Genomic DNA, 57,671 nt, shown 5'->3' on the forward strand with positions numbered 1-57,671 from the left:
ATTGGCTTGGCAATCTCTATGGGAGCAACCAGCCTTTTGGTGACTCGACAAAGCGATCAAGCCCAAGCAGCAGTGCCTGTAGGTAGCCAAAAGGCAACCTCAACAATTCCTGCTGTTCCTGACACTGAGGTGAAATTTGCCTCCACAAAGCTGGGGTCCCAAGCAGTCTCATCAGCGAGCGTGCCGGAAAATCCTGTTATCGTGGAACCAACGGCAGTCTCACAAGTGCCTGGGCTTGAAGCTAAATGGCAAGTCGCGGCAAAGGGAATGTCTTTGCAAGTTCCTGCATCAGAAAGGTTTTCCCAAGGAACAGCAGTTTATAAAAATTCCACTTACCTGAACCCTCAAGTGGCACAGGGATTAAACAATACCTTAGCTGAGGCTAGTTTTCCAACAGTCAATAATCTGTCTGAGTCTAGTGCTGATGGTGTTGGTATTGCAAATGCATCACTAACTGCCCAGCCACAAACAGTGGCAACGTCAACCGCAGGCAACAGTGAAATAAATGCACAACTTAAGGCGCAACAAGAGTTCGCACTGAATCGCTTACAAGAAAAATCGAACCGTTTAAGAAACAGTCTGGCACAGTTGCGGTCTGGGGAGACTAAAGATTTATCACAAGCTGATATGGGGTTGGCTGCGTCAACAACTGTAGTTGAGAAGACTGTATTAGCCCAGTCGGATACTTCTGGCGATGCAAGCAAAGCGAAGTTGATATCGAAGTTAAAACAGAAGACACAGACAACTGCACTGACACCAGCTAAACCAACAGTTATTGCGTCCTCGACTCGAACAGCTTACGAAGTTAAGCCTGGAGATACACTAGCAGCGATCGCCAGCAAATATAACACTTCCGTATCAGAACTAGTCAAGGTAAATAACCTCAATAATCCAAATGAACTGAAAATTAGTCAACAACTAATTATTCCTGCTGTTCAAATTGAGGCAACTGTAGCAAGTAACCCCACTGTAGTGAGTCAACCCACTGTAGTGAGTCAAGCCACTTTTGTAGAGTCCAGCAAAGCTCCAAGAGTAGCCAACTCCCCTATAAATATTGGTAGTGCCAATTCATATTTACCTAGTTCACAATCACCAGCTATTGCCGACAAGAGTAACATTACCGTCCCTACACCGGTAACTGTTCAGGTTCAGGCAAATAGTGCGACCAACTTAGAAACAGCCCCCACCGCTACTTCTTATGGCGTCGGTGGTGAAAATCAAGTGCCACAAACTTTTGCCGAAATGCAACAGTTTAAAGCACCAGCAAATAGGGTAGCAAGGGTCAACAATAACAATAATGACCGTTTGCGGAGCTTACAAGCGGAAATTCAGAGGTTACAGCAGAAATATCGCACTCAACAGTCTGGGAACTCAGTTGTGGCAGCAGCACCTTCTGAAACTAATAATGCTGCGATGCTCACTCCTGTTTCTACCCCCAATAATTTCACTGTACCAAATGCGGCTCGACCGAATAGTGTAGCAATCCAAATTCCAGTTCCTACACCGATTCGGAGTAACTATAGCGTTCAGCCAATTAAGCCCCAATTCCGTACTTCTGTACGCCCTAGTGAGGCACTAAACCCAGAGTTCTTGCCTAATCTAGGTTCTCCTAGTAAGTGGACTCCCTCTGGCACTCTAGCAGCCGTAAAGGTTGCAACACCTTCTGGAAGAGTAAATGCTTCTGACTCTTTGGGAATGATGCGGGGAAGAACTGTTTCTCCACAGGTAATACCACCTTTGGCAGCAGTTGATCAATATCTGCCCAGACCCATTGACGAACTAACACCTCCTCCATCTACTTCAACCTTAGCTTACACCTGGCCAGCAAAGGGCACTCTCACTTCTGGCTTTGGTATGCGTTGGGGAAGACCGCACAAGGGAATTGATATTGCTAACTCCACTGGCACACCAGTTGTTGCTTCAGCTGAAGGTACGATAGAAAAAGCTGGCTGGAACAACGGTGGCTACGGGAACCTCGTTGAAATCCGCCATCCTGATGGCAGCACGACTCGCTATGCTCATAACAGCAAAATTCTGGTACAACCTGGTCAGCAGGTGCATCAAGGAGAAACAATTGCTTTAATGGGTACTACTGGTCACAGCACTGGGCCACACAGCCACTTTGAAATTCATCCAGGAGGTAAGGAGGCTGTTAACCCAATAGCCTTCCTACCGCAACGCGTGTAAAACAGGCTATCTGTAACGAAATCATTGCCTTGTTAGTTGAGGGAGGTAAACTCCCTCTTTTGCTTTCTATTGTCTCAAGAGGGATGAAAGCTGTAAAAAAATTGCAAAAAAGGTTAGCCTTGAGCAAATTTATATGCTATATTAGTTGATGATTTGAAAAGACATGGCTCAGTAGCTCAGTTGGTTAGAGCACGGGACTCATAAGCCTGGGGTCGTTGGTTCAACTCCGACCTGAGCCACATTAAAGTTTATAAATAGTAAGCGATAAGTGGAGTTAAGATAGAGTAACTTTGACCTCTAGTACTTAGGACTCAGCACTAAGTGTTTGATGAGTTTGTAGCCAGTTGAGCAAATCAGCGATGTCTACGACGGGCTATGCCTACGCACTAATAATCTAATAAAGCCTCACCCAGTGCTTCCAATTGTTCTAGAGAAAGACCCTGAATCTGTTCTCGAACCTGGTGTGGTAACTCACCTACCCGTTTTTGTAGCTGTCGTAGTACAAGTATTTGTGCTTGTTCCTGTTGCCCTTCCTGCTTACCTCGCTCGTAGCCAATGCGTTCGCCTGTGGTAATGTAACTCACGGTACGCTCCTGCTCGAATTGTTTAAACTCCTGCCAAAATTCTGCTAATCCTTTCAGCACTATTTAATGTGGCGGATGACTTCGGCAACTGACCAAGCTTGAGCGATCGCTCCTCTGGGCTTATGAGGTGCATCGCCATCAAAAATCTCAGAAATAGAACCAAGACAAGCGTCAAATAAGAAATGATCTAGCAGAGGTTGCCAATCAAAAGGCAGCGATCGCTGTGGATAAAAACGTTGCCAAGCCCGAATATATGGCCCAATTAGCCAAGCCCAAACAGTGCCTTGGTGATAAGCGCGATCGCGTTGTTCTTGATTACCCTCATATCTGCCTTTGTATTCAGGATCTCCTGGATCGAGACTGCGAAGACCATAGGGGGTGAGTAAGCTGACAGTTGCCAAATCTAATACTTGACACCCTTGCTGTTCAGAAAAGGCACAATGGTGCAGCGACAGCGCCAAAACAGCATTGGGACGAATTTGAAAATTCCGGCGATCATCTGGCTCAATAGTATCGTACAAATAACCCAGTTGAGGATTCCAGAATTTTTGCAACGAGGTTTTCACATGTTCTGCTTGTTGAGCATAACGCTGTGCTTGCTTCGTGAGGCGCACTGGTTCACCAAACTCAAGCTGGCTCAATCGTTCTGCCCACTGACTCAGCCAACATAAAGCAGAATACCACAGTGCATTGATTTCCACTGGCTTACCGTAACGGGGAGTGACGGGATATGCGCCAATTACCACATCCATCCAGGTAAGGGCTAAACCAGGGGCATCCCAACTAACTAACCCATCGGTGGCATCGATCTGGATATTGAAATGTGTACCACCGACAAATGCTTTGTAGATTTGCTGTACTAGAGGGAATTGGTCTGCCAAAAATTCCCAGTCTTGGGTAGCTTCTAAATAAAGTCCTAAAGTTTCAATCCACCACAACGCCGCATCAATACTGTTATAAATAGGTTCTCCATTGACACCAAGAAATGCATTAGGAATCAAACCGTGGCGGCAATAATGCCCAAAAGTCCGCAATACTCCTTTTGCTAAGTCAAAGCGCCGTGGAACTAGTGCCAACCCAGGTAAAGCAATTAATGTATTGCGCCCCCAGTCATTAAACCAGTGATAACCAGCAATGACTGTAGGGCCTGGAATTGAGGCTCGATAGACGATAAACTGATCGCTTGCTTTAAGTAGTTGTTGGTTAAGTGGGGATTGGGGATTGGGTATTGGGTATTGGGTATTGGAAAACTTTTCCCCAATCCCCAGTCCCCAGTCCCCAACCCCTCCTTTACTCCATCCAAAAATCTGGGAGAGCCGTTTTTGCTCTGCCTCTACTGCTTCTGCAAAGATTTCATCGGTGAGAACACCTGCCGTGGAATCGGGAAAACCTACTCGTGCTTCTAGAGTGACTATATCTCCTGGTTGCAGTGTGACTATCAAGTAGCCAGGACTGTAGAGGTCTTCTTTGTCGCCTAATCCCCGTTTTGTCTCCTCAGGCAATCCATAATTCCAATACCAAACTGCATCTGTTTGATATCTTCCTTGTGTCCAGCGCAAGTGCCAAGGTATACCGAAATTTCTAGAATTTTTTGCTTGCAGACAGATTTGCTGTTCCCCAAGCAATTGCGAGAACTGTAATCCTGGATTAGCAGTTTGCTGATGGTGAAACTCACGTTCTGCTATCAGCAGTCGCAGCCGTAAAATCGCTGTGTCACTTCCCTCGTAGCGATATTGGATTAAAGTTCGATGGCAAAATTGGAAGTGGGAAGAGACGCGATTAATCGCGTCTGTACTATGATTCCTTTCCCTACTTTCTACTCCCCATTCCCTACTCCCTTCCCAACCGTAGGGCATCACTAATTGTCTGGTTAACTGCCAGTTATCTTGACCCCAAATCCATTTTGGAACTGGGTTAATATCAAAACAGCGTAGCAATTCGTAGCCTGTGGGCTCAATCTGACCGTTACCCCAAAAATTTGTCCCCAGTGCTACAACATTCCCTAATACTTCCAAGCTAGCTTCTAGGTGCGAAAACAGCAGAGTCCGCTCAGAAGGAGGCTTTGTAGCGGCAAACAGCCAACCGTGATAAGTACGTGTGCGGACATCCGAAACTGTACCACTGGCAAAACTTCCTAAGCCATTGGTAAGCAACCATTCTCTTGTATCTAAATCAAGCATTTGCTACTCAAAATCGTTATGAGTATGATATAGTCGTAACAGATCGTAATTAAACTGTGAGAGCGTGCATGGGTGAGTTTTACTTGACCCGAATTCCAACGCTACTAAATCGATAAAGGAGAATTAAGTTAATGTCCCTTACTTACGGAACCGAAGGAAGCCTCCGCGTTGGTCAACAAGCTCCCGATTTCACAGCAACGGCTGTGGTAGACCAGGAATTTAAGACAATCAAACTTTCCGATTATCGCGGTAAGTATGTCGTCCTGTTTTTCTACCCACTAGACTTTACCTTTGTTTGTCCCACTGAAATCACAGCATTTAGCGATCGCTACGAAGAATTTAAGAAAATCAATACAGAAGTTCTTGGGGCTTCTGTTGATAGTGAATTCTCCCACCTCGCTTGGATTCAAACAGATCGTAAGTCTGGTGGCGTCGGCGACCTGAATTATCCTCTAGTCTCTGACATCAAAAAAGAGATTAGCGCCGCTTACAACGTTCTTGACCCAGCAGCAGGCATTGCCTTGCGTGGTCTATTTATCATCGATAAAGATGGTATTATACAGCACGCCACTATCAACAACCTAGCTTTTGGTCGCAGTGTTGATGAAACCCTGCGGACACTGCAAGCAATTCAGTATGTTCAGTCTCACCCCGACGAAGTTTGCCCAGCTGGTTGGCAACCTGGTGACAAGACAATGAATCCTGACCCAGTGAAGTCTAAAGTCTACTTCTCTGCTGTCTAAATTTCGCCAGCTATCTAATCCATCCTGTTGGAGTTGAAATCAACGAAAACCACAGATAAACAGAGATACACATTAAACAGTGTCAACCTCGGTATCTATCTGTGGTTTTTTCATAAAATGGTATTTAAATGATCGGGGATAAAAATATGCTTACTTCAACTGATTTTAGTGGATTATTAAATGAGCGATTCTTCCGCAATTTGTTACCAGTTCCAGCGACAAATAAACTCAGGTTGGGAGTAGGAACGCCAGATTTTCAACTGCCAGATATTACCAACGGAACTTTAGTAAAATTGTCTGATTATAAAGGCAAGCAACCAGTGTTACTCGCCTTAACTCGCATCTTTACTGAAAAACAATATTGCCCCTTTTGTTTTCCTCACATCAAAGCTTTAAATGAAAACTACGAGCAGTTTAAAAATCGCGGTATAGAAGTTTTGATGATTACTAGTACCGATGAACGGCAGAGTCAAATTGTTGTGAGGGATTTAGGTTTAAAAATGCCCTTATTGAGCGATCCTAGTTGTCGAGTTTTTCGTAACTATCAAGTAGGACAAGCACTGGGAGCGCCTTTGCCAGCACAGTTCGTATTAGATAGAGAAGGAAAACTCCAGTACTGGCATTTATTTTCTTTTTTGGATCACAATGCTAGTGTTGAGACTTTGTTAAAACAATTCAATTGAGTGTAATGTGTAAATGGCAATGCCCACCCTACTCATGAAGTTGTGAGGTTTTATGGTGCTGACCCTTTATCATTCGTCGATTTCTCCTAACTCCCGCCGCGTCTGGATTACTCTACTAGAAAAAGGACTTGAGTTTGAATTAGTAGAGATCAAACTGGATGGAGAACAGTTTAAAACAGAGTTTTTGGCAATTAATCCCTTCCATCACATTCCAGCTTTGGTGGATGATGGCTTTAAGGTAGTGGAATCTTTGGCAATTTTGGACTATTTAGAGGCAAAATATCCTACACCTGCGATGTTGCCTAAAGATGCTAAAGATTTAGCGATCGCCCGCATGGTACAACTGGTAACTGTAAATGAGCTTTTGCCAGCAACCACCACGTTTTTACCTCAGATATTAGGCTTACCTGGGGAAGATCCAGAAAAAATCGAGCAGGTAAAACAAAAAATTTCAACAGTGCTGAAGCTTTTTGAGAATTTACTTGACGATCGCCCTTACTTTGGTAGTCAAAACCTAACTTTGGCTGAGGTTGTAGCTGGAACTGTAGTAATATGGCTGCCAGAAGTAGGCATTTCCTTAAGTGATTATCCAAAGGTGAATGCTTGGCACGATCGGTTAGCTGCACGGAGAACCTGGCAAGCTACCGAGGCTACACCAGAAGCAATGGAAGCGTTGAAGTCCATCGTAGTAGCGAGAAACACGCAGCAAATTCATAGCTAGTCAATGTAGAGACGGTAAATTTACCGCCCCTACAAAGCTAAATTTTCACAGCTTGACTTGCTGCAAATGACTGCGGGGATTATAAGTACGTATAGCTCGGATTTTTTCATAATATTCCCGCTCTTGCTGGCTGAGGTCTTTTGGTGGTGCGATCGCCACCTTCACCAGCTGATCGCCACGTCCACCCTTGGCGAGGGGCCAACCTTTGCCACGTAAACGCAGCGATTGACCAGAACGCACTCCTGCTGGTAGCTTGACATTAACTAAACCATCGGGAGTGGGTACATCAATAGACGCTCCTAAAGTAGCTTCATCTGGCGTGATTGGCACTTCGCACACCAAATTCTCCCCTTCCATTTGGAAGAACGAGTGCGGCTGAAGTTCGACTTTTAAGTATAAATCCCCTCGTTGTTGAGTCATGGGGTTGATTTGACCTTTGCCCCGCACGCGCAGACGAGTACCAGGTTTAGCGCCAGATGGGATACGAACATCAATTGTTTCGTTACCTAAACTGAAGCGCTTTTGCACACCGTTAAATGCTTCAGCAAAAGTTAGAGCGATCGCAGCTTCACTATCTTGGGAAGTACCCGCACCTGCATCACCAAAACCATAATCGTTAAAGTTGCTGCTAAAACCACTCGTCGCACCTGTAGAACTGCGGTAAGAATAATTTTGTGAGGAGTAATTGTAATTATTTTGTTGTGAGTAACTTTGTCGCCCACCGCGAGGGGTAGCACCACCAAAGCGTCCTAGCAACTCATTGATGAACTCATCAAAATTACCGTATTGGCTGAAGTCAAAGCCACCCATATCAACACCAGGGCCGCCAGATGAGAAGCCTTCACCAGCCTGTTTCCAATATTGACCGAATTGGTCGTATTTTTTGCGTTTATCTGGGTCTGACACAACTTCGTAGGCTTCGCTAACTTCTTTGAAGCGTGCTTCTGCCTGTTTGTTATTTGGGTTGACATCAGGGTGATATTTGCGGGCTAGTTTACGAAAGGCTTGCTTAATCTCGTCTTGAGTGGCAGTCTTACTAACTCCCAAAATTGCGTAATAGTCTTTGTAGTCGGTTGCAGCCATCTATCTACCAGCCTCCTATAAGAAATTCCTGTTATGTTTTTTTAAGATAAAAGATGTTAGTTTGCCCGGTATAGTGCCAAGCAAAGAGAATCTGACTTTAAATTAACAAAGAATATAGAAATTCAAGTGTGGTTCTCGCTCAACAAGCGATCGCAATTTCCGTACTCCGATTTTTCTGATAAGCGGATCAGGTTGTCTAGTCCTTCTTCCAGACTTGGGGGGGCATCTCGGAGTTGGCGGTGCATCCGCAAGATAATTTCTTCAGGAACTTGGCGCGATCGCCTTTTATTCTGTGCTAAACACAGCCAGACTGGCGTATCTACCCAAATTCCTGTAATGTGGGTAAAACCCAAGTCACGGGCTAAAGCAATAACTTCCCGGCGATGGCGGCGCTGGGCATTGGTGGCATCGAAAATAGCTGTATTATTTGTAGAAATAGCTTGCTGAAATTGCCTTCCTACTTCCCGCCAAATCACCAGCCACGGCCCTTGAATGGCTTGGGAACCGAACAGTTGCCCCCGGATGCCATCTGTAGAAATTAGTGGCATCTGGGGGCATTTTGCTAGCAATTCTTTAGCGAAAGTTGACTTACCGCTACCTGGAAGACCAATCAACAAAATTAGTTTAGTCATTAGTCCTTTGTCCTTGTAACTATTAACCAATGACTAATGACTAATGACTAAATGATGGTTCCATCAGCAATTACAGCATTCTTTAGCACAACGACGATGCCACTGCGGATGTAGAAACCTTGACTTTCGCGGTCAGCTTCTTGCACATTATCCTTATTGATAATTTTGACATCGTGACCGATACTGGCGTTTTTATCGATGATGGCACCGCGAATAATCGAGTCAGCACCAATACCTACAGGAATATCACCTTGTTTTACATTGGATTGGCGTTCTACAGAAGCTTGGTAAAAATCTGCACCCATGAGCAAAGATTCTTCGATGAGGCAGCCAGATTCAATCCGCGATCGCACTCCTAAAACTGAATGTTGAATGCGGCAATTTTTCAAAATGCAACCTTCGCCGATAATTGATTCTGTTACCTGGCAATCTAAAAGTTTACTCGGAGGTAAGTAGCGAGCGCGGGTATAAATTGGAGCCTTTTCGTCGTAGAAACTAAAAGGTGGCTGGGGCTGCTGAGTCAGTGCTAAGTTTGCATGATAAAATGCCTCAATTGTTCCAATATCTTCCCAATAGTCATCAAATAGATAAGCTTGAACGTTGTAATCTTTAGAGGCATCAGGAATAATTTCTTTACCGAAATCAGTCCTTTCTATGCCTTCTTTCAACAACTTGAACAAAACATCTTTTTTAAAGACATAAATCCCCATTGAGGCGATGTAGGGCTGTTGCTGGGCTTGTTCTTTTGATAATCCCAGTACACTTGTATCAACTTGCATTTGGAGTAATGCTTCACCTTTCGGTTTTTCGCTAAAATCGATTACTCTACCAGAATCGTCAATTTTCATCAAGCCAAAATCTGAGGCGCGGCGCTCATCGATGGGGATGACTGAGAGAGTAATATCAGCCCCCGTTTCCCTATGGCGCTGAATAAAGTGGCGATAATCCATGCGGTAGAGGTGATCGCCTGAGAGGATGAGATATTCTTCTACATCCCATTCTTCCATTAACCATAGGTACTGACGTACAGCATCGGCTGTACCTTGGAACCAGTTAGGGTTTTCTGGTGTTTGTTGTGCCGCTAGCACTTCCACAAAGCCTTCATTGAAGCCTGTGAAGTTGTAGGTACGGGCGATGTGACGATTCAGGGAAGCTGAGTTGAATTGTGTCAGGACGTAGATTTTGAATATTTCGGAATTGATACAGTTACTGACAGGGATATCGATTAGGCGGTACTTCCCCGCTACTGGTACTGCTGGTTTAGCGCGTAGTTTGGTTAGCGGGTAAAGCCGAGTACCGGCGCCACCACCAAGAATGATTGATAATACTTTTTTCACAAAATTTCTCCCGACTGCCTTTCAACTCTCACTCTCAGTTTAGGACTGTCTGCCACCACAGGTAAGGGGGATCGTCTGATTCTTTCGGATGAATTTTACAGAATGTTGGTAGTGTATGGATGGTGCGGCTAATAAGTAGGAAGATAGAACATTTGTATTAATTGGGACGAAGAATGGGGTGCGATCGCGCTTACTGCTCTTAGGATTGGTTAGGATTAGCGACTTAGTATGTCTATTACTAAGATGTAGCTACCGTCTTCTAAGGGAAATTGAATTAGACGTTTCACAGATAAAACCTCTGATATTGATTGTTAAACTACTGACTGCTGAACTTTGGTATTTCTGCTAGTAGTCCACCAAGCTTGATTTTGACTAGTCGAGGGTGTTTAGATCCCCGACTTCTTCGAGAAGTCGGGGATCTGTAACCTGTAATAATCTATGTGACAGACTACTATTACAGCACAGCGCAAATAAACCACCCATTCCAAATCAATGAAACGCTTGCGGTATAATAATTACGCTTACCAATAGTGTGAGGAAAAGTACTATTGCTAAGTGTAAGTCTTTTTTGTTACCTAGAAATATTTTATATAATAAAACGGTAATAGCCGCCTAGTATCCAGATGATTATATAGAAAATATTAATTTTAATTCTTAACTCTAATTAAAAAAGCAAATTTACTTCTTAAATGCCCTACTTCCCTGTATTTATTTTCCTATTAACCAAACCTAATTGCTGCGATCGCTTCAAATACTTCACCCAAGGTTGCTCTGACAACTGGGAAATAGCATTTGCTGACAGTGTTGCCGTGAAAATATCTTTGCCATTACTAACACCACTAACGCCTAAACTTTCTAAAACAGCAGTTGCAGCCGAGTTTAAAATTGGTTCAGTATGAATAAAAACCGTTAAACTCGGTTTTTCTGAATCTTGAACATCATTCAGTGCTGTAGCAAGAGCGGCGTCTAGTTTCTGATAATTCATCAGCAACTCCTTAGTAAAGAGGGTAGACAGAAATTGTCTACCCTAACTTATCAAATTTATAGGTTTTTATTGCCTATCCTTCTACAGAAATAATATTTACCTTTCTCAATCTAATTACAGATTCAAAGCGTTAATCACTCCATAACCCCATTTCTCATCAAATGTGCCTGGGGGTTTTCCAGGAATTGCACTATTTTTACGTAGCAAGTCTTTCACAGCAGCCGGATCAAGCTTAGGATCGCGCTGCAACAGCAGTGCCACTAATCCACTAACAAATGGTGTCGCCATACTCGTACCAGCCCGTACCACAAACTTAGAATTAATCATTGATGAACGGTCAAAACTTGCATCGGCGGAAAGCGTGGAAATAATCATCGCTCCTGGTGCTGCTACATCCGGCTTGTGTCCATCATTGCGTAGTGGCCCTTCACTACTGAACTCCGAAATAGTATGCAATTCTAACCCCATTTCTTGCTCTTTGTTATCAATATCTGTGTACTTGGTTCTAGTAGTATAGGCGGCAACTGTAATTGCACTGCTAGCTGCTCCTGGCGAACCAATTTTTACCGCATCCTTCACACTTTTACCTGTAAAAAACACTGATGAAGTGTCATCTATAGTCCACACATTCAAATTTGTGTCAGTTGAAGAAGTGTTCCGGACTCGCAGCTGCCAAATACCTCCCATGACTGGCGAGGGGTCAATACCGCGTATTTGCACAAAGAAATTATGGTCGCCGTTGGCTTGGTCTGGTGCTGGTGTCGCTAATTGTACCCGTGCATCTGGTAACTGGTAATCTTGTGCGGCATTACCCTGAGTAATTATTTTTTGGAAGGGGGTGACAAAACCGTTAGGACTCCGCAGCGACACTTCCAATTCGCTGTCTTTGGAATACCAACCGTTTAACCAAACTATGTCTATTTGATTCAAAGGAACATTAAAGCGCATACTACAAGTGCGTCCACAGGGTATTGTCGCTTGACCATGAATGTTATGGTTTCCTTCGTTACCCGCAGCACAGCAAATAATTCTTCCAGGGCCAGTTTCGGCATTGATGACTTTGGATAAGGAATCACTACCATCATGGGCATCAGCGTGTCCACCCAAGCTGAGATTTACCACTGCTGGGCGTCCCAATTCTCTAGCAACTCGGAAAATGTAACGCACAGCATCAGCAATGTGGGCATCTTGTAAATCTGACTTGACAACAACTAATTCCGCTTCTGGTGCTATACCGCCATAGCTAGCATCGGCACCGGCGGCAATTCCCGCAACGTGAGTACCATGACCACCAGTATCCTGAGAAATTGTCAGTTGCGCTCCCGTTAATTCAGCCCCATAGCCACCCTCTGTGACTCCTGGCCCTGGCAGTGTTTGATCCCAAATGTGTAAAATTCGTCCAGCAAATGCAGGGTGTTTCGGATCAATGCCACTGTCTATAATGCCGATAATTACTCCTTTACCAGTCAGTCCGGTTTTATTCTGGAACTCCGGTAATTTGACTGTTCCCATTGCAGTGTCCATCCTCAAATGAAGTTTGCGTGATGGCTTAATCCGCCGAATCACATCTTCTTCAGATAGGACATCTAAACTGTCTATCGGCAAGAAAGCCGTCCGCACACTTCCAGAGTTTTGATTGACTTCAATATTATATTGTGATAAGTAACTTAAGTCTGCATCATGGTCGCAGTAGATAAAAACGACGCTCTTAGTCGGCTTGACTGGGCTTTTGTGGGCAATAATGCCAAGCGATCGCTTATGTGAAACTAAAGCTTGATCTCCTTCATTTTGATAATCTTGAAATGCCAAAAGTAATCCGGGAGAAAGTTTTTCGTGCCTCATTTTTACCTCAAGCTAAATTTATTTACTGTTAACAAAGTAGTGATTTGAGAGGGAGCAGTCGCTCTAGAACGTAGTTTTTTCACCTTGATTATTTGATGCGACTATAGTTATCTATTTTTTTCATAGATAACATCAAATAAGCTTAGGAGGCAGTAAGTCTTCCTAAGACAATAATTCATAACTCATTTTCTTGAATTGTGTCTCCCTCATAGTTATTTTCTATGACTCGTGAGACAGCTTTGAACAGCTGCATCTTAGAGTTACCCTACCTAAACTGGGATAACAGAAAAATTTATGAAGCTATTAAACTAATCCAGGTCTGCCTCAATCATTACGGATAAAGTAAATAAAATTAAGAATAATTAAGTAATGAAGAAAAATATAATTTTAATAAATATTAAAGATTCCAACAAATTGTAGTCAAAATAGTTAAGACTGATAACATTTGCGTATAAAGTAGCCGGATACAGACTAAATCGCTGATGACTACTGGCAATTGACAGATTCTCTATCATAAGTAAGAGCCATAAAGAAGCTAATATTTGCAACGATCGCTTCTGAAGCTACAAAAAGTTATTCATGCAAATTCAAACACCAGACTGGGTAAAGCACGCGGTTTTCTACCAAATCTTCCCAGATCGCTTTGCCAGAAGCAAACAGCCGCGCAAACGTTTGCTGCGTGAAGCCCGTTGGGAAGATTGGGACTCTATGCCAACACTCCAAGGTTATAAAGGCGGCGACTTATGGGGCATCATGGAGGGTTTAGACTACATCCAGGATTTAGGAATTAACGCAATTTACTTTACACCCATTTTTCAATCCGCTAGTAATCATCGCTATCATACCCACGATTATTATCAAGTTGACCCGATGTTAGGGGGCAACGCGGCTTTTAAGGAATTGCTTGATGCAGCCCATCAACGGAATATCAAAGTTGTTCTGGATGGCGTATTTAACCATTCCAGCCGTGGTTTTTTCTTCTTCCATGACGTTTTAGAGAATGGCCCCCATTCGCCTTGGGTAAATTGGTTCAAAATTGAAGGCTGGCCCCTTTCACCATACAATGGGGAATTCCCTGCAAATTACTTAGGTTGGGCAGGAAATCGTGCTTTACCAGAATTTAACCACGATAATCCAGAAGTGCGGGAATATATTATGGAAATTGCCGAATATTGGATAAAATTCGGCATTGATGGTTGGCGATTAGATGTACCATTTGAAATAAAAACTCCTGGATTTTGGCAGGAATTTCGCGATCGCGTCAAGGCAGTCAATCCCGAAGCTTACATTGTGGGCGAAGTGTGGGGAGATTCCCGCGATTGGTTGGATGGAACACAATTTGACGGCGTGATGAATTATCTATTTGCTGGGCCAACAATTGCTTTTGCGGCAGGCGATCGCGTAGACTTAGAACAAGTCCAAAGCCGCGACTATCAACCCTACCCACCCTTATTTGCCACCGAGTACGCCACCAAAATCCAAGAAGTACTGCAACTTTACCCTTGGGAAATTCAGCTAACTCAACTCAATTTGCTAGCAAGTCACGATACAGCCCGATTGATGAGTATTGCAGGCGGTGATATAGGTAGTATAGAATTGTCAACTCTACTGTTACTCACCTTTCCCGGTGCGCCCAGCATTTACTATGGTGATGAAGTTGGTTTACCTGGTGCAATAGATCCAGACTCACGTCGTAGCTTTCCTTTAGAGAGTAACTGGAATCAAGAAATTTTCAATACTCATCGTCAATTAATTGCCTTGCGCCACACATACCCAGCATTGCGTACAGGTGATTACCAAGTCCTCCATGCTCAAGGACAAATTTATATCTTTGCGCGAACTTTAGGAACAGAGGAATTAATAATTGCCGTCAACGCTGGCACAAGTTCGGCAACAGCCGTAGATGTCGTCAATTTACGTACTCAACCCAACAAGCTGTTGTATGGTACTGCTGAAATTGAGTGGAATAGTGAAGGAGAAACTCAGCAGTTGTCATTGACTGTTCCCGCACGTAGTGGATGCATTTTGGGAGTAGGGAGTGGGGAGTAGGGAGTGGGGAAGAAGCAGGGGAGCGAGGGAGAATTTTCCCCTCTGCCCCCCGCACCCCGCCCCTCTGTCTCTTGTGCCCAATGCCCTTATTTACCCGCTACCATTGCAGGCATCAACACCGCATCAATAATATGGATCACGCCATTGTCTGTCAAAATGTCTGTTTTGATGACATTGGCGTTATTTACCTTAAATTTACCGTCGGCAGATTCAATGGCGACAATTGACCCCTCAAGGGTCTGCGCCTCATTAATTTGTACCAAATCATCAGACCGAACATCCCCACTAGCGACATGATATGCGACAATTTTCTGGAGCTTAGGGATATCTTGTAGTAGCGATTCTAAGGTTCCCTCTGGCAGATTGGCAAAGGCTTCATCAGTTGGTGCAAATAATGTGAAAGAACCAGGACTTTTTAGAGTCTCTATAAGATTTGCAGCTTCAGCAGCCTTTACCAAGGTATTGAAGTTTCCCGCGTTGATAGCAGTTTCCACAAGGTCAGCCATAAGGTTGTGTGATTTTAGTCAGATAATATTATAAGTAACTTATATTGACTGAAACACTCTCAACCTCTATCAAGAGAGAGGTTGCTAGCGATTAAATCCACAGCATCAGATTTATCGGTACTGCTACACTGGGGAATGACCCCAAGAACCACTGATTATGCTAAAGCGTTCTAAGTTCGAGACAACTCAGTCTCAGATTATGCACCGTTCTGAGGAACTCATTAGTGCAGCCTCAAATCGTTACCGCATTACGGTTCAGGTGGCCAATCGTGCTAAACGTCGGCGTTATGAAGACTTTGAAAATAACGAAGATGCGATGATGAAGCCAGTGCTAAGGGCAATTATCGAAATGTCCGATGAATTGACTCAGCCAGAAATTATTGGCGAACTATAAAAAAAGGTTTTAGAGAAGGTAGGATGAGCAAAAATTTATCGTTCATTCAACCCCTACTTAAACCTTGGCAGACACTCACTGCTTTAATGGTGGTGGGTGTAATTGTTTTAGGTTCAGGGGCGGACAAATCAATACATAGAAATTTATTTAGCATCCAACCTGCTTATGCTCAGAGAACCATACCTAGCGATGTTTGGCAGATAGTATATCAGCAATTGCCAAATTTACCACTAGAAAATAACTATATCAGCAAAGAAAATGGGAAAGTTGCCGAAAACAACACCTTAGTAAGTCGCCTGATTACATATCACATTTATACCAAAGGGCGGGCCCCAATTTATCGCTTAGATTGGAAGCTGACTTTAGCTGATTACCTGGGTGCGAACGAAATTATGTATGATACTACCTATCCAGGCAATGAAACACTACGGGAAAATCCAATAGAAGGCGATCGCAAAGCTATCACTCGTCTCACCCGCAGCCAACGAAATGCCCTAGTGCAAGTCTTAGTCAATATATTTAATCCAAGTTCCCAAAATACCGCACCCCCTAGCTCCAACACCACACCCAGCCCTAATACATCAACTACCCCACAGCCACCCCAACGAGGAGGGGCTGAACTACTGAAATGACCAAACCTACAGTCCATAATCTTCCTTTGCGTTCCTCTGCATTAAACCTCTGCGTTTAAAAAACTAAGCTATGGAACGCCTTATAAAAACGGGATATGGTTGGCGTATAGGCCAGAACCCCGATGCACCTGAATTTAAAGGTTTAGTTGGTACAGATGATTGGGCAATTGAGTTAACCGAAGCCGAGTTGAATGATTTTTGCCGTCTACTAGCACAGCTAGCAGACACCATGAAACAACTCGCAACTGAATTAATGGAAGAGGAAAAAATCGCTTGTGAAGCCGAAAGCAATTTATTATGGATGGAGGTAGAAGGCTATCCTCATGCCTACAGTCTGCGTTTCATCTTAAATACAGGGCGATGTGTAGAAGGTAAATGGGATGCTTCTGCTGTTCCCAATTTGCTGCAAGCGACTGGAATGCTGAAGGTTTTTTAAATATGCCTGTTGCTTATCCTAGAGTTTTGCTGTATCATAGTAATTCTGACCGGGGCGTAGCGCAGCTTGGTAGCGCGCCACTTTGGGGTAGTGGAGGTCGTGGGTTCGAATCCCGCCGCTCCGATTGATGATAAGCCATGCCTGCTAGTCTTTTCAAAAGATTGGCAGGTTTTTCAATAAGGTCTACGAGATAGATGATACTAAAATTTCTAGCACAAAATCATTCTAAAACTTCACTACAAATAATAATTGGAATTAGCTTGGTAGGCTGTGAGGTCGAACAGTTGTCCGACTCATACCATTTCTGATTATCATAGGTAAATGACTTCGTAGTAAGGACTTTAGTCCTTGATTTGAGTGTTAAAGCGCTCACTACAAATTCAGCAACCTTGACAAACCACTAGAAAATTCCCCAATTCTGTTGAAATCATAGTTAAACAAGTTTACCTTGTGGAAAACTTGTGGAAAAACTCAAGTACTTTTCCACAAGGTAATTATACTTGATTAAGCTTTACTAGTAAAATTTCAAGTTTTCCACAGATTTTTCCATAAAAAGTAAGATTTTTCCACAATTTAAGTTAAATTTAATCAATTTTTATACGTTACTTAATATTTTTAACTATTTATTCAGCCGTCAATGCTAATTATAAAAGTGATGGTTGTGGAAAACTTCAAATACATCTTCATACATCTTCAGGATGATTTTTGAGAACGGCTAGTCATATTGATGCGATCGCTCAGTTGGCGGATTGTTTGTGCTAAAGTGCGATCGCTCTGGTGGAGTTGGGTAATTTTATCGCAACTATAGATTACCGTTGTATGGTCTTTACCACCAAACTCCTCGCCAATTCTCGGCAAACTCAGAGACGTGTGTTGGCGCATGAGATACATTCCTATTTGACGCGCCCAGCTAATCTCTCTTCGTCGTGAGTTACTTTTGAGATCGTCTATTGAAACATCAAAATTATCCGCCACTACCTTTAAAATAGCTTCTGGGGTAGCTGCCATTTTTTCGTTAGGCGGTTCTAAAACTGGTGTGATATTTTCTACCGTCATCGGTAAGCTCCAAATAGAAATATAAGCCACCGCCCGAATTAAAGCTCCTTCTAATTCTCGAATATTAGAAGTATAGTTAGAAGCAATATACTCAATCACATCGCGGGGAAGGCGAATATTTTCATCCTCAGCTTTTTTCTGTAAAATTGCCATTCTAGTTTCTAAATCCGGCTTTTGGATATCTGCGATTAACCCCATAGAAAACCTAGAACAAAGCCGTTCTTGCAAGCTAGGAATCTGATTAGGAGGACGATCAGAAGCAATGACAACTTGTTTACCAGCTTCATGTAAAGTATTAAAAGTATAAAAGAATTCTTCTTGAGTGTATTCCTTCCCTTCAAGAAACTGAATATCATCAACTAATAAAACATCAGCCGCTCGATAATGCTCTCGAAAACTTTGCATACTATCTTTACGAATCGCTGTAATTAAATCATTAGTAAACTGCTCAGTCGAAACATAAAATATTTTACAATTAGGCGAAATCTCCCAGCGATAATGACCAATCGCCTGCATGAGATGAGTTTTACCCAAACCTACACCACCACATAAAAATAAAGGATTAAACTCTTTACCTGGAGATTCTGCAACTGCCAAAGAAGCAGCGTGAGCCATCCGATTGTTAGCACCAACTACAAACCGCGAAAAGACATATTTAGAGTTTAATTCGGTAGTTTTATGATTGCGATTAGGAATAGCTTCAGGAATACTGCTGGGATCTGGTGATTCCGAAGAAACCTCTCGTTCACTCAAATGAGAAACTTCATCACCTTGAGCAACAGTAATGTAAATTCCTACAGGATGACCCAGAATATCTTGTACTACATGAGCAATGGTATTTATGTAATACTTCTGTAACCAATTACGAGCAAATGGGTTAGGAGTACGGATTACCAAGCAATTATTTTCTAATCGCTCCGCACTAGCAGTTTTTATCCAAGTTTCAAAGGTGGGCCGGGATAGTTCAAGCTGTAGGCGCTCTAGTACCTGACTCCACAGACTTTCTATGGGAATTTCCATCATCCACCACCTTTGCTGCTAACCGTCACAATAGAAGAGAAAGCACTAATTTAGCATTCAAACACACTAGACCTAGAATAAGCTTTTAAGTTGTAATCATTTTGGGACATACCCGGTAGGCAAGATCCTACAGCGATTGATATGGAGAAGCAACGACAGATGAAGACAACAAACCATGATTTAGCATCCAAGAAGGTTGATACCAGGGGTTTATCTCACAGGTTATGGATGCTCTCGTATGGGGTAGCAGTGGTGTTCTTGGGGAGCTGCTCTGTTCTCCCTGCTAAGACCTTTGAGACTCGACAAAGCGAGACTCAAGACCAAAAGACAATAGAACCCAATCCGGTAATTGTCCCCCCGCCACTTATCTCTTCGTCTGGAGATCCTAATTTTGTGGTAAAAGTAGTGCAAAAGGTTGGGCCTGCGGTAGTTCGCATTGATTCTTCCCGAACAATCACTTCTCGCGTACCAGAGGAATTTAACGATCCATTTTTCCGACGGTTTTTTGGAGATAGTGCGCCACAGCCTAGACAACAAATAGAACGGGGTAGCGGCTCTGGATTTATCATTAATTCTTCAGGTCAAATTGTGACCAATTCTCATGTGGTAGATGGTGCTGATAGAGTGACTGTCACACTTAAAGATGGCCGGACTTTTGACGGGAAAGTGTTAGGTGAAGATCCGGTTACGGATGTGGCTACGATCAAAATTGATGCTAATAATCTGCCAACTCTATCTGTGGGTAACTCCGATGCCTTGCAACCAGGAGAAGCAGTAATAGCTATTGGTAACCCTTTAGGCTTGAATAATACCGTTACTTCTGGGATTATTAGTGCTACAGGTCGTTCTAGTAGCGATATTGGTGCTAGTGACAAACGGGTTGATTACATCCAAACGGACGCTGCAATTAACCCTGGTAATTCTGGTGGCCCATTGCTAAATGCTCGTGGCCAGGTAATTGCGATGAACACAGCTATTATCCGAGGCGCTCAAGGTTTGGGATTTGCTATTCCCATTAATACTGTGCAAAAAATTGCCCAGGAATTAATTGCTAACGGGAAAGTGGATCACCCTTATTTGGGTGTTCAGATGGTGACACTGACACCAGAAATTAAAGAAAGAATAAAAAATAAAGCAGGCGATCGCTTAAATTTTACAGCTGATGAGGGCGTTTTGCTAGTTGATATCGTCCCGCGATCGCCTGCATCTACGGCTGGACTCCAAGCCGGTGATGTGATTAAAAGCATTAATAACCAGCCTGTTACTAAAATTGAAGAAGTACAAAAGCTAGTAGAGAATAGCAAAATCGGCACTAAATTACCAATAGGAGTGGAACGCAATGGGCAAATTGTCCAAGTAGGAGTCCAACCTGCTCCTTTACCCGTGAGACGCGAGGAATGATGTTAGTCATTTGTCATTTGTCATTTGTAAATGCCCAATGCCCCATTCCCCATTCCCCACTCCCCATTCCCCATTCCCCATTACTTAAAGGAGTTTAATCATGACTGAGTTAGCGCCAATAATTCAATTAGGAAATCCAACATTACGCCAAAAAGCTGCTTGGGTTGAGAATATTCAATATGAGCATATCCAAAAGTTAATTGAAGACTTAATTGCCACTGTTGCCAAAGCTAACGGCGTGGGGATTGCTGCGCCTCAAGTAGCACAATCCTATCGTTTATTTATTGTGGCTTCTCGCCCTAATGCCAGGTATCCCAATGCCCCGGAAATGGAACCTACTGCCATGATTAATCCCAAAATTATTTCTCATTCAACAGAAGTTGTCAAAGATTGGGAAGGTTGTTTAAGTGTTCCAGGAATTAGGGGGTTAGTACCTCGGTATAAATCTATTGAAGTCGAATACACTGACTGTCAAGGCAACTTACAAAAGCAAGAATTAACCGATTTTATCGCTCGAATTTTTCAACACGAGTACGATCATCTGGAAGGGATCGTATTTGTAGATCGTATAGAAAACACTCTCGATATGATTACTGAGCAGGAATATCAACAACGAGTAGTTAACAAATAAATGGGAATGGGGAATGGGGAGTATTGGATTAATTACGAATTACGGATTACGTTAGCGACACAGGAGCGTCATTACGAATTATTTAAGCGTGTGCTTCACAAACTTGTTCGCCCCGCCACAATTGATATAACCGCGTCGCTGGCATTGTCATATATAAAACGTCACCAGCACTGAGGTTAGTTTCTAATAAATCCCAGCCGTGAAGCGTTTGGTGGTTCGTTTCTACGTACAAAGGAACACAGTCAGCAGACATGGCTACATCTTTCACCCACTGGCCACAAAAAACGTGTGAAGGTGTAATCACAGTTGCAAAAGCCACCCAAAGACTATCTGCTGTGATGCCATTGCCGAGGATGCGTCCCCCTAGTGCAGCAGCAGCAAAAGCTGGGGCTGCTAGTTCAGCCGGACTTAGTACGGCCTCAAAACCAAATAGCTGTTGCGCTATGCCAGCAAAATCGGGATCGGCATAATGAACAATTACCGGAATGCTGGGAGTCAGTCCCTTGGCTTTGAGGGCAATTTCCAGATTGGTAGCATCATTGCTAGTAACAGCAAGCACTGCGGCGGCAGAGTCTATATTGCTGGCTTTGAGTATTGTACGGAAACTGGCATCTCCCTGAATGACGGGGATACCTAGTTCGCGGGCGGTGTTGATATATTTGTTGTTGGAATCAGGTTCAACTACTACAACTTCATGTCCACTGGCGTGGAGTTGCTGGACAATTCTCACTCCAATACCACTCAAGCCACAGACAATGTAGTGATATCGTTGGGGAATTCGGGCTGCATCCCAAAATTGCTTAAAGCGGCTTCCTAAGACAAAATCGGTGAGCATTGCGTACCAAATACCAATTACCACTGCTCCAACCAGCATCATCACAACAGTAAATAACTTAATACTGTTAGGAGCATTTTCTACTACTTTGTCATTACCACCGGCTCCCGTAATCATGCCGACAGAAAAATATAGAGCATCGACAGGAGACAAACTCAACTCAGCCGACATATAAGTGAATGTAGCGATCGCAATAACTGCCAAAAGTGCAATAGCACCCATCACTACCGATCGCCCGTGTTCCTGAAACTGCCTAAAATTGGTCAGGGCTTTCAGCAGTTTTGTAATCAATGATCTTCGGGGGGTACGGATGCGGGGTTGTGTACCAATAATTATGCGATCGCCTACTTTAATCTCTTGTCCAGATATTACACCTGACACCAAATCCATCTCACCTTCTACTGGCAAGTAATAAATCAGCATCCGCGATCGATCTTCCCACAATTCACTCAGCTTTAGACCTTTCCAGAAGTGGTTTTCATCAATGTATTCTTCGTGAATTGGCCAAGTTTGCTGAAATAATTTGATTTGTCCGATCGCTCGGTTTCCCATTGCTGCAAAAGTAAATACGGGTGCTGCTAAACCCACAACACTCATACTCAAGTGGTCTGGCAAACTTTGATCTAAGCGTTCCGCCAAATTTGTATTATAAAAACGGTTGATAATCCGAATCTGGGGATTTAGCACCCGCGCTTGCATCATAATAGACAAATTCAGAGCATCTTTAGAACCAGCAATTACTAAAGTGTGTGCCTGTTGAATTCCGGCTGCTGTTAGGGTAGAAGCTGCTTGTAAATCGCCAACAATCACATCTCCTGCTGTTTCGCCAGGAATAGATTGGTGATGAATGCCAACAACGAAGGCTCCCTGGTGTCTCAGCAAACGAAAGGTTTTATATCCGGTACGTCCTAAGCCACAAACAATAATTCGGGGTTTCATGAAAAGGCAGCATCTTTTACAGGTAGGGCTGCATTTCTAGTTATTTATCAATATTGTTGCTTGCTTTCCTGGAATATAACTGTAGCTGACAACACGATTATTTCAAATAAGATGGCACTTTTACAAATTTATGAAAGTCTATGTTGTTATAGCGACTTCTGAATTAAGTGTAATACAGACCTAAACCCAACCCTTGTAGCATTGGGGAATAAGATTCAAAGCCTCTCTCTTTTTAGGAGAGATGAATAGAAGTGAGGTCAAAGTGTATTGCTTCCATTCGAGAGGCGCTATATTTAGATACCTGAAATTTGAAAAGATTTAAGTTATGAAAAATTTAGTAAAATTAACAAGTTTTGGCACTATTTTATGCCCCTTATTTGTGGTAGGAACCCTAGCTGCTACAGCGCAAGTACAGCCACAGCAACAGCCAGGGCCGATTTCTGCACCTAATGTAACACTGAATATACAAGGTAGCAGTGGTACATGTCCTAAAACAATTGGACTGTGGTGGTTTGTTCTACCTTATGAAGGCGGTGCTGAACATACGGTAGTGGCAGATACTAGAGAATTTGCAGATGAAACTAAGTTGGTTTCATCTAAAAATAAGCAATTTGTGGAATTTGTTTCACCTTTACGCAGTAATTATGCTTCTTGTGTAGGTCAAACTCGTGGGCAGGATAATACTTTTTACAATGTAGAATTTAAGAATAAAAAAGCTTATTTCCGTGTGGATTTACGGAAATCCAATCCGCCTGGTCGTCTAATTACTTACAAAAGTGTAGTAACTTCCCGTCCTTATGTCAGATGGGCGATCGCTGACTAACTCCTCAATGCTTAGTTTCACACCTCAAATAGTAAAGTTTTTTCTAGCCAAAAATTTCTCTTGAATCTCTTTACTCTGTGTTCTCTGCGCCTCTGCGGTTTAAAAGTAATTAATTTAACCGCAGAAGCACAGAGATATCAGAGAAGAAAAAGATGTTTTCCAAATCACTTTGAAACAGCTAGTCCTAACGGTAAAAGAAATAAAAGAAAAACATGGCAACTTTTGTAGGTTATGATACGCTATCTGCTTGAGAAGTGTGGAGGAACCAAAAATGACTAAGCTGCGCGTGGGGTTATTGTTTGGCGGTCGTTCGGGAGAACATGAAGTTTCGATCAACTCAGCACGGGCGATCGCTAAAGCCTTAAGTGCAGAGCAAAATGCTAATAAGTACGAAATACTGCCTTTTTACATCCAAAAAGATGGACGCTGGCTGGCGGGAGAAGCACCTGAAAAGGTTTTAGAAACCGGCGCTCCGCTACTGGAATCAGAACAATCAACATCTGTTGGAAATCTCACATCCAACCCTCAAGCCCAAACCCTCAGTAAGTGGCAATCTCCCTCTCAAGTTGCTCAAGTGGATATTTGGTTTCCCATTCTCCACGGCCCCAACGGTGAAGACGGAACAATTCAAGGGTTACTGACTTTGATGCAAGTCCCCTTTGTGGGTTCTGGGGTGTTAGGTTCGGCAATGGGGATGGATAAAATTGCCATGAAAATGGCTTTTGAGCAAGCGGGACTACCACAGGTAAAATACAAGGCCATAACTAGAACGCAAGTTTGGTCTAATCCTTGCGTGTTTCCAAAACTGTGTGATGACATTGAGGCAGCATTAGGTTATCCTGCTTTTGTCAAGCCTGCTAATTTGGGTTCATCAGTGGGTATTGCCAAAGTGCGATCGCGCCCAGAATTAGAAGCCGCTTTAGATAATGCTGCTAGTTATGACCGCCGATTAGTTGTAGAGGCTGGTGTCGTAGCGAGAGAAGTCGAGTGTGCCGTTTTGGGTAACGATCAACCCCAAGCCTCTGTCATTGGAGAGATTACTTATGATAGCGATTTTTATGACTATGAAACTAAATATACAGAGGGGCTAGCAGATTTACTGATACCTGCACAGCTTCCAGATGCGATCGCTCGTCAGATTCAGGACATGGCTTTGCAAGCTTTTGTAGCTGTTGATGCTGCGGGGTTGGCAAGGGTAGATTTCTTCTATGTGGAAGCGACACAAGAAGTTTTTATTAACGAAATAAATACGTTGCCAGGCTTTACTGCGACTAGTATGTATCCCCAACTCTGGGCCCATAGTGGAGTCTCCTTTCCAGAGTTAGTTGATCGGTTAATTCAACTTGCGATCGAAAGGCATTCCCCTAGCTAACGGAGAAAATAACCTAACTGATTTTAGATTATTAGGGCGAAAAGTCACAAGAAATACAGAACTTTGAAAAAAGTTAGCCAGATTTAGTAGCATCTATTTTACAAAAAAAGCTACTTAAATCTGAAACTTTGTTACGGATACCTGATGCTTAACTCCTCCAGTACAATTTATGGACTAGAGGGGTACAAATCTGAAAGTAATCATGGAAAAAAGTCAGAGTGTACAGCGCGAGCCAACCCGATTCAGAAGGGCTACTCCAGAGCTGACAAACAGAAAATCGAGATTAAAACAAAGCTCGAACGTTCTGATATATCTGGTTGCACATCATCCTTGGCTATTGTTAACTGGGTGTTTAGCCATGTTTATAGGAGGTGGTGCCTTTGCCCTGTATAGCTTAGGTAATGCTGGACAGGTAACACAAGAAGAACCAGAAAAAATCCCGGTTATAGTTGAAGAACCAATCAATGCGCCCTCTGAGAATAGTAATCCTACACCTTTATGGATGGTGGCTGCGATCGTCCTCAGCTGTGGTAGTGGTTGCCTGCTCATTTTCCGAATGCTCAACCGGACAAAGCAACCGCAAAAAGTCCAAAAACTGGTTAACCGTAATCAGGCACGCTTGGCACAGAACCATTCCCAAAGATTGGAACCTCGCCTTCCCAAGAACCAACCAATCTTTTTGCCACAGTCACAACTGATGCCCGTTATGCAGATGCAACCTAAAACAAAACATTTGGTGACGGTTCTGCCAGCAGAACACAAGCACCACTTGGATGCGCGCACAGAATCTTTAGCAGACTTAATGGATCTTCGTAAAGATAGTTCATTGTCTGCAATTTTACGCCAGTTTTAAATTTCCTGTAAAGCAAAAACCTGTCAAAATAATATTTTTTGCGAATTAAGGCACGGTTCTACGTGCCTTTACTACTATCTAGAGGATAATAGCGGTTCTTTGGTGCAATCTCACCCCGGATTTGCTGAACGTCAACACTCTCTTCTCCTTAGCCTACGGTGTACGCACAAGTATAAAAATGTCCACCCCTTACTCACCGATATCCCGCCCTGAACTAAAGTTCAGCTATGAGACTCGAAATTCATTCCGAGGCGGGATAGAAACGCAGTGCAAGATTTAAAGATATCGCTGCGGCAAGACTTCTGTGTACACGATAGCCTTAGTAAGCAAGGGGTTGGGGGTGAGGTTCAAGAACGTGCTTAAAAAATGATATGGGTGAAAAGCAAAGGAGTTACTCAATGCTGAAAAAGCAGCAGTCTGTCCGGTTAAACTGATAAGGATGAAAATAGCAGATCGGGCAGTGAATAACATAGTGCGGTTAGTTTTGACAGCAATATTACTGGTGCTAGTGACAGCTTGTGGCAGTATCGGACTGCTACCGACTAGCGAGTTAGTGCAAAAAGCGATCGCACTTGGGCTAGACCAAACTCAACAAAAACTTAGCCAGCAGTTGGATCTAGATTTTCAAGGATTTGAAATCAACCGGTTATCAATTACCCAGGAACAACCCCTAACGATTGAAAATTTACCAGCTTTCCGCGTTCGGGGAACCTACGACTTAATTCTAAAGCTACCAAAACGGCGCTTGACGCAACCAAAAAAACCCTTTGACGTTTACCTGCAAATTCAACAAGAAGGCAAAACCTGGCGATCGCTAATTCCAGAAAAAGGTAGTAAAAATACTCAATCAATTTGGCGTAGCTATCTCATCCAATAGAGACAGGGAAAGGTTTGATTGTCTCACGTTTTCCTAAGTTACAGGTTAAATTTTGTGTATCCTGTACCGTCATCTTCTGCAAGAATTAGAAAATCGAAGGATTCAACTACCGCCTGTATTGCACCAGTTCCGCCATAGGGATAGCTAAAGGGTTCAAATTCAAGTTTAGCTCTGTCGGCAGAAACCATCCTACAAGCAATTAATTGATATTCACCATTTTTAAAAGCATCAAACATAGAATACAAGTCCCAAGGAGTTTCGAGACTAGGATCTGTCCACCTCTGTTCCACAGGTGTTGCAAACCAGCGACGGAAATGTTCAGTCTCTTCTTCTTCACTAGGCCACCAAAAATGTGATAGTGCTTTGCGATCAAAAAAAATTAGCCAATCTTCTTCATTACGCCAAGAATTATTGTCTTTATCTATTTTAATTTCGTTGAAAACTTCACAAAGGGCATTGAATCTTTTGCAATCATCTACTTGAAACTCTACAAAGCAGTATTTCATTATTTCTACCTTCTCTGTTTCTAAGGTGTGATTCATTTTATTTATATATGTGCAACTAAAAAAACCATCACAATCACGTTTTTTGCTACTTTTGTTAAAAGGGTAGCAAAGATAATTAACTTAATTGGCGTAGCTACTTCATTGACAAACTGGTGTGTGCAAATAGAAAAACCATCACAAGCATTTCCGTATAACTGCTGGGGCATAGTCATGATCGAGGTATAGTTTCACCGGAGACAGGGCAAAATGTATATCAACTTTTTCATCAGTTCCATTGCTGGAATTGTAATTGTGGTACTAACAGCTTTTGGTTTATTACAATGGTTGCACATCCCTGCTGGTAACTTTCTTGATTGGGTGATTGGTGGTGCAAGTTTTTGGTGGCTATTGGTAATTGTTACCGTCCCGTGGAATGTGCATTTTCAAGCTAAAGAAGTCTTAGCAGAAGCAGCACAATCTAAAGAGAAAAAAATTCCAGTCGATGAGAAACAAGTAAACTATGTCACAGTGTTGGCAAAGCGATCGCTCTGGGTTGCCATTGCTTTACACTTATTCTCAGCCGTTGGTCTTTATACTCTTGCTACCACTGGTATTAGTACAGTTGGATATATAAGTTCTGGTGCAGCTTTGTTATTAACAATTCTGCGTCCAGCGATTCGAGCTTACGAGTATTTATATGCGCGGTTAGCGATGATTCGCCAAGAATGGAAATATCCCCGCGAAGATATTGTTGAACTGCGCGATCGCTTCTCTATATTAGAACAAAAAATCCAGTCATTCGAGGAGCAACTTAACCCAGAACAATCTTATTCATTACCCGCAACTCAACAACGCTTTGCCGAAGAAACTCGCAGAGATTTAGCTCGAATTGCGGCTAATTTAGAAGAATTACGGGCGACAAATCAAACTGAACATGAGCGTTTGGCCAGAGAAGCACGAAATGCGATCGCGCAACTTTCCACAGATGGGCAATTTCTCGATCATGTCCGCGAAATTATTCGATTTTTTAAAACCGCTTAATTACTCCTTATGTTCGCCGATTAACTAGAGTAGCGCTAGCTTGGTCAACAGGCATCAGCACAACTTCATTAATATTGACATGGGGCGATCGCGTCACACAGAAAAATATCACATCAGCCACATCATCTGCTGTCAGGGGCTTAACTCCCTGGTAGACTTTGTTGGCACGTTCAGCGTCTCCGTGAAAGCGCACATTGCTAAATTCCGTTTCTACCATACCAGGATCAACGGAAGTTACACGGACCCGCGTTCCCAACAGGTCTTGTTTTAAACCTTCCGAAATTGCCCTCACAGCAGCTTTGGTAGCACAGTAGACATTACCACCAGGATAAGTTTGATGTCCAGCAATGGAACCTAAATTTACCACATGACCGCGATCGCGGCTTACCATTCCCGGAACGACATAGCGGGACACGTAAAGTAAACCCTTAACGTTAGTATCAATCATGTCTTCCCAGTCTTGAAAGCTGCCTTCGTGCAACTTGTCTAAACCACGACTTAGACCAGCATTGTTAATAAGGATGTCGATGTTAGACCAGGCAGAGGGTAGAGTAGAAATGGCTTCTTCTACAGCATTGCGATCGCGCACATCTAGCTGTAACAAATGAATTTCAATACCAAATTCTTTAATGAGAGTATCTGCTAGCTGCTGCAAACGTTCCAGCCGTCGTGCTGCTAGGATTAGTTTTGCACCCACGCCAGCGAAGATTCTCGCGCAAGCAGTACCAATACCACTACTTGCACCAGTTATTAAAATGATTTGATTTTCTAGCGAAGTCATTAGGATAGTTAGGAGTGAGGAGTTAATAGTTATAAATTATGAAATAGTACAAGTTGCATAGTTCATAATTTATCATCACTCGTCTATAACTCCTAACTCTTGTACAGACGCGATTAATCGCGTCTCTATTTCTTCACCACTTGCAAGCGCTGAGTTACCATTGTCATCCCATTACCTCGCAGGATGACAGCAGAAACCCACTGGCTACCAGGGATAGATGGTGCTTGTGCGGTTTTAAACAATCCGCCAGATGTCAGTAATTCCAAATCCACGGGTGTGGGGTTGAGAAATTTATCTGCTTGGATGGGTTCCTCTAGTGCCGTTCCTAGTAGAAAATCATCACCAAGTGGTTCTTGGACGATCGCATCAAAACTATACTTCTGACCAACCAGCACCTGCTGTGGTAATTTAATATCAATTTGAGGCGGCTTGCTACCAGAGGTAAGTTGGGTGCGTTCTGACAAAATGTCTTGACGGACTATTTTTCCGCCTACAATGCGCTGACGCGATTTAATCGTGGCATTAAGAGCCGAATTATTACTGCTAGCGGAGGGTAAGCCAGTTATCTTCGTTTCTGTTTCGGCAATAATCCCATTGCCTTCAGGTTTTGAAGATAGCAGTTTTGTACTATATTGCAATTTGGGATATCGTTGCCAAAGTGAAGTCAAAGATTTTTCCAGGGTTTGCAGGTTTAATCCATCCCCATGAGTGAAGTTGGGGCTGTAGAATTGCAACACCCCTTTGACATCGCCCCGACTAGCGGCTGCATCAACTTGTGTCAACAGGTTTTTCACATCGGCTGGTGCATTTTGGGCTGTACCAGCTTGGACTAATTGTTGTGGTGTCGCAGCTTGAGTGCGTTGCCAACCACTTGTTAAACCAAGGGTTAGCAGGAATGAAACTAGCCAAATACTAGCTGGAAATCTGAGTTGTCGTCTCACTAAAGCGGTAATAATGTTTGTCATTGGTTAAGAGTTTACTGATTTGATGAGAGAAAGTAAGGAAATTGTTTTATCTTAGTTAAGCTAGACGCTAAACGGTAGAGGTTTGATGGCAAACGCACCGATACGATTATTAATAGCTGCCAGTGGCACTGGTGGACATTTGTTTCCAGCGATTGCACTGGCACAAAAATTGCCAGATTATCAAATCGAATGGCTGGGAGTAACTAATCGGCTAGAAACTCAACTTGTCCCTAAAGAGTATCCCTTGAATACTATTGCAGTTGAAGGGTTTCAGCAAGGGTTTGGACTCTCCTCGATTCGGATTTTGGGAAAACTCGGCCTTTCGATTATAGAAGTCAGGCGAATTTTGAAGCAGGGAAATTTTCAAGGGGTGTTTACCACAGGGGGTTACATTGCCGGGCCAGCCGTGATTGCGGCGCGTTCCTTGGGTTTACCCGTGGTTTTTCACGAATCTAACGCAATACCTGGTAAAGTAACTCGCTTTTTTGGCCCTTGGTGTAACGCGGTAGCCTTGGGATTTGAAGTAGCTGCTAAGTATTTGCCCCGTGCTAAAAATGTCTGTGTTGGTACTCCTGTAAGGGCGCAATTCCTCGATGGGGCAATTCATGCACCCTTAGATTTAGCTATTCCTGAAGGTGTTCCTTTAATTGTCGTATTTGGTGGTAGCCAGGGCGCAGTTGCGGTTAATAAGTTAGTGCGTGAATCTGCAAACGCTTGGTTTGATGCTGGTGCTTATGTAGTACATTTAACTGGCGATCGCGATCCAGAAGCAGATAGTCTTAAACATCCACAGTACATAGTTTTACCTTTTTACAACAATATGGCAGCATTGTTGCAACGAGCAACTCTAGCCATTAGTCGTTCTGGTGCTGGTAGCTTGACAGAATTAGCAGTGTGTGGAACGCCAGCAATTTTGATTCCTTACCCCTTTGCTGCCGAAGACCATCAATCTTATAATGCAGACGTATTTACTTCATCTGGTGCGGCGTTAACACTGAAGCAGTCAGAGTTGACGGCAGAAATATTGCAAAGTAATGTGTTGAATTTGTTGCGATCGCCAGATGAATTAGCAAAGATGGGAGAAAAAGCTCATGCGATCGCAGTTCCCGATAGTGCCGAAAAATTGGCGCAGTTAGTGCGTGAGGTGATAGAAACATAACCTTGATTATTTAGCATTAAAAATTTATTTTTCCATTTATGAATATCTTATCCAGTCAAAAATTTCGCTTCACAATAGGTTGTGCTGCCTTATTGATTGTCGGTTTAGCCAGTAGCCATCTATATACTCAGTCAAAAACTAAACAGCTAGCTCAACAAGATCAGTTTTTTACTCAGCAAGAAAATTTTAACCCATTTGAATCACAGATTTACTTCACCTCAAATCAAGTTTATGATCAACTTAATTTGAGATTTAAAAATCCTTTAATCACTAAACAAACATCTGATGAAATTATAGGCAAGCAAAATGATTTCTCATCTCAAGAGGATTTATTAGCCGCATCTGCACCTTATTCAGTTGTCGATGAATTCAAAAAGTATAAATTTAGTATCAATGGTAGCCAAGTTGTTACTCCAGCCAAACTGCCAAGTACTAAGATCAAGTTCAATCAAAAAGATTTGTTAACCGTTCTCGTTAATACTAGAAAATATTTTCAAGATTATAGTTCAGAAGACCCAGATATTTTGCGTACAGGGATGCTTGCTACTCAAGGCGTTACTGTTCCAGATGTCATCAATACTTTGAACTTCATGATTGTTATCTTAAAAGAGGATATTGCGAATAATCGAGCTACTCGTTTGCAAGACTCCAAGTTTATCAATTCCAATTTTCGAGTTATTAAATGGACTGCTTATAACCCAAAAGACAAAAAACAAAAACAATTAAGAATTACCAAATATGCTGTGTTTACTCACCCCGGTTCTCGTAAAAAAACCTCTACTTTTAATACACCAATTTATAGTTTAAAAGAAAACTCTAATAACGATAAATTCTACACTAGATACACAAAGCAGGATGTTTTGTCAGGTATTTATGAACCAGGTGGTAAAGAATTTGGAAAAGTTACAAGTCTTGCTTATCTAACCAGAAATGGCTTAGAAGAAGCAATTATGGAAGGAACAATACTGATTAATTTTACAGATGGTTATAAGGCATTTTTCAATGTAGATAGAAATAATGGAATGTCTTATATTCGCGGATTGAAGGCAACAGCACAAAAGCGTTACTGGTATTTTAGAGAGGTTGATGCTATTAAAGGGTACGGATACAAAATAGATGCAAAAATATCTATTAAACCCGGAGTTACTTTTGCTGGGGATGTTTTAAATATCGGTTTAGGTAAAGTAATTGTGATTGAGCATACTCAAGGTGGTCGCAAACATCTGCAAATGGGAGTCCTCGCAGATACAGGTGGAGCATTTTTACCCAATCTTTATCAACTCGATTTTTTGGCAGGTATATTTAAGAATAAAAAAGAATTTGGGCAGAATATCAGCCAATTGCCGGACTATGCCACAGCATATTTTTTAGTAAAGAAGTAATGCGTTGACTTGATGTAAAATATCTATGCACGGGTCAACAATTCTAAGTTGTGGCCATCGAAGTCATAGAAATAGAAGCCACGACCTTTTCCCCTTAGATTTGGCTGCTGGTGATGTTGCTCCTGTCGCAATGGGCGCTCCTGCTATCAACGGTTAATTCTGAAGTTTAGCTAAATCAAAAAGCGCTCTCCCACAAAGGAGGGCGCTTTTTAGTGTCAACAAGAATATTACTAACAATGAAATAGTGATGATAACGGTTTTAAATCATCACTATTCATGTCATGGCATAGGATGAAAAAGAAGATCAGGTAAAAAATAATTAAAAATTGCCCAGGTAGAGAAGGCAACTGATACAGAAATAACGGCAAGAACAGGAGCAAGGGAAAGGTACTTAAGGAAATAGTCTTTTTGGTCGTTTGGTTTTTGCATATAGCACTCTCTAAACAATTAATTAAAGAATTAAGTTGAACTAGCACGGCTAAACGATAAATTATTTGTATGTAGTATACAAATTGCCAAAAAAACAGCTTTGTTAGCGTTGCGTTTGGGAACTCCTAGATAGAATTCCAAGTTCAAGTTATTCTTTCAATTTCAATGATAATCAATGAGATTTCACTATATCTCTAACCAAAGACTGGATAAATATTAAATTAATTAGTAATATGAAATACAAAAAATATTTGTTGTTACTTCAATGATTTTTAGTACATAAATTTACTAGAAATAATTCATACACGCAACTATAGAAGCAATATTCTTATTACAAGGGTTATTACAGTGAAGCGTAGACACGTAGTGCCTTGCAGTTAGACATCGCTTTAGTTAATTTTTTTAGCTATAGAAATTAAGCGGACAAATATTTTTGGCAATTAATATTAATCTTCTGCCCGCAACAACCAAAAGCCGCTATAAGTCATCCCGGAATCATCGGGTTGAACTAACAAAAAATGCAATCCTCGGCAATGCTTTTTTCGTTGTTCAAATGCTTGGGCTGCTGTTGTAACTTCTGGATCTTCAAAAGTGGCAACAATCCATCTGTCCACCAAGCCAGCTTCTAATATTAAGCCCTCTGGTGCGCCAGATATATAATTCAAGCCTACGGGACGGGCTTGCTGTAACCACCGCGCTAGGCGCATCGATTGCCGTCCACCATAAATTACTACACCAGGGACGGGCACTGTTGATGCCAAACCTAAATTGATGGGTTTGCGATGTTCTGGGAGGTGCAAAATGGGAATGGGGCGATCGCTAAAACTCGTTTCCACATCACTAGCAGCTAAACTTGCAAAACGCCATTCTTCTCCCCACAGGTTTTCTGGCAATGGTGCTGGGGGTGGTTTCTCCAGGGTTGAGGGATATTGCTTTTCTTGTAACCACTGCTTCAACGCCAAAGTATGGCGGGTAGGTTCGACATTTATACTTAAATTGCGTCCTGCCGCCTCAATTAAACTTAGTGACTGAGGGCGAAATACCTGAATCACATCTGGCAATTTTTCACCTGCGGCTAGCTCAAGTTGAGTAGTAACCCAATTAGAATTTGCTGCTGACTGAATACAGGTGGCTTCATACTCAAAGCTGCGAGTTGCGTCACAAACCAACAACTCCCATAAAACTTGTCCAGATGCATCTTGTGAGGGACGACGATAAAAATCAACTTGCCAAATTTTCATAGTGTGGGGAGTGGGGATGAGGAAGATGAGGCAATACGTTCGGTTAAAGCCAAGAGACGCGATAAATTGCCGTCAAGACGAAGGATTGATTATTGTAGAGACGGCGATTTATCGCGTCTTTGTGATTTAGAATTTTAATCAAAAAACCCTAACCGAACCGTATTAGGAGATGAGGGAGTGGGGAATGGGGGCATGGGGCAGGGAGAGAAATAACTCCTAACTCCTAACTCCTAACTCAGCACTCTTTTCCCCCATGCCCCACGCCCAATTTAAAAAGCCTGAATCCATTCTTTGACAGAATATTCAGTCCAGATGCCATTTTTCCAGTAGGGATCATTTTCAATTAACTGGCGTACAGTGGCTTCGTCTTCGGCTTCGTAAATCCCAAAAACTTTTGTGACATCTTTGGTGGGTCCAATGGTAATCAGCACACCGGATTCTTTCTGTTTTGCTAATCCGTCTAAATGAGCTTGACGGTGAGGGGCGCGTTTTTCGATAACGTCTTCGCAGTAAGTACCCCAAAGTACATATTTAGTCATAATTGCTTGTTACTCCTACTGGTTAATAAAATATTACTCTGGCGGTTTCTAAGAGGTTGTTTAAAAAGTTTTTCCCTGTGGCTTTAGGCATCTTGAGATCCCCCCTAACCCCCCTTAAAAAGGGGGGAACCGGAATCAAAGTCCCCTTTTTTAAGGGGGATTTAGGGGGATCTAAAACTTTTGATACCGACAAGAGGACTTTTCAAACATCCTCTAAGCGCCCTTTTAACTCAAACTTTAGACTCAATTTGTTGCCTCAACCAATCACGAAAATTAGCATGATAAATACTATAATGGATTTCGGCTGCTATTGATTCTAAATGTAAAAACTCTCGCCACTTGTCTAAAATTACCTTGATTTCATATTCATCTGTATCTAATGTTTCAGCGATCGCTTCTATTGATATTGATTGCTCTTGAACTAAGATATTTAGCACCTGCAAAGCCATTGGTTGCTGTTTACTGGTTGCTAAATTCATTTTTTCTAAGTGATTTTGGTAATATATCTGTAAATTTTGGGGGTAAATATCCTCATTAATAGCTGTTAAGATTTCTTTAACATACATAAAATTGGTTTCATCATGAAAACCTTGTGTTATGTTGAGCGAAATATCTCCGGTATTCTTCTGTTGGCTAAGGTTATGCACCCTGAGTGTTCGCCTTTGGCGTTCTCGTTCGCGTAGCGTCTCCGTCAGGAGAAGAGTAGCCGCAGAAGCGTCTACAGAATGAGATGATTCATTTAAATAAGTTTTAATATATTCTTGGATATCAGCGCGGTTTTGTTCAGGGTAATTTGATAAATCTAAAGATTGGGCTGGAGTTTCAATTAATAAACCTGATTTATCTGCCAAAAAAGGACGACGACTAAGGATAAAATAAACTTTCTCAGGTAGATAACGGGGTAAATAGAATATATTTGAGCCGCGTGGTTGATTGTTGATATCAATTCTATCGCAGCCATCTATAGTAATAATTAAACGTTGTTTCGGTTGCAATCTATTGCTGATTTGTTGCAGTAACAACGATAAAAAACCACTGTCTTCTGTGGTAGAGTCAGGAAAGTTAGCGGTGAGATTGTTTCGACTCCGCTCAACACTAGTTTTAATACCTTGATTTTGGGCGATTTCTATTAATTGAGTGCAAATCGTTGTCAGAAATTCCTCAACGCGATTTTTACCTGGAATTTCGACATTGTAATAAACAACTCCCGGATTTTGACTGACATAATGGGCAAAAATGGCACTTTTACCAATGCCAGGATCGCCGATAATAGTAAAGTAGCCCCGGTCAGATTGACTGAGAAAGTTGTTGATAGCATAAAAGACAAATTCACGACCGACAAAGTTTTGATTTTTAGCGGTAATGATTTGCTGAAATTCTAGGGGATATCTGGGGATATTGATTGTATTTTCAGTAATGGGTTTCATTTTTTTTACCCCCTTCTAAACGGAGGAAATGAACACGCCCTGACGATTCTCCTGCTATAATTGTCAATCCATCTGGGGAAACTGCACAGCAATTTATAGGACTATCACCAATAAAAGTAGAGATTTCCTTACCTGTCTCTAGATCCCACAGTTTCAGGGTGTTGTCAAATGAACCAGAAACGGCTGTTTTTCCATCTGGGGCGTTGGCTGTGCCCGCCACAGGCATCGCTACTGCATTTACCCTGTCGTTATGACCAGTCAGGGTAGAGATTTCCTTTCCTGTCTCTAGATACCACTGTTTCAGGGTGTTGTCACCAGAAGCAAAAACGGCTGTTTTTCCATCTGGGGCGATCGCTACTGCACTTACAGCGGAGTTATGACCAGTCAGGGTACAGATTACCTTACCTGTCTCTAGATCCCACTGTTTCAGGGTGCTGTCATAAGAAGCAGAAACGGCTGTTTTTCCATCTGGGGCGATCGCTACTGCAAATACCCAGGAGTTATGACCAGTCAGGGTAAAGATTTCCTTTCCTGTCTCTAGATCCCACTGTTTCAAGGTGTTGTCATCTGAACCAGAAACGGCTGTTTTTCCATCTGGGGCGATCGCTACTGCTCTTACAGGGGAGTTATGACCAGTCAGGGTAGAGATTTCCTTACCTGTCTCTAGATCCCACTGTTTCAGGGTGTTGTCACCAGAAGCAGAAACGGCTGTTTTTCCATCTGGGGCGATCGCTACTGCAAATACCCAGGAGTTATGACCAGTCAGGGTAGAGATTACCTTACCTGTCTCTAGATCCCACTGTTTCAAGGTGTTGTCATCTGAACCAGAAACGGCTGTTTTTCCATCTGGGGCGATCGCTACTGCATTTACAGCGGAGTTATGACCAGTCAGGGTAGAGATTTCCTTACCTGTCTCTAGATCCCACTGTTTCAGGGTCTTGTCATAAGAAGCAGAAACGGCTGTTTTTCCATCTGGGGCGATCGCTACTGCAAATACCCAGGAGTTATGACCAGTCAGGGTAAAGATTTCCTTTCCTGTCTCTAGATCCCACTGTTTCAAGGTGTTGTCATCTGAACCAGAAACGGCTGTTTTTCCATCTGGGGCGATCGCTACTGCTCTTACAGGGGAGTTATGACCAGTCAGGGTAGAGATTTCCTTACCTGTCTCTAGATCCCACTGTTTCAGGGTGTTGTCACCAGAAGCAGAAACGGCTGTTTTTCCATCTGGGGCGATCGCTACTGCATTTACAGCGGAGTTATGACCAGTCAGGGTAGAGATTTCCTTACCTGTCTCTAGATCCCACTGTTTCAGGGTCTTGTCATAAGAAGCAGAAACGGCTGTTTTTCCATCTGGGGCGATCGCTACTGCTCTTACACTGTCGTTATGACCAGTCAGGGTAGAGATTTCCTTACCTGTCTCTAGATCCCACTGTTTCAAGGTGTTGTCATCTGAACCAGAAACGGCTGTTTTTCCATCTGGGGTGATCGCTACTGCATTTACAGCGGAGTTATGACCAGTCAGGGTAGAGATTACCTTACCTGTCTCTAGATCCCACTGTTTCAGGGTCTTGTCATGAGAACCAGAAACGGCTGTTTTTCCATCTAGGGCGATCGCTACTGCTCTTACACTGTCGTTATGACCAGTCAGGGTAGAGATTTCCTTTCCTGTCTCTAGATCCCACTGTTTCAGGGTGTTCTCTTGTGAACCAGAAACGGCTGTTTTTCCATCTGGGGCGATTGCTACTGCTAATACCCTGGAGTTATGACCAGTCAGGGTGCGTATTAGGTTTCCGCCTGGAGTGGTTAAACTGGCTGTAATGGGGCGAAATCGAGGAATTTTACTTTTACTTTCTATTGCATCTGCCAAAATTTGCTGAATTTCTGGCTGGGGAAAACTCTGCAACCTTCCCCATAATTGTCCTACTAATTGATTGGGGTCTTGATTTAAAACATGGGCTGATAACTGTAGCGCACGTTGAATTAATTTGAGGTTTTTGACTTGTTCGGGGTCTAGTTTTTCATCTTCTTCTAAGTTCTCTAATATTTCCGGCTCTTCAATTAAGGAATAATCCCTAATTAGGGCTTCTATTCCAAATTTGGGATATTGAATTTTTAAAGAAATAAAATCAAAATCTGTGAGAGTTTGATAATAAGTTTCTGAGTTACCCGCTTTTAATTGTTTTTCAGGGAACTGGCCTATAAAGAAACTTTGAAATTCATCAGTTTTTAAGGCTAATTTATTGGCAAGTCCGACCATTTTATTCTATCTCCTTTGCCATATAATTAGCCATACTCTTATTAACTTCTCTAAACAGTTTTCGATTATTATCGAATTTATCTTGTCTTTTGAGAAATTCCAGAAAACTGCGATGATAAATACTATAATAAGTTTTTCGTTCTTCTTCATTTACTTTCGGTGTTACATACTCAATCCAATCATTTAACACCGATTTCACATCATATTCATCCTCATCCTCATCAAGAATTTCAGCAATCATATTTAGAGATATTGGCTCACCTCTTTCTACCAATATGTACAGTATTTTTACCTTCTTTTCATTAGATTCATTATCCATCCCTATCCGATTCCAATGAGTCGTATAATAGTCATGAAGACCTTGCGGTAATCCTTTTAAAGTTAAATCATTATATTTACCTTCAGAGATCCCGGGTAATAGATAGCGCAAATATATAAAATTATTTTCACTCTTGACAGCTATTTCCTGAGTAAAATTATCCTCAGAAATATTGCGCTCATTAATCCAAATTCTTAATTTATGATCATTCTGTAAAAATAAGTAAATATACTCTTTGACATCTTCTCGATTCAAAACTGTAAAATCACTTTTTGTCAAATCTAATTCATCTACAGGAGTATCTGGAGATAAAATTAAACGTTTTGTTTTTTCATTATAAGGTCTTCTAGTCAGTAAAAAATAGACTCCATCGGGAAGATTTTGTGGTAAATCTAAAAGATTACTATTTCCTTCTTGTTCTACTTCATCTAGTGCATCAACAACAATGACAAGTTTTTGTCCTTTTAGTTCTTCACTGGCTTTTTGCAATAAAGTCCTTAAATCGGCATTTTCAGCATTTTGGAGGGAATAACGCTTAATTAATTGTTGACGAATACTAGCTAAAAACTTTTCTGGTTTGTTGCGTCCTTCTGCGAAAACATTAAAATAACAAGGAAATTTAGTAGCTAAAACGTATTTAGCAGCGATCGCACTTTTACCCATCCCTGCATCCCCAACCACGGTAAAATAACCTTTGGTTTGAGTGGTGAAGAATTTTTGAATAGCCTTGAACACAAAATCACGACCGCAAAATAAGCGCGTTTTTTCAAACATTAAAGCTTTAAACTCTTTGGGATAAACATCTAAATTCCAATCTGGGTAAGGCTGATATCGTGAGGCTCTCGTTTGTTTAGCGATTGTAATAAAAACTTCGCCAAATTCTTCTAATTCACCCAAAAAATTGATTTTGGCATTGATTATCTGCGTTTTTAGTTCGCTATTTTGATTAAGAAATCTTTTTGTATTTTCTACAAACTTAGAAGGAGTATTATTACTATAAGCATCCCAAAAATAATCTTTAATTACTTTCTCTTTAAACAGGTTTAAAATTGCTTCAGGCTTAAATACACCATATCTTACCAGAGCGTAAACGTAAACAGTATCAACATCATCAGCAATTTGGGTAGGATTGAGTTTTAATTCCTGTAAAACTTTGATGACAGCTTCGTTTTTTTGAGCTTGTTTAATGATTATTTGACTAGCTTGAGGAGCATATTTACTAATAACAGAAGTAATGGCGGCAAATTCTATCATCGTTGATTACCGAAGATTTATTTTTTTATGAGTAGCGTCGGAGGATGTTTGAAAAGTTTTTTTGTATACGCCCAACCCTTGGAGATCCCCCTAAATCCCCCTTAAAAAGGGGGACTTTGATTCCGGTTCCCCCCTTTTTAAGGGGGGTTAGGGGGGATCTCCAAGTGCCTAAAATCACAGCTAACTACTTTTCAAACATCCTATCAGAGCAAATTATACAATAAATACTGTTGATTAGTAGTATAGATGTAATACTGCTTTATTCAAGCAACTGGGATTAGTTTTATTAGATGCGATCGCCTCCTCCCCGTCTACTCGTACACGATTATCATTATTATTAAGGCTATTTTAAGTATTTTAACTGATTGACAAAAGGCACTTTATCTTAACCTCTCACCGATGGCTACGCCTACGCATTTGCTATTTCGGCGTACTCATTTGCTATTTCGGCGTACTCATTTGTTATTTCGGCGTGTCCATAACGCACCCTACTGGCGAATGGCACTTACTTAGGGACTTCCAAGAAATAAATTATCCAATCTTGTGGGGTGGGCATCTTGCCCGCCATGATAAACTGGGCGGGCAAGATGCCCACCCCACAATAAATAATTGAATATTTTTTTATTTGGAAGTCCCTTAAGCGGGATTTAGATCCCCGACTTCTTCAAGAAGTCGGGGATCTGGGCACCAACTTTATATAACTTCTAACTCCTCAAATTGACGCCGAATTTTTCCACCAAGGCTTCGCGGACTTTATTGTGTACTGGTTCCACTTCCGCCTCAGTCAAAGTGCGATCGCTAGACCGATAAACTAGACGGAATGCTAAACTCCTCTGTCCTTCGGGGACGTTTTCGCCCCGATATTCATCAAATAATTCCACTGATTCGAGCAAATCTTTAGCCGCTTTGGTAATTACTTTTTCAATTTCGGCAACTGAGATTTTCACGGCGGCGAAAAAGGCGATGTCGCGATCGCTAGCTGGATAGGTAGAATAAGGCTGGAATGTTGGCACAAGAACTTCATCTTCTCCCAGAGACTCTAAAAGCACATCTAGATCCAACTGGAAAACATAAACGGAATCTGGTAAACCTTTTTCTCGTCGCAATTGGGGATGGAGTTGTCCAAAAATACCTAGTCTGTTACCCCGAATCCACAGGGAAGCGGTGCGTCCTGGATGTAGGCGATTATCTCGGCAATCGGGTTGGAATTCTACCTGCAAGGCAAGTTGCCGAAATACACTTTCTAAAATGCCTTTGGCTTCAAACCAGGTGATGGGTTCTTCGCGTCCACTTTTTGACCATTTGCCAACGGAAATATCCCCTCCCACAATTCCAGCTAGGGTTTCTGTTTCTTGCAAACCGTCTTCTTCTTGCCAGAAAATTTGCCCGATTTCAAAGCCGTTCAAGGCACCATTACCCTGCTCTAAATTGTATTGAAAGGCATCAATTAACCCAGATATCAAATCGGTTCGCAGCGCTGAATATTCGACAAACAAGGGATTTGACAATACTATATTTCTGTCTTCTCCTGGTTTGACTAAAGAATAATGAATTAATTCTGTCAATCCTTCAGCCCGCAGGAAAGCTCGTAATTTGCGAATCAATTCCTCATCTAAAGGCAGATAGCCAGCTTCTGCTTTTTCTGGTAGGGTATCGCAGAATTTGTTGTAGCCATAGAGACGGGCGATTTCTTCAATTAAATCAATTTCTCGCTCTAAGTCGCGGTAACGATAGGGTGGAACAGAAACTGACCATGTAGGTTGATGGTTAGTATCTTTTTCTGAAGAAGTCAATTGACATCCCAATGCAGTCAGGATGCGCTCAACATCCTGTTCTTGCAGTTCACCTGTGTCCTCGCCTAAATCTATCGGCCCCAATATTTGATTAACGCGGTCTAAACGCAGGGCGATAGAACGACTCCAGGTAGACGAATCGGGGCGGGTGTCGGCAATTTCCTGATGGACAAGAATTCCACTAGCTAATTCGCTAATTAAGGATAAGGCGCGGCGATTAGCTATTTCCAATTCAGCGCGGTTAACTCCCCGTTCATATCTGCCAGAAGCCTCACTTCTTAACCCAACACTCCGAGAAGAACGGCGAATTGCCACGGAATCAAATAAAGCTGCTTCTAAAACTAGGCTTTGAGTCCCTTGATGGACTTCTGTTTCTTCTCCACCCATGACTCCCGCCAGTGCAACAGGTTTGTCGTTTGCGGTAATTAATAAATTTTGGGTTGATAGGGTGCGAGTTTGTCCATCCAGGGTTTTGAGGGATTCTCCAGCATTGGCGAAGCGAACGCCGATGGTTAAATTTTCGCTACTTGCAACAGATTGTAAGCGATCGCAATCAAAGGCGTGCAATGGTTGTCCCCATTCCAACAAAACGTAGTTAGTAATATCCACTACATTACTGATGGGACGTACCCCAGCCGCCCGCAAACGCTGTTGCAACCATTCGGGAGATGGAGCAATTTTCACTTGTTCAATTACCGTACCGATGTATGCAGGACAAGCTTGGGTATCGGCAATTTTTAAAGCTAAATTTCCGGCACTTTTGGTAATGGAGACTTCACCAGGTTCAGGAATGCTCAACTTTCCACCAGTTAAAGCTGCTACTTCTCTTGCTACACCTACCATACTTAAAGCATCAGCACGATTTGCAGTTGCCGTGAGGTCTAAAATTACATCATCTAAACCCAACAACGGCCGCACATCACTACCCAATGGTAAATTTTGCTGAGTAAAAATATGAATTCCGTCTACATCGGTGGGCAAACCGAGTTCCTTTAAAGAACAAATCATGCCCTGAGATGCGACACCACGTAATTTTGCAGGTTTAATTTTTAAATCAATCTTGGGTAAGTAAGTACCCGTAGTTGCCACTGGTACATAGATATCTGCCTTCACATTGGCAGCGCCACAGACAATATTTAAAGTCTCACCTGCACCGATATCGACTTGGCAAACACTCAATTTATCGGCGTTGGGATGGGGTTGACGCTCAAGCACTTTGCCGATAACCACGCCATTTGCCCAAGTGCGGCGATCTTCAATCTCTTCTACCTCAAACCCTGCCATTGTCAGGGTTTCAGCTAATTCTTCTGGACTAAGTTTTATCTCTACTAGTTCGCGCAGCCAATTTAGAGAAATACGCATGGAGTGTGCTTGTTTTAGGAATCGTCTTTTGTTCTCATTTTAGGGTGCCTACTAGCGATCGATGGCTACTCGTCTGGCAAGGCTTACCCTTTCACTTGAACAATCCTACTACGTTAGACTGGCAGAACAATCTCTCATGCTAATCTTTTCTTAGCGTCTTGGCTTGTGTCAATGTGGGAGATATGTTTAAGATTGGCTCTAGGTACAACACGCGATCGCAACCTTAATTAAGTTTTCGTCAATTTCTAGATTAGTAGTCATGTGTACATTATCCCACAAAGCAATGTGCATAAAAAACTCATTAGAGTGATTAATTTAAATCAAATGCATAAAGATTATTTTCAGTAATTCGGTGCGAGTAAATGGTTTAGTCAGATATCCAGATGCCCCAACTAGTTTGGCTTTTACTTTGTCTAAAACCCCTTTATTCCCAGTGACAAAGATGATAGGAGTCTTCTGAAATATGGAATTATTTCGTATAATCCGGCACAACTCATAACCGTCGATTCCTAGCATGTTTAAATCCAACAAAATTAAATCCGGTTTGTGTCTTATAATTGACAGAACGGCTTTTATTGGATCGTTAATAGTTACTACAGAAAAATTTTCGTTTTCTAAGAAACGGCTAATTTCTTTGAGAATTGTGGGGCTATCATCTACAGAAACGATTTTATGAGCTTTTTGTGCCGTTACAGTAGCAGACGCTACTATTTGGGAAGCATAAGTTATGCTATTTGATATTGTTGGCTCCTGAAATTTCTCTTTTGGAGAAGGATAAATTTGAGGTAATCGTTGGACAGGAACTATATTCTCTTCAGAAATATCTAGGTAAAAGTTGACGATGGTATTTAGTTCTTTTTTGGTATAAACTAACTTGGGAATTAATTTTGAGATAAGCGATTCCTCTTCAAATATCTTTGGTAATTTATCATAAGGTGGATCAGCTTCATGCAAGATAATCGCACCCTTAAGTATGTAAGGGTATAAAGTGTGAGCCAGTTGGATTTCATCTTGATTCAAAATTACGGCTAGATGACACAGGCTAAAACCTTTCATCCAATTAGTTAAATCTGGCTGGAGTTTTGGTAAATCTTTTTCCTCGATTTTGCTGTTAATCAACAGATATGGACGTTGATATTGAGAAGAGATTTGAGGAATAAAAGCTTGCCATTTTTTTAATCTTACTTGGCAATGTTCTAGAATATTTTCTACATCTAACCTGCAAAATATTGGCATTATATCAAGTGGTTCTGCTAATTCATAAGTACCTCCTTTGATTAGTAAAAATGATTCAATCACCTCTCGAACTAATTCTTGAATCAGCACTGTTGCTTGTGTAGAATGCAAATATTGTTGACTAACAAGCCAGGATATAGCCTGATACTCAGGAGGGTGGTTTGTTAAATTACTATCATTTTCAATTAACTGAGTGTGTGAATCAGGTTCAAACATTAGACGTAATTGAACACGAATCTCACTGGTAAGCCGTGGAATTTGGTGGCTGAGACGACGCAAATGACGTTCTAGCCGGTCAAAGGGTTCCACTGAATGGGTAGCGTAGATTATTCTTCCCTGTTCTAGGTAAATTGACCAAGAAACTAAGTTACTCAATGCTTGTAAACAAGTACTGTCGGAGCAATTAGATAACTGTCTTAACAAACTTATTGGACGTAGTTTGGTGAATGTACCGGAATTATTCATATTTCTCAAGTTTTTTGCGGAATTAACAACCGAACATTTGTAAATTAAAAATATCAGCTATAAAATATTTTCTTCTTTGTAATATTTCTCTCCGTACAAAATATTCCTTTTAAAATATGTATATATGTTAAAACTAGGAAATTTTAGACACTATTTGTTACATTTAACACATTCTGCTTATTTTACCTATCTCAAAAAAAAGTAAGTGGGTATGAATAAACATAAATATCTATCCTAGCTAGACCTCAGTAAATGTTAGTTACTTCTGGATTTTACTTACTACCGACAACTCTTGACTGAAAACCTTAATAATGATGTTTATTTATGCCCACTTACTTAAAAGAGTAAATTTGATTCCATGTTTCCGCAGCTACACTACTATACTTCTGGAGTTAATAAGCTTAATTATGGTTAATTACTTTTATCTAAAAGAACGATTTTTCTACATAAAATCTTTAAAAAGTTATATAGGAAAGTTTACGTATTTATTGTACTGTAGGGTTAATGGATATAATTTTTGGGTAGATACATTACAACAGGGAACGCTGCGTTTTGATAAACTCTTTTTTGCTAAACTAAGCTGTTATCAAGTTCTTCTTAAATATGCAGAGAACTTCATGAAAAAAATTTGTTTAATAAAAATTAGAGCATCTACCACTAGCTACTATATTCTGTAAGTCGCTTCGGCGACTGTAATTATATACTCTGAGAAAAGGGAAATAAAGCTTTGAACTTTAACATAACACAAAAAGTTATGGATGATACATTAAGACTTGATGAAGTAGTAGAATTTGCTGAGAACCCAGAACCACGTTGTCCTTGTGTACTGTTACTAGACACATCTGGCTCAATGCAAGGAGATCCGATTGAGGCTTTAAATCAAGGTTTACTAAGTTTAAAGGATGAATTAGTCAAAAATTCCTTAGCCGCAAGACGGGTGGAAGTGGCGATCGTAACATTTGATAGTAATATCAATGTAGTACAAGACTTTGTGACTGCCGATCAATTCAATCCGCCGATTTTGACAGCTCAGGGATTGACTACAATGGGTGCAGGAATTCATAAAGCTTTAGACATAATTCAAGAACGGAAATCCCAGTACCGTGCGAATGGGATTGCCTACTATCGTCCTTGGGTATTTATGATTACCGATGGAGAACCACAAGGCGAGTTAGAAAATGTTGTAGAGCAAGCATCCGTGCGCCTACAGGGAGACGAGGCTAATAAGCGCGTAGCATTTTTTACAGTAGGTGTAGAAAATGCGAATATGACTCGTTTAAATCAAATAGCTGTGCGTACCCCCCTGAAGCTGAAAGGATTAAATTTTATCGAGATGTTTGTCTGGCTGTCAACTAGTATGTCAGCTGTTTCTCATTCGCAGGTGGACGAACAGGTAGCATTACCGCCGATTGGTTGGGGGACTGTTTAATAAAAAATCGCAGCTTGATGTTTACACAGCTAGCTGCTGGAAAAAAATCTATGAACATATCAAAACAGATTGCTCAATGGCGGATTGTGGCTGCGTCTGTATGTGGTACAAGTCACTTAAAAAACAATCAGTTATGCCAGGATGCTCATCACTGGCAAGTATTATCAGATAACGTTTTAGTGGCGGCCGCAGCAGATGGCGCGGGTTCTGCTAGCCTTGGAAAAGTGGGAGCGATGATTGCTGTGGAGACAGCAATAGAAAACATTTCAACCAAAGGACTGACTCGGAAAAGTTTGACTGATGATGCATTGGTGCGATCGCTCTTAAATGATGCCATATTAGCCGCCAAAAAAGCTGTGGATGATGAGGCGGCTAGTTGTGACAAACAGCCTCAAGATTTAGCCACTACCTTAATTGTGATGCTTGCCACACCAGAAGTTGTGGCTGTAATGCAAATAGGTGATGGTTTGGCAGTGGCAAAAGACAGCATGGGCAACCTCTTGGCACTGACTATACCTGATAGCGGCGAATACATCAACGAAACTACTTTTTTAACTTCTCCTACTGCCTTAGATACAGCGCAGATAAGAATCTGGCGCACAGACATAGAAAATGTTGGCATCATCACCGACGGACTACAAATGCTGGCTTTGAATATGGTTGTTGGCGAACCTCACAAACCCTTCTTTTTTCCCTTGTTTGAATTTGTAGCTAATGCCGAGGATAAGACAGAAGCGAAGGAGCAGTTAGTAAAGTTTTTACGCTCAGAACGGATTACGCAACGCACTGATGATGATTTGACACTCATAATAGCTGCATTCAACAACTCATAAGCAAGAAATTTACAGGTTTCACATCTTACAATAACTCCGTTAGCGGTAATTTCATTATGCAGGTACTACGTTGTTCCCCTAGAAAAGAAATCCTCAGTCTCAATGTCAGTTTGGGACGTGGCGGTGAAGCTTGTGTTTATGCAGTGCCATCCGATAACAACTTGGTGGCAAAGATTTACCATAAGCCAACGACTGCTCATGCTGATAAACTCCAAGCGATGCTTGCCAACCCGCCAGAAAACCCTACAGCGAGTTTAGGGCATATCTCTATCGCTTGGCCAGAGGATTTATTACGAGCGGCAGATGGCAAAAATATCATCCTCGGCTTTTTGATGCCACGCATTCAAGGGATGCGTCCAATCATCGACTTTTACAACCCCAGAACCCGTCGCCAACACTGCCCCCTATTCAACTATCAGTACCTGCTCCGCACGGCTCGTAACTTGGCGGCAGCTTTTGCTGCTTTACACGCTAGTGGATATTGTATTGGTGATGTAAACGAGTCAAATATCCTCGTCAGTGATACAGCACTGGTGACTTTGATAGACACAGACTCTTTCCAAGTACTCGACCCAAGCAGCAATGTTGTTTATCGCTGCCCAGTTGGTAAACCAGAGTTTACCCCACCAGAACTACAGAATAAAACTTTTGCCCAGCACGATCGCGAAATTTCTCACGATTTATTTGGGTTAGCGGTGCTGGTATTTCAACTCTTAATGGAAGGCACACACCCATTTTCGGGGATTTTTCAAGGTGCTATTGAGCCACCGCCCTACGAAGCCCGCATTGCATCGGGTCATTTTACTTACAGCCAAAAGCGCTACGTACCCTACCTTCCTACACCTATTGCACCCGCTTGGGAAATTCTTCATCCCAGCTTACAAGAATTATTTGTCCGTTGTTTTGAAGACGGTCACAATAATCCACAGCTGCGCCCCAGTGCCCAGGCTTGGCTATCGGCTATTGCTGAAGCCGAAGATTCCCTGATTACCTGCACGACAAATCCTCAGCATCGCTACAACAACCACATGCGTAGCTGTCCCTGGTGTGAACGTACCGTGCGATTAGGCGGACGCGACCCTTTCCCATCACATCGAGCTATAGAAGCTAGAGAACATCTCCAACCGCGAATCAAACGGAAAAAGCACTACACCCAGACACCGCATTTTCCACAGCGAACCATGTCACCGCACTCAGCTAATTATTGGCAGCCAGTAATTACCCCAAGCGGTGCATCTTATAAACCTTCTAAAAAGTCAAAGTTGTACCCGATTATTTGTTGCTTGCTAGGTTTTGGTTTATTGGGATATGCGGATGTAATGATTAAATTTACTCAGCCGTTAATTACCCAAAATGCTTACACTCAACAAACACTGAAGTCTCGCCAGACAAATAACAAACTCAGCTTCGCTGATTACTATCAGCAAGGTTATACTGCTTACAAAGACCGAGATTATGAAAAAGCAATTGCCAGCTTTACCGGAGCAATTGAACAAGAACCGACACATGCCAGAGCTATTGTAAATCGTGGCAATGCTCGCTATAACATGAAAGATTACGAAGGAGCAGTTGCAGATTATAGCCAAGCTCTCACAATCAATCCCAATCAAACCAAAGCTCTTGTGAATCGGGGTAATGCCCGCTATATGCTCGCCGAATATAGCAACGATCCCGATCTAGAGTATAACCTAGCGATCGCAGACTATAATCGCGCCATTGGTCTGGATAGTAATGAAATTGAAGCTTATATCAGACGCGGGATTGTCCGCACCCAAATGGCTAAATATAGCGGTGAATCTCAACAAGCTTACAAAAGAGCGATCGCAGATTTTACTTACGCCATAAAACTTAATGTATCCAAAGCAGAAGCTTACTTTCAACGCGGTGTTGTCTATTATCAAATTGCTCAATATAGCAGCAATTATGAGCAAGAATATCATCAAGCGCTCGCTGACTTTAACCAAGCATTAGCTATCAGCCCTAAACTAGCAAAAGTGTATCTCAAACGAGGCATGGTTCGCTATGAACTAGCACAATATGGCGGTAGTGAATCTAACAAAAATCAGGCGAAAGCTGTCGAGGATATACAGGCATCTGCCAAATTCTTTCTTGAGCAAGATGATATGGATAATTATCAGCAAGCACTCAGTAACATGTGTGTCGTCGTAGAAAACAAATGTGACCCTTTATTCCAAAGCTCAAGTAACGTGGAAAAAACTAACTAAAAATAAGTAAGTTTTTTTACTAGTATATTATGGTTTGAATTTCATAAATCAAGCCTAACTAGGGTTAACTAACGCTAACCCTAGTTATTTATTGGGTAATATTTTTATTTGAAAGAGTAATTTGTTTTCCTATTTCTAGATATTCATAGAGCTTTTATATAGAAAAGATTTTAATTTATATTTCCTTCATGATTTTACCGAAAATAACAGTTAGATTATTGACGGAGAAAAAGAAAAAAGAAATCAATTTTCTCTATCTAAGTGCATCCTCTTCATGTCGATAAAGTCAAACAATTTTGGATTTTCGATTTTGGATTTTCGATTAAAAGAGTTTTTTGGTACATGCCCGCTATGAAAATGGGCAGAGCAAATCTACTCATAGGCTCGTGACATTCGAGCATTAATCCCAAATTGCAAATCCAGAATCTAAAATTGGCACGGTCAAATAATTATATCCCTACAAATCTCCGAGGTAATTGCATGAAAGCGGTGATTTTGGCTGGAGGACTTGGTACACGCCTCAGTGAAGAAACCAGTATCAGACCCAAGCCGATGGTTGAGATTGGTGGTAAGCCAATTCTCTGGCACATAATGAAAACTTACTCTGCTCACGGCATTAATGACTTCATTATTTGTTGCGGTTACAAAGGTTACATAATTAAGGAGTATTTTGCTAACTACTTCTTACACATGTCAGATGTTACCTTTGATATGCGATTTAACCAGATGAACGTGCATTCTGGTTATGCTGAACCTTGGCGTGTCACCTTAGTAAATACGGGTGATAATACCATGACAGGCGGACGCTTAAAGCGAATCAGCGAACATCTTGGTAATGAGACTTTTTGCTTTACTTATGGTGATGGTGTCAGTAATATTAATATCACCGAGCTAGTTAAATTTCATAAAGAACAAAAGACATTAGGAACCCTCACAGCCGTTCAACCAGCCGGACGTTTTGGTGCCATTTCCTTGGGATATGAGCAAACTAAAATTACCAGCTTTCGGGAAAAACCCGAAGGTGATGGAGCTTGGATTAATGGCGGTTATTTTGTGTTAGAACCAGAAGTAATCAATTTGATTGCTGACGACTCTACCGTGTGGGAGCAAGAGCCATTAGAAAAACTAGCTGATATGGAACAACTATCGGCTTTCAAACATGATGGTTTTTGGCAACCTATGGATACTTTACGCGATAAAAACTACCTAGAGGGGCTATGGAAAAGCACTCAAGCTCCTTGGAAAGTTTGGTAAGAGAAGAGTTAGAAGTAGAGACGTGATTAATCGCGTCTGTACAGGAGTTATGAGTTTTAACTCCCCACTCCCTACTCCCAATTTTATAGATTTACTGTAATTTCAAGTACAATAATCCTAATGTATGATTTTGCAATTATAGGTGGGGGAATAGTTGGACTCTCTACAGCGCTGGCTTTAGGAAAACGCTATCCCAATGCCCGTATTTTAGTAGTAGAAAAAGAGAGTCAATGGGCATTTCACCAAACCGGCAATAATAGCGGTGTGATTCATTCTGGTATTTACTACAAGCCAGGGAGTTTCAAAGCTAAATTTTGTCGTGACGGTTCTCGCTCTATGGTAGAGTTTTGTCAAGAGCATGGAATTGAGCATGAAGTTTGTGGTAAGGTGATTGTTGCAACTGAAGAACAAGAACTACCACGCTTAGAAAATCTCTACAAACGTGGCTTAGAGAATGGCATAGAAGTTAAGAGAATTAGCCCGGAAGAAGTCAGGGAAATTGAACCTCACGTAAAATGTGTAGGTGGACTTCGGGTATTCTCAACTGGTATTGTTAATTACAAGCAAGTTTGTTTGAAATACGCCCAGCTAATTCAACAGCAGGGTGGGGATTTACACCTGAATACAAAAGTTTTGAAAATCTCCCCAAGTGGAAAAAATCAGGTACTGCAAACAAACAAAGGTAACTTTGAAACCCGCTTTGTAATTAATTGTACTGGATTGCATAGCGATCGCACCGCCAAACTAGGTCAAGTTGAACCCCAAGCAAAAATCGTTCCATTCCGGGGAGAATATTACGAACTCACCCCAGAAAAACGTTATTTGGTCAAGACACTAATTTACCCAGTTCCCAATCCAGATTTTCCCTTTCTGGGTGTTCACTTTACCCGGATGATTGATGGTAGCGTCCATGCAGGGCCAAACGCGGTGCTGTCACTCAAGCGCGAAGGTTACAAAAAAACTGACTTTGACTTACGGGATTTTCTTGAAGTCATCACCTATCCTGGTTTCTGGAAGTTGGCAGCCAAACACGCTGATGAAGGGATTCAAGAAATCATTCGTTCTTTTAGTAAAGCAGCCTTCACCAGAAGTTTGCAAAAACTAATTCCCGAAGTTCAAGCAGAAGATTTAGTTCCCACCCATGCAGGAGTTCGCGCTCAAGCCTTAATGAACGATGGCAAGCTTGTAGACGACTTTTTGATTGTTTCCGGTCAAAACTCCATTCATGTTTGCAATGCTCCTTCTCCTGCCGCTACATCTTCTCTAGAAATCGGTAAAGCGCTTGTGGCAGAAATTCCCCAACTTTCCCATCTAGATATTGCAGTAACTGCATAGATAACATAGTTATTACTTCCGGGCTGCTGAATAAAAGGGTGAATCTTGTATAGTGGGCATCTTTTGCAGCCTGGAAATATAAGAGACGGGTAAGATACCCATCTCACTAGAAAAAAGTGTAGTGCATCAATAAAGAACCGCTATAGAGTGCTGCTACCCAATGGGTTAGTCGGCAAACTGTGTAATGACTGTTAGCCGAATTATACATAGCGCTTCTGATTTTAGTCCAATGACCTAACCCCCAACCCCTTCCCTACAAGGGAATGGGAGTAAGATTCAAAGCCTCTCTCCTCTTAGGAGCTACGGTGTACACACAAGTCCAATTACCCCCCTTAATCCCCCCGATATATTGGGGGGAAACCGGAAATCTAGTTCAATCCCCTTTATAAGGGGAGGGAAACCGAAAATCTAGTTCCCTCCCCTTTATAAGGGGAGGGTTAGGGTGGGGTAAAACCTTGGTTTTTCAGCTATTTCAGACTTGTGTATACACCGTAGCCTCTTAGGAGAGAGGAATGGAAGAGAGTCGAGTTATTGCATACAAACGAAAAATATAGCGGTTCCCTCTTAGATGCAACACCCTATAGGGCGAATATCTGTGCGTCTCTTCTAAACAAAAAATTTAACTCATCAATACAAAGGCATTAACCACAATGAAAATATTAGTAACTGGAACAGAAGGCTATCTTGGTTCGTTATTACCCTCTCTGTTAATTGAACGGGGACATGAAGTTATCGGTCTAGATACCGGTTTTTATAAAGTTGGTTGGCTGTATAACGCTAATGGGGTGACACCCAAAACCCTCAACAAAGATATTCGCAACATTACCCCTGATGATTTGGAAGGTGTTGAAGCCATAGTCCACATGGCGGAACTATCCAACGACCCAGCCGGACAATTAGCACCTAATATTACCTACGAAATTAATCATATAGGTTCAGTTCGTCTAGCTAGCCTAGCTAAAACTATGGGTGTGCGTCGTTTTGTATACATGTCTTCATGCAGCGTCTACGGTGTTGCTACCGCAGGTGATGTTACAGAAGAATCCCCAGTTAATCCTCAAACCGCCTACGCAGAATGCAAAACTCTCGTAGAAAGAGATGTTACACCACTCGCTGATGATGACTTTTCTCCCACCTTTATGCGGAATGCAACTGCCTTTGGTGCTTCTCCCAGAATGCGTTTTGATATTGTTTTAAACAACCTAGCAGGGTTGGCATGGACTAGCAAACAAATCAAAATGACCAGTGATGGTACACCCTGGCGGCCATTAGTCCATGCACTGGATATTTGCAAAGCAATAGTCTGCGCTTTGGAAGCACCACGGGACATTGTACATAACCAAATCTTCAACGTGGGAGATACAGCAAATAACTATCGTGTCAAAGAAATCGCAGAAATTATTGCTGATATTTTCCCAGATTGTAAATTGTCCTTTGGTAACAACGGTTCAGATAACCGCAGCTATCGAGTATCCTTCGAGAAAATCAACACAATCCTACCTGGATTTAAGTGTGATTGGAATGCCCGACTTGGTGCCCAGCAGTTATTTGATTTATTTAGTCAAATAGATATGGCTGAAGATACTTTCTTGTTTAGAGGATTTACCCGCTTAAAGCAACTAGAGTATCTGATTCGTACTGAGCAAATTGACAAAGATTTTTTCTGGAATAAAAAGTAGTTAGATTAGCCTAGCAGCAGCGAACAAATAAACTAAGTTTCCGAATCAACCTATTTGATTCGGACTTATCCCATCTATTAAATTATTTGCAATAAGTGAGTTAAAGTTTATGGCGATCGCAAAATGTCGTTTTAGTGGTCAACCCCTGCACCAAACCTTTATTGATCTAGGAATGTCGCCCTTAGCCAATGCCTATTTGACAGCAGAACAGCTAAATAATGCAGAGAAATTTTATCCTCTCCATGCTTATATTTCTGAAGACACTCTTTTAGTTCAATTAGAACAGTTTGAAACACCAGATCACATTTTCAGCGATTATGCTTATTTTTCTTCTTACTCGGTAAGTTGGCTAAAACATGCCAAGGCTTACACGGAAATGATGATAGAGAAGTTTGGCTTTAATCATCATAATCAAGTTATTGAAATTGCCAGTAATGACGGCTACCTTCTGCAATATTTTCTAGAAAAGGGAATCCCTGTTTTAGGAATAGAACCAGCCGCAAATATAGCTAAAGTTGCTGAAGAAAAAGGCATTCCTAGTATCAACAAGTTTTTTGGAGTTGAAACTGCCAAAGAACTAGTGATACAAGGAAAACTAGCTGACCTTTTGATAGGTAATAATGTTTTAGCTCATGTACCAGATTTAAACGATTTCATCGCTGGAATTAAACTCATCCTCAAACCCAATGGTATTTTGACGATGGAGTTTCCTCATATTTTGCAACTTATTGAACAAAATCAGTTTGATACTATTTATCACGAGCATTTTTCTTATTTCTCATTCCTGACTATCGAAAAAATCTTTGCAGCACACAACTTGCAAATTTTTGACGTAGAGGAATTACCAACTCATGGCGGTTCATTAAGAATCTATGCCAAACATGACTACGCTGTTCATCTCAGCATTAGTCAACGAGTTAGAGATTTGAAAGCTAAAGAAATTGCCGACGGACTGCATCGCATAGAGACTTACATTACATTTGGAGAAAAAGTTAAAGAAACAAAGCACAAACTATTAAATTTTATCTTGACAGCTAAAGCAGAAGGTAAGTCAATCGCTGGTTATGGCGCCCCAGCCAAAGGCAATACATTGCTCAATTACTGTGGAATTGGAAAAGATTTTATCGATTACACAGTAGATTGCAATCCTTACAAGCAGGGATTATTTTTACCTGGCACTCATATTCCCATTTTTGAATCAGATAAAATCCGCGAAACTAAACCAGATTATCTTCTAATATTGCCTTGGAATCTCAAGGAAGAAATTATGGAACAAATGGCATTTATTGGCGAATGGGGTGGACAGTTTGTAGTGCCAATTCCTGAAGTTAAAATTTATCCATCTCCTATTCGGGATAGGGTTTTAATAGAGTCTTAATTACTAATTTTAAATCCAAAAGTTGCCTATTATTACTATATTTATCTGGCATCGCGATCGTGGGCAATATTTAAGTGATTTCCAAGAGATAAATGCTTTGATGTATTTTGGAAATCGCTAAAGAGGAATTAAAAGGTGTATCTACTATAAATTTTTGCCGCCAAACCACAAAAAGATAGACTGGAAGCAGCTTAATATCTTCTTAAATACAGATTAAACCTTAATATGAATAAACTGCTGACTATTGCCATTCCTACATTTAATCGTGCCCAGCTTCTAGATAAACAACTTGCTTGGTTAGCTCAAGCTATTAAAAGTTTTGAAGATGACTGTGAAATTTTAGTTTCTGATAATTGTTCAACAGACAATACTCAAGAAGTGATCCAAAAATGGCAAACAACACTTAGTAATATTACATTCAAATCAAATAAAAACTTCAAGAATTTAGGCGTAGTCAAAAATATTATGTATTGCCTAAATTCTACGACAACCAAATATGTTTGGACAATTGGTGATGATGACCCAATTCAAGATAGAAGCATTGCTTATGTGATTAGCAAACTCAAGCAACATGAAGATTTATCATTATTGTTTCTCAACTTTTCCGGTCGGAACCAAATTACTGGTGAACCAGTCCACCCACCAACAATTGTTGGTAATCGCTGGTTTGACATAGATAGTGAAAATGGTGATGGTGATGGTAAAGCTATATTTGAGCATTGTTTCTCAAAAAGTGTTGGCGCAGTAATTTTTCTGACTGCTACAGTCTACCGCACTGACCTAGTAAAACGTGCTTTGCAAGATTGGCAAGATGCTGAGAATAACTGGATATCTTTAGCATATTTAGCCGGGTATTGTGCTGCTAATGGCAGAGTAATCGTCACTCAAGATACATATTTGGAATGTGTTGTTGGTGTGAGTTATTGGCAGAAGGAACCAAAATCTGCACTGTTAATGCAATACAAACACATACCCGAAGTGATTTTGAAATTAGAGAAAAGTGGATATTCTAAGCAGTTTTGTAGACGGATGCTTTTGCAGAACGGTAAAGAAGTCAACTTGAAAGTTTTTTTGGGTGCTTTAAGAAGATGGCCGATGTCCGCTATCAAAATAGTAGTTCCATTTTTGGCTTTAGTTAGCTTGTGTGCTTTTGATGTGATGGTTTCTAAAGAACTCGGTTTAGCAGAATCAAGTGAAATACCTACTCAAGAAGTGCGGAATTATAAGCCGTAAGCTATTAAATTCCTAACCAATATCTATCAAAAAAAGGAGGATTTACACTATGTTTAGTGCTATAAAATGCAAAATAGCTACACTATCTTCTGACTTTGAATATTACCTAGCCCGTTGGAAGCATAGCAGAAATTTGCCGGCATTGGAAGGAAGCGATCGCAACATTCTTAAGGGTCTCAAAAAAGATGGCGTTTACGTCACAACACTGGCAGATTTAGGGTTAAAATCTAGCTCAGAACTGCTCAAAGCTTCTTACCATCAATTGTCTCAGATGGAAAATCCTAACAACGACCATTTAGAGCAAAAGTTGCCACAAATTTGCACAGTTACTGGTTTACCAGAGTTTTATGCCTGGGGAATCGAAAAAAGACTTCTTAACATCATCGAAAATTATATTGGTCTTCCTGTTGCTTTTCATGGTGTACATTTACGCAAAGATTTTCCTAGCAAAGATCAGTTTGGCACACTGCTATGGCATAGCGATGCCGAAGACCGTCGCATCATCAAAATATTCATTTATTTGAAAGATGTAGAACAAAAAACTGGGCCCTTTGAATTTATCCCCCGCTCTTTAACTTCCTTATTTAGTTGGAATTATTTTCAACTTTATTACAAACTTTGGAAGTCAGGTTATATGGGTATCGATGATGATGAAGTAAAACCAGTCATCCCCAAATCAGCTTGGAAATCTTGCCCAGGTCCAGCAGGTACTGTGATTATTGTAGATACGAAAAATGCTTTGCATCACGGCACAGTCCGCACAGAAGAACGGTCAGCGCTATTCTTTTGTTACACTGCCAATCCTCCTGAAAGACCAGACCTTTGCACCCAATACTGGGATGATACTTATCCCAGAGCAGAGTTACGTTCTGCATCTGATGCAGTTAAAGTATCAACTTAAAAACGTTCTTGCCAGAAGAATATCTAATTTAATTAACCCCAGAGGCACAGAGAACACAGAGGAAGAGAAAGAAAGGAGTTGCACCCGATTTGTAGATTTAGGATTAATACAAAATATCTCTCTGTGCCCTCTGCGTCTCTGTGGTTTGTTTAATTTCTTTACTCAACATTCATCTCAAAGGAATCATAATGATTTTCACCGAAACTGCACTCAAAGACGCATTCATTATTGATTTAGAAGAAAAGCCAGACCACCGTGGTTTTTTTGCTCGGTCTTTCTGCGCTCAAGAATTTGAAGCACACGGATTAAAGCCAACAGTTGCCCAATGTAACCTGTCTTTTAACTATAAAAAAGGCACTATTCGGGGAATGCACTATCAAATTTTGCCAGCAGCAGAAACGAAATTAATTCGCTGTACTAAAGGTGCTATCTATGACGTAATTATTGATATGCGTCCTGAATCTCCTA

At 41.5% G+C, this 57,671-nt stretch carries 47 protein-coding genes, 2 tRNA genes and 1 pseudogene (1 of these 50 running past the window's edge); 29 read left to right on the forward strand and 21 right to left on the reverse strand.

What is annotated here, in order from left to right:
* Together V7K25_RS10375 and V7K25_RS10380 are read left to right on the forward strand one after the other, a co-directional pair.
* On the forward strand, positions 1-2,187 hold a 2,187-nt coding region (locus tag V7K25_RS10375), incomplete at its 5' end, for a peptidoglycan DD-metalloendopeptidase family protein (protein WP_335157549.1).
* A 165-nt stretch (positions 2,188-2,352) separates the two neighbouring features.
* A tRNA-Met gene (locus V7K25_RS10380) sits at positions 2,353-2,426 on the forward strand.
* A 147-nt stretch (positions 2,427-2,573) separates the two neighbouring features.
* Here V7K25_RS10380 and V7K25_RS10385 read toward each other — a convergent pair.
* Positions 2,574-2,816: pseudogene (locus V7K25_RS10385) on the reverse strand (DUF4351 domain-containing protein); the annotation flags it as partial.
* A 14-nt stretch (positions 2,817-2,830) separates the two neighbouring features.
* Complete coding sequence (locus tag V7K25_RS10390; protein ID WP_335157551.1) at positions 2,831-4,951, reverse strand: amylo-alpha-1,6-glucosidase; 2,121 nt, start codon at positions 4,949-4,951, stop codon at positions 2,831-2,833.
* A 131-nt stretch (positions 4,952-5,082) separates the two neighbouring features.
* Between V7K25_RS10390 and V7K25_RS10395 the strand changes: the two genes are divergently transcribed.
* The 3 genes from V7K25_RS10395 to V7K25_RS10405 all read left to right on the forward strand — a co-directional run bounded on the left by V7K25_RS10395 (position 5,083) and on the right by V7K25_RS10405 (position 7,098).
* Complete coding sequence (locus V7K25_RS10395; RefSeq protein ID WP_069068387.1) at positions 5,083-5,694, forward strand: peroxiredoxin; 612 nt, start codon at positions 5,083-5,085, stop codon at positions 5,692-5,694.
* A 146-nt stretch (positions 5,695-5,840) separates the two neighbouring features.
* A complete protein-coding gene (locus V7K25_RS10400) occupies positions 5,841-6,377 on the forward strand; it encodes a peroxiredoxin family protein (protein ID WP_335157553.1) in 537 nt (178 codons plus the stop codon).
* A gap of 55 nt (positions 6,378-6,432) precedes the next feature.
* On the forward strand, positions 6,433-7,098 hold the full coding sequence (locus V7K25_RS10405; protein ID WP_335157628.1) for a glutathione S-transferase family protein: 666 nt from the start codon (positions 6,433-6,435) through the stop codon (positions 7,096-7,098).
* A 45-nt stretch (positions 7,099-7,143) separates the two neighbouring features.
* Here the strand turns inward: V7K25_RS10405 and V7K25_RS10410 are convergent, their stop codons facing one another.
* The 5 genes from V7K25_RS10410 to V7K25_RS10430 all read right to left on the reverse strand — a co-directional run bounded on the left by V7K25_RS10410 (position 7,144) and on the right by V7K25_RS10430 (position 12,977).
* Positions 7,144-8,181, reverse strand: coding sequence for a DnaJ C-terminal domain-containing protein (locus V7K25_RS10410; RefSeq protein WP_335157555.1), 1,038 nt, complete (start codon positions 8,179-8,181; stop codon positions 7,144-7,146).
* A 122-nt stretch (positions 8,182-8,303) separates the two neighbouring features.
* Complete coding sequence (locus tag V7K25_RS10415; protein WP_335157556.1) at positions 8,304-8,813, reverse strand: AAA family ATPase; 510 nt, start codon at positions 8,811-8,813, stop codon at positions 8,304-8,306.
* 47 nt (positions 8,814-8,860) lie between these two features.
* Positions 8,861-10,150, reverse strand: coding sequence for a glucose-1-phosphate adenylyltransferase (locus V7K25_RS10420; protein ID WP_335157558.1), 1,290 nt, complete (start codon positions 10,148-10,150; stop codon positions 8,861-8,863).
* 694 nt (positions 10,151-10,844) lie between these two features.
* Positions 10,845-11,135, reverse strand: coding sequence for a hypothetical protein (locus V7K25_RS10425; protein ID WP_335157560.1), 291 nt, complete (start codon positions 11,133-11,135; stop codon positions 10,845-10,847).
* Positions 11,136-11,249: 114 nt separating this feature from the next.
* A complete protein-coding gene (locus V7K25_RS10430; RefSeq protein WP_335157562.1) occupies positions 11,250-12,977 on the reverse strand; it encodes a S8 family peptidase in 1,728 nt (575 codons plus the stop codon).
* A 579-nt stretch (positions 12,978-13,556) separates the two neighbouring features.
* Here V7K25_RS10430 and V7K25_RS10435 point away from each other — a divergent pair.
* Positions 13,557-15,026: a glycoside hydrolase family 13 protein gene (locus V7K25_RS10435; protein WP_335157564.1), complete on the forward strand. Its 1,470-nt coding sequence runs from the start codon at positions 13,557-13,559 to the stop codon at positions 15,024-15,026.
* 86 nt (positions 15,027-15,112) lie between these two features.
* Here the strand turns inward: V7K25_RS10435 and V7K25_RS10440 are convergent, their stop codons facing one another.
* On the reverse strand, positions 15,113-15,532 hold the full coding sequence (locus V7K25_RS10440) for a fasciclin domain-containing protein (protein WP_229454037.1): 420 nt from the start codon (positions 15,530-15,532) through the stop codon (positions 15,113-15,115).
* A gap of 157 nt (positions 15,533-15,689) precedes the next feature.
* Between V7K25_RS10440 and V7K25_RS10445 the strand changes: the two genes are divergently transcribed.
* The 4 genes from V7K25_RS10445 to V7K25_RS10460 all read left to right on the forward strand — a co-directional run bounded on the left by V7K25_RS10445 (position 15,690) and on the right by V7K25_RS10460 (position 17,118).
* Positions 15,690-15,926, forward strand: coding sequence for a DNA-directed RNA polymerase subunit omega (locus V7K25_RS10445; RefSeq protein ID WP_100900204.1), 237 nt, complete (start codon positions 15,690-15,692; stop codon positions 15,924-15,926).
* A gap of 23 nt (positions 15,927-15,949) precedes the next feature.
* Entirely contained in the window at positions 15,950-16,558 is a 609-nt protein-coding gene (locus tag V7K25_RS10450) for a hypothetical protein (RefSeq protein ID WP_335157567.1), read from the forward strand.
* 70 nt (positions 16,559-16,628) lie between these two features.
* Complete coding sequence (locus V7K25_RS10455) at positions 16,629-16,994, forward strand: DUF1818 family protein (protein WP_335157569.1); 366 nt, start codon at positions 16,629-16,631, stop codon at positions 16,992-16,994.
* Between the two features lie 50 nt (positions 16,995-17,044).
* Positions 17,045-17,118 (forward strand) — tRNA-Pro (locus V7K25_RS10460).
* 569 nt (positions 17,119-17,687) lie between these two features.
* On the opposite strand, the gene dnaA is transcribed toward V7K25_RS10460, so the two are convergent.
* Positions 17,688-19,070, reverse strand: coding sequence for a chromosomal replication initiator protein DnaA (gene dnaA, locus V7K25_RS10465; RefSeq protein WP_335157629.1), 1,383 nt, complete (start codon positions 19,068-19,070; stop codon positions 17,688-17,690).
* A 159-nt stretch (positions 19,071-19,229) separates the two neighbouring features.
* On the opposite strand from dnaA, the gene V7K25_RS10470 reads away from it, so the two are divergent.
* Positions 19,230-20,471 (forward strand): HhoA/HhoB/HtrA family serine endopeptidase, encoded by a 1,242-nt coding sequence (locus tag V7K25_RS10470; RefSeq protein WP_335157571.1) that lies wholly within the window; start codon positions 19,230-19,232, stop codon positions 20,469-20,471.
* Positions 20,472-20,571: 100 nt separating this feature from the next.
* Positions 20,572-21,102, forward strand: coding sequence for a peptide deformylase (def, locus tag V7K25_RS10475; RefSeq protein ID WP_335157573.1), 531 nt, complete (start codon positions 20,572-20,574; stop codon positions 21,100-21,102).
* 82 nt (positions 21,103-21,184) lie between these two features.
* On the opposite strand, the gene V7K25_RS10480 is transcribed toward def, so the two are convergent.
* On the reverse strand, positions 21,185-22,876 hold the full coding sequence (locus tag V7K25_RS10480) for an NAD-binding protein (RefSeq protein WP_335157575.1): 1,692 nt from the start codon (positions 22,874-22,876) through the stop codon (positions 21,185-21,187).
* A gap of 325 nt (positions 22,877-23,201) precedes the next feature.
* Here V7K25_RS10480 and V7K25_RS10485 point away from each other — a divergent pair, with 325 nt between their 5' ends.
* The 4 genes from V7K25_RS10485 (at position 23,202) to V7K25_RS10500 (ending at position 26,801) form a co-directional block, all read left to right on the forward strand.
* Positions 23,202-23,699 carry a hypothetical protein gene (locus V7K25_RS10485; protein ID WP_335157577.1) on the forward strand — a complete coding sequence of 166 codons (498 nt, stop codon included), beginning with the start codon at positions 23,202-23,204 and terminating at the stop codon, positions 23,697-23,699.
* Positions 23,700-23,970: 271 nt separating this feature from the next.
* Positions 23,971-25,071 (forward strand): D-alanine--D-alanine ligase family protein, encoded by a 1,101-nt coding sequence (locus tag V7K25_RS10490; protein ID WP_335157579.1) that lies wholly within the window; start codon positions 23,971-23,973, stop codon positions 25,069-25,071.
* A gap of 358 nt (positions 25,072-25,429) precedes the next feature.
* Positions 25,430-25,924: a hypothetical protein gene (locus V7K25_RS10495; protein ID WP_335157581.1), complete on the forward strand. Its 495-nt coding sequence runs from the start codon at positions 25,430-25,432 to the stop codon at positions 25,922-25,924.
* Positions 25,925-26,393: 469 nt separating this feature from the next.
* Positions 26,394-26,801: a hypothetical protein gene (locus tag V7K25_RS10500; protein WP_335157631.1), complete on the forward strand. Its 408-nt coding sequence runs from the start codon at positions 26,394-26,396 to the stop codon at positions 26,799-26,801.
* A gap of 38 nt (positions 26,802-26,839) precedes the next feature.
* On the opposite strand, the gene V7K25_RS10505 is transcribed toward V7K25_RS10500, so the two are convergent.
* Positions 26,840-27,307 (reverse strand): hypothetical protein, encoded by a 468-nt coding sequence (locus V7K25_RS10505; RefSeq protein ID WP_335157583.1) that lies wholly within the window; start codon positions 27,305-27,307, stop codon positions 26,840-26,842.
* Positions 27,308-27,553: 246 nt separating this feature from the next.
* Between V7K25_RS10505 and V7K25_RS10510 the strand changes: the two genes are divergently transcribed.
* On the forward strand, positions 27,554-28,327 hold the full coding sequence (locus V7K25_RS10510; RefSeq protein WP_335157585.1) for a hypothetical protein: 774 nt from the start codon (positions 27,554-27,556) through the stop codon (positions 28,325-28,327).
* Between the two features lie 7 nt (positions 28,328-28,334).
* Here V7K25_RS10510 and V7K25_RS10515 read toward each other — a convergent pair whose 3' ends face one another.
* Positions 28,335-29,108 (reverse strand): SDR family oxidoreductase, encoded by a 774-nt coding sequence (locus V7K25_RS10515; RefSeq protein ID WP_335157587.1) that lies wholly within the window; start codon positions 29,106-29,108, stop codon positions 28,335-28,337.
* 125 nt (positions 29,109-29,233) lie between these two features.
* Positions 29,234-30,073, reverse strand: a complete 840-nt coding sequence (locus V7K25_RS10520) for a nuclear transport factor 2 family protein (RefSeq protein ID WP_335157589.1) — start codon at positions 30,071-30,073, stop codon at positions 29,234-29,236.
* Positions 30,074-30,158: 85 nt separating this feature from the next.
* Here V7K25_RS10520 and murG point away from each other — a divergent pair, with 85 nt between their 5' ends.
* Complete coding sequence (murG, locus tag V7K25_RS10525) at positions 30,159-31,232, forward strand: undecaprenyldiphospho-muramoylpentapeptide beta-N-acetylglucosaminyltransferase (protein ID WP_335157591.1); 1,074 nt, start codon at positions 30,159-30,161, stop codon at positions 31,230-31,232.
* A gap of 38 nt (positions 31,233-31,270) precedes the next feature.
* On the forward strand, positions 31,271-32,614 hold the full coding sequence (locus V7K25_RS10530) for a hypothetical protein (protein WP_335157592.1): 1,344 nt from the start codon (positions 31,271-31,273) through the stop codon (positions 32,612-32,614).
* Positions 32,615-32,893: 279 nt separating this feature from the next.
* Here the strand turns inward: V7K25_RS10530 and V7K25_RS10535 are convergent, their stop codons facing one another.
* From V7K25_RS10535 to V7K25_RS10570, 8 genes are all read right to left on the reverse strand, one after another.
* Complete coding sequence (locus V7K25_RS10535) at positions 32,894-33,043, reverse strand: PsaJ protein (protein WP_335157594.1); 150 nt, start codon at positions 33,041-33,043, stop codon at positions 32,894-32,896.
* A 446-nt stretch (positions 33,044-33,489) separates the two neighbouring features.
* Entirely contained in the window at positions 33,490-34,284 is a 795-nt protein-coding gene (locus tag V7K25_RS10540) for a Tab2/Atab2 family RNA-binding protein (protein WP_335157596.1), read from the reverse strand.
* 269 nt (positions 34,285-34,553) lie between these two features.
* A complete protein-coding gene (locus tag V7K25_RS10545) occupies positions 34,554-34,823 on the reverse strand; it encodes a YciI family protein (RefSeq protein WP_335157598.1) in 270 nt (89 codons plus the stop codon).
* 230 nt (positions 34,824-35,053) lie between these two features.
* Positions 35,054-36,250 carry an ATP-binding protein gene (locus V7K25_RS10550; protein ID WP_335157600.1) on the reverse strand — a complete coding sequence of 399 codons (1,197 nt, stop codon included), beginning with the start codon at positions 36,248-36,250 and terminating at the stop codon, positions 35,054-35,056.
* Positions 36,234-38,507, reverse strand: coding sequence for a WD40 repeat domain-containing protein (locus V7K25_RS10555; protein WP_335157602.1), 2,274 nt, complete (start codon positions 38,505-38,507; stop codon positions 36,234-36,236). Before V7K25_RS10555 ends, V7K25_RS10550 begins: the two co-directional genes overlap by 17 nt.
* A 1-nt stretch (position 38,508) precedes the next feature.
* Positions 38,509-40,080 carry an AAA family ATPase gene (locus tag V7K25_RS10560; RefSeq protein ID WP_335157604.1) on the reverse strand — a complete coding sequence of 524 codons (1,572 nt, stop codon included), beginning with the start codon at positions 40,078-40,080 and terminating at the stop codon, positions 38,509-38,511.
* 704 nt (positions 40,081-40,784) lie between these two features.
* On the reverse strand, positions 40,785-43,235 hold the full coding sequence (gene pheT, locus V7K25_RS10565) for a phenylalanine--tRNA ligase subunit beta (protein WP_335157606.1): 2,451 nt from the start codon (positions 43,233-43,235) through the stop codon (positions 40,785-40,787).
* Between the two features lie 315 nt (positions 43,236-43,550).
* On the reverse strand, positions 43,551-44,936 hold the full coding sequence (locus V7K25_RS10570) for a response regulator (protein WP_335157608.1): 1,386 nt from the start codon (positions 44,934-44,936) through the stop codon (positions 43,551-43,553).
* 754 nt (positions 44,937-45,690) lie between these two features.
* Here V7K25_RS10570 and V7K25_RS10575 point away from each other — a divergent pair.
* The 10 genes from V7K25_RS10575 to rfbC form a co-directional block, all read left to right on the forward strand.
* Positions 45,691-46,365, forward strand: a complete 675-nt coding sequence (locus tag V7K25_RS10575; protein WP_335157610.1) for a vWA domain-containing protein — start codon at positions 45,691-45,693, stop codon at positions 46,363-46,365.
* Positions 46,366-46,415: 50 nt separating this feature from the next.
* Positions 46,416-47,198, forward strand: a complete 783-nt coding sequence (locus V7K25_RS10580) for a PP2C family serine/threonine-protein phosphatase (protein WP_335157612.1) — start codon at positions 46,416-46,418, stop codon at positions 47,196-47,198.
* Between the two features lie 56 nt (positions 47,199-47,254).
* Positions 47,255-49,423, forward strand: coding sequence for a tetratricopeptide repeat protein (locus V7K25_RS10585; protein ID WP_335157614.1), 2,169 nt, complete (start codon positions 47,255-47,257; stop codon positions 49,421-49,423).
* A 480-nt stretch (positions 49,424-49,903) separates the two neighbouring features.
* Positions 49,904-50,677, forward strand: coding sequence for a glucose-1-phosphate cytidylyltransferase (rfbF, locus tag V7K25_RS10590; RefSeq protein ID WP_229555979.1), 774 nt, complete (start codon positions 49,904-49,906; stop codon positions 50,675-50,677).
* Between the two features lie 120 nt (positions 50,678-50,797).
* The gene (gene lhgO / locus V7K25_RS10595) at positions 50,798-52,012 is read left to right on the forward strand and encodes an L-2-hydroxyglutarate oxidase (RefSeq protein WP_335157616.1); all 1,215 of its coding nucleotides are present in this window, start codon (positions 50,798-50,800) and stop codon (positions 52,010-52,012) included.
* Positions 52,013-52,662: 650 nt separating this feature from the next.
* The gene (locus V7K25_RS10600) at positions 52,663-53,691 is read left to right on the forward strand and encodes an NAD-dependent epimerase/dehydratase family protein (RefSeq protein ID WP_335157618.1); all 1,029 of its coding nucleotides are present in this window, start codon (positions 52,663-52,665) and stop codon (positions 53,689-53,691) included.
* Positions 53,692-53,800: 109 nt separating this feature from the next.
* A complete protein-coding gene (locus tag V7K25_RS10605) occupies positions 53,801-55,069 on the forward strand; it encodes a class I SAM-dependent methyltransferase (protein ID WP_335157620.1) in 1,269 nt (422 codons plus the stop codon).
* A gap of 225 nt (positions 55,070-55,294) precedes the next feature.
* Positions 55,295-56,302, forward strand: a complete 1,008-nt coding sequence (locus V7K25_RS10610) for a glycosyltransferase family 2 protein (RefSeq protein WP_335157622.1) — start codon at positions 55,295-55,297, stop codon at positions 56,300-56,302.
* Between the two features lie 49 nt (positions 56,303-56,351).
* Complete coding sequence (locus tag V7K25_RS10615) at positions 56,352-57,203, forward strand: phytanoyl-CoA dioxygenase (protein ID WP_335157624.1); 852 nt, start codon at positions 56,352-56,354, stop codon at positions 57,201-57,203.
* Positions 57,204-57,391: 188 nt separating this feature from the next.
* Positions 57,392-57,671, forward strand: the 5' portion of a protein-coding gene (gene rfbC / locus V7K25_RS10620) for a dTDP-4-dehydrorhamnose 3,5-epimerase (protein WP_100898234.1). Its footprint extends 278 nt past the window's final position; only the first 280 of its 558 coding nucleotides appear in the window; the start codon lies at positions 57,392-57,394; its stop codon lies off the right edge, out of view.

The organism is Nostoc sp., assembly GCF_036919495.1.
Lineage (GTDB): Bacteria > Cyanobacteriota > Cyanobacteriia > Cyanobacteriales > Nostocaceae > Nostoc.

Coding starts and splice junctions, on each gene's coding strand:
- V7K25_RS10390 (WP_335157551.1), bottom strand. CDS start 4,951: ATGCTTGATTTAGATACAAGAGAATGGTTGCTTACCAATGGCTTAGGA.
- V7K25_RS10395 (WP_069068387.1), top strand. CDS start 5,083: ATGTCCCTTACTTACGGAACCGAAGGAAGCCTCCGCGTTGGTCAACAA.
- V7K25_RS10400 (WP_335157553.1), top strand. CDS start 5,841: ATGCTTACTTCAACTGATTTTAGTGGATTATTAAATGAGCGATTCTTC.
- V7K25_RS10410 (WP_335157555.1), bottom strand. CDS start 8,181: ATGGCTGCAACCGACTACAAAGACTATTACGCAATTTTGGGAGTTAGT.
- V7K25_RS10415 (WP_335157556.1), bottom strand. CDS start 8,813: ATGACTAAACTAATTTTGTTGATTGGTCTTCCAGGTAGCGGTAAGTCA.
- V7K25_RS10425 (WP_335157560.1), bottom strand. CDS start 11,135: ATGAATTATCAGAAACTAGACGCCGCTCTTGCTACAGCACTGAATGAT.
- V7K25_RS10430 (WP_335157562.1), bottom strand. CDS start 12,977: ATGAGGCACGAAAAACTTTCTCCCGGATTACTTTTGGCATTTCAAGAT.
- V7K25_RS10435 (WP_335157564.1), top strand. CDS start 13,557: ATGCAAATTCAAACACCAGACTGGGTAAAGCACGCGGTTTTCTACCAA.
- V7K25_RS10440 (WP_229454037.1), bottom strand. CDS start 15,532: ATGGCTGACCTTGTGGAAACTGCTATCAACGCGGGAAACTTCAATACC.
- V7K25_RS10445 (WP_100900204.1), top strand. CDS start 15,690: ATGCTAAAGCGTTCTAAGTTCGAGACAACTCAGTCTCAGATTATGCAC.
- V7K25_RS10450 (WP_335157567.1), top strand. CDS start 15,950: ATGAGCAAAAATTTATCGTTCATTCAACCCCTACTTAAACCTTGGCAG.
- V7K25_RS10455 (WP_335157569.1), top strand. CDS start 16,629: ATGGAACGCCTTATAAAAACGGGATATGGTTGGCGTATAGGCCAGAAC.
- dnaA (WP_335157629.1), bottom strand. CDS start 19,070: ATGGAAATTCCCATAGAAAGTCTGTGGAGTCAGGTACTAGAGCGCCTA.
- V7K25_RS10470 (WP_335157571.1), top strand. CDS start 19,230: ATGAAGACAACAAACCATGATTTAGCATCCAAGAAGGTTGATACCAGG.
- def (WP_335157573.1), top strand. CDS start 20,572: ATGACTGAGTTAGCGCCAATAATTCAATTAGGAAATCCAACATTACGC.
- V7K25_RS10480 (WP_335157575.1), bottom strand. CDS start 22,876: ATGAAACCCCGAATTATTGTTTGTGGCTTAGGACGTACCGGATATAAA.
- V7K25_RS10485 (WP_335157577.1), top strand. CDS start 23,202: ATGAAAAATTTAGTAAAATTAACAAGTTTTGGCACTATTTTATGCCCC.
- V7K25_RS10490 (WP_335157579.1), top strand. CDS start 23,971: ATGACTAAGCTGCGCGTGGGGTTATTGTTTGGCGGTCGTTCGGGAGAA.
- V7K25_RS10495 (WP_335157581.1), top strand. CDS start 25,430: ATGTTTATAGGAGGTGGTGCCTTTGCCCTGTATAGCTTAGGTAATGCT.
- V7K25_RS10505 (WP_335157583.1), bottom strand. CDS start 27,307: ATGAAATACTGCTTTGTAGAGTTTCAAGTAGATGATTGCAAAAGATTC.
- V7K25_RS10510 (WP_335157585.1), top strand. CDS start 27,554: ATGTATATCAACTTTTTCATCAGTTCCATTGCTGGAATTGTAATTGTG.
- V7K25_RS10515 (WP_335157587.1), bottom strand. CDS start 29,108: ATGACTTCGCTAGAAAATCAAATCATTTTAATAACTGGTGCAAGTAGT.
- V7K25_RS10520 (WP_335157589.1), bottom strand. CDS start 30,073: ATGACAAACATTATTACCGCTTTAGTGAGACGACAACTCAGATTTCCA.
- murG (WP_335157591.1), top strand. CDS start 30,159: ATGGCAAACGCACCGATACGATTATTAATAGCTGCCAGTGGCACTGGT.
- V7K25_RS10530 (WP_335157592.1), top strand. CDS start 31,271: ATGAATATCTTATCCAGTCAAAAATTTCGCTTCACAATAGGTTGTGCT.
- V7K25_RS10535 (WP_335157594.1), bottom strand. CDS start 33,043: ATGCAAAAACCAAACGACCAAAAAGACTATTTCCTTAAGTACCTTTCC.
- V7K25_RS10540 (WP_335157596.1), bottom strand. CDS start 34,284: ATGAAAATTTGGCAAGTTGATTTTTATCGTCGTCCCTCACAAGATGCA.
- V7K25_RS10545 (WP_335157598.1), bottom strand. CDS start 34,823: ATGACTAAATATGTACTTTGGGGTACTTACTGCGAAGACGTTATCGAA.
- V7K25_RS10550 (WP_335157600.1), bottom strand. CDS start 36,250: ATGAAACCCATTACTGAAAATACAATCAATATCCCCAGATATCCCCTA.
- V7K25_RS10555 (WP_335157602.1), bottom strand. CDS start 38,507: ATGGTCGGACTTGCCAATAAATTAGCCTTAAAAACTGATGAATTTCAA.
- V7K25_RS10560 (WP_335157604.1), bottom strand. CDS start 40,080: ATGATAGAATTTGCCGCCATTACTTCTGTTATTAGTAAATATGCTCCT.
- pheT (WP_335157606.1), bottom strand. CDS start 43,235: ATGCGTATTTCTCTAAATTGGCTGCGCGAACTAGTAGAGATAAAACTT.
- V7K25_RS10570 (WP_335157608.1), bottom strand. CDS start 44,936: ATGAATAATTCCGGTACATTCACCAAACTACGTCCAATAAGTTTGTTA.
- V7K25_RS10575 (WP_335157610.1), top strand. CDS start 45,691: ATGGATGATACATTAAGACTTGATGAAGTAGTAGAATTTGCTGAGAAC.
- V7K25_RS10580 (WP_335157612.1), top strand. CDS start 46,416: ATGAACATATCAAAACAGATTGCTCAATGGCGGATTGTGGCTGCGTCT.
- V7K25_RS10585 (WP_335157614.1), top strand. CDS start 47,255: ATGCAGGTACTACGTTGTTCCCCTAGAAAAGAAATCCTCAGTCTCAAT.
- rfbF (WP_229555979.1), top strand. CDS start 49,904: ATGAAAGCGGTGATTTTGGCTGGAGGACTTGGTACACGCCTCAGTGAA.
- lhgO (WP_335157616.1), top strand. CDS start 50,798: ATGTATGATTTTGCAATTATAGGTGGGGGAATAGTTGGACTCTCTACA.
- V7K25_RS10600 (WP_335157618.1), top strand. CDS start 52,663: ATGAAAATATTAGTAACTGGAACAGAAGGCTATCTTGGTTCGTTATTA.
- V7K25_RS10605 (WP_335157620.1), top strand. CDS start 53,801: ATGGCGATCGCAAAATGTCGTTTTAGTGGTCAACCCCTGCACCAAACC.
- V7K25_RS10610 (WP_335157622.1), top strand. CDS start 55,295: ATGAATAAACTGCTGACTATTGCCATTCCTACATTTAATCGTGCCCAG.
- V7K25_RS10615 (WP_335157624.1), top strand. CDS start 56,352: ATGTTTAGTGCTATAAAATGCAAAATAGCTACACTATCTTCTGACTTT.